General features: G+C 56.4%; 59 protein-coding genes and 4 pseudogenes (2 of these 63 cut by a window edge). 20 read left to right on the top strand and 43 right to left on the bottom strand.

Annotation, left to right across the window (positions count from 1 at the left end):
• Positions 1-416, bottom strand: partial view of a cupredoxin domain-containing protein gene (locus AC1RP7_RS14640; protein WP_175388672.1) — the 5' portion only. The gene continues 121 nt to the left of window position 1, outside the view; the window shows 416 of its 537 coding nt (coding positions 1-416); it begins with the start codon at positions 414-416; its stop codon lies beyond the left edge, outside the window.
• Between the two features lie 171 nt (positions 417-587).
• Entirely contained in the window at positions 588-938 is a 351-nt protein-coding gene (locus AC1RP7_RS14635; RefSeq protein ID WP_175388671.1) for a co-regulatory protein PtrA N-terminal domain-containing protein, read from the bottom strand.
• A gap of 208 nt (positions 939-1,146) precedes the next feature.
• Between AC1RP7_RS14635 and AC1RP7_RS14630 the strand changes: the two genes are divergently transcribed.
• The 4 genes from AC1RP7_RS14630 to copD all read left to right on the top strand — a co-directional run bounded on the left by AC1RP7_RS14630 (position 1,147) and on the right by copD (position 4,969).
• Positions 1,147-1,836 carry a heavy metal response regulator transcription factor gene (locus AC1RP7_RS14630; RefSeq protein WP_175388670.1) on the top strand — a complete coding sequence of 230 codons (690 nt, stop codon included), beginning with the start codon at positions 1,147-1,149 and terminating at the stop codon, positions 1,834-1,836.
• On the top strand, positions 1,833-3,221 hold the full coding sequence (locus AC1RP7_RS14625; RefSeq protein WP_493182103.1) for a heavy metal sensor histidine kinase: 1,389 nt from the start codon (positions 1,833-1,835) through the stop codon (positions 3,219-3,221). Before AC1RP7_RS14630 ends, AC1RP7_RS14625 begins: the two co-directional genes overlap by 4 nt.
• 422 nt (positions 3,222-3,643) lie before the next feature.
• The gene (copC, locus tag AC1RP7_RS14620; protein ID WP_108231543.1) at positions 3,644-4,027 is read left to right on the top strand and encodes a copper homeostasis periplasmic binding protein CopC; all 384 of its coding nucleotides are present in this window, start codon (positions 3,644-3,646) and stop codon (positions 4,025-4,027) included.
• Between the two features lie 3 nt (positions 4,028-4,030).
• Entirely contained in the window at positions 4,031-4,969 is a 939-nt protein-coding gene (gene copD / locus AC1RP7_RS14615) for a copper homeostasis membrane protein CopD (RefSeq protein ID WP_493182101.1), read from the top strand.
• Between the two features lie 280 nt (positions 4,970-5,249).
• Here the strand turns inward: copD and AC1RP7_RS14610 are convergent, their stop codons facing one another.
• Positions 5,250-5,525, bottom strand: coding sequence for a hypothetical protein (locus AC1RP7_RS14610; RefSeq protein WP_493182099.1), 276 nt, complete (start codon positions 5,523-5,525; stop codon positions 5,250-5,252).
• A gap of 179 nt (positions 5,526-5,704) precedes the next feature.
• Between AC1RP7_RS14610 and AC1RP7_RS14605 the strand changes: the two genes are divergently transcribed.
• The 3 genes from AC1RP7_RS14605 to AC1RP7_RS14595 all read left to right on the top strand — a co-directional run bounded on the left by AC1RP7_RS14605 (position 5,705) and on the right by AC1RP7_RS14595 (position 8,260).
• Positions 5,705-6,325, top strand: a complete 621-nt coding sequence (locus AC1RP7_RS14605; protein ID WP_493182098.1) for a TlpA family protein disulfide reductase — start codon at positions 5,705-5,707, stop codon at positions 6,323-6,325.
• A 6-nt stretch (positions 6,326-6,331) separates the two neighbouring features.
• Positions 6,332-7,075 carry a cytochrome c biogenesis CcdA family protein gene (locus AC1RP7_RS14600; protein WP_493182097.1) on the top strand — a complete coding sequence of 248 codons (744 nt, stop codon included), beginning with the start codon at positions 6,332-6,334 and terminating at the stop codon, positions 7,073-7,075.
• A 165-nt stretch (positions 7,076-7,240) separates the two neighbouring features.
• Positions 7,241-8,260, top strand: coding sequence for a YVTN family beta-propeller repeat protein (locus AC1RP7_RS14595; RefSeq protein ID WP_493182095.1), 1,020 nt, complete (start codon positions 7,241-7,243; stop codon positions 8,258-8,260).
• A gap of 212 nt (positions 8,261-8,472) precedes the next feature.
• Here the strand turns inward: AC1RP7_RS14595 and dsbG are convergent, their stop codons facing one another.
• The gene (gene dsbG / locus AC1RP7_RS14590) at positions 8,473-9,240 is read right to left on the bottom strand and encodes a thiol:disulfide interchange protein DsbG (RefSeq protein ID WP_493182093.1); all 768 of its coding nucleotides are present in this window, start codon (positions 9,238-9,240) and stop codon (positions 8,473-8,475) included.
• Positions 9,241-9,650: 410 nt separating this feature from the next.
• On the opposite strand from dsbG, the gene AC1RP7_RS14585 reads away from it, so the two are divergent.
• The gene (locus tag AC1RP7_RS14585) at positions 9,651-10,220 is read left to right on the top strand and encodes a cytochrome b (RefSeq protein ID WP_493182091.1); all 570 of its coding nucleotides are present in this window, start codon (positions 9,651-9,653) and stop codon (positions 10,218-10,220) included.
• Here AC1RP7_RS14585 and AC1RP7_RS14580 read toward each other — a convergent pair.
• The 8 genes and pseudogenes from AC1RP7_RS14580 to merR (AC1RP7_RS14545) form a co-directional block, all read right to left on the bottom strand.
• Entirely contained in the window at positions 10,217-10,825 is a 609-nt protein-coding gene (locus AC1RP7_RS14580) for an ABC-type transport auxiliary lipoprotein family protein (RefSeq protein WP_493182089.1), read from the bottom strand. The genes AC1RP7_RS14585 and AC1RP7_RS14580 overlap by 4 nt on opposite strands.
• Complete coding sequence (locus AC1RP7_RS14575) at positions 10,822-11,649, bottom strand: MlaD family protein (protein WP_493182088.1); 828 nt, start codon at positions 11,647-11,649, stop codon at positions 10,822-10,824. The genes AC1RP7_RS14580 and AC1RP7_RS14575 overlap by 4 nt, the downstream gene beginning before the upstream one ends.
• A 277-nt stretch (positions 11,650-11,926) precedes the next feature.
• Positions 11,927-12,355: a DoxX family protein gene (locus tag AC1RP7_RS14570; protein WP_493182086.1), complete on the bottom strand. Its 429-nt coding sequence runs from the start codon at positions 12,353-12,355 to the stop codon at positions 11,927-11,929.
• 126 nt (positions 12,356-12,481) lie between these two features.
• A pseudogene (locus tag AC1RP7_RS14565) lies at positions 12,482-12,622 on the bottom strand (IS3 family transposase); the annotation flags it as partial.
• Between the two features lie 241 nt (positions 12,623-12,863).
• Positions 12,864-13,067, bottom strand: a complete 204-nt coding sequence (locus AC1RP7_RS14560; RefSeq protein ID WP_493182084.1) for a hypothetical protein — start codon at positions 13,065-13,067, stop codon at positions 12,864-12,866.
• 77 nt (positions 13,068-13,144) lie between these two features.
• A complete protein-coding gene (locus AC1RP7_RS14555; RefSeq protein ID WP_493182083.1) occupies positions 13,145-13,918 on the bottom strand; it encodes a molybdopterin-dependent oxidoreductase in 774 nt (257 codons plus the stop codon).
• Positions 13,919-13,921: 3 nt separating this feature from the next.
• Positions 13,922-14,515, bottom strand: coding sequence for a cytochrome b/b6 domain-containing protein (locus tag AC1RP7_RS14550; protein ID WP_493182082.1), 594 nt, complete (start codon positions 14,513-14,515; stop codon positions 13,922-13,924).
• A gap of 189 nt (positions 14,516-14,704) precedes the next feature.
• Positions 14,705-15,103 carry a mercury resistance transcriptional regulator MerR gene (gene merR / locus AC1RP7_RS14545; RefSeq protein WP_493182081.1) on the bottom strand — a complete coding sequence of 133 codons (399 nt, stop codon included), beginning with the start codon at positions 15,101-15,103 and terminating at the stop codon, positions 14,705-14,707.
• Positions 15,104-15,178: 75 nt separating this feature from the next.
• Between merR (AC1RP7_RS14545) and AC1RP7_RS14540 the strand changes: the two genes are divergently transcribed.
• Genes AC1RP7_RS14540 through AC1RP7_RS14530 form a run of 3 tightly spaced genes read left to right on the top strand, consistent with a single transcriptional unit; the run spans position 15,179 to position 16,033 of the window.
• Entirely contained in the window at positions 15,179-15,526 is a 348-nt protein-coding gene (locus AC1RP7_RS14540) for a mercuric transporter MerT family protein (RefSeq protein ID WP_493182080.1), read from the top strand.
• 12 nt (positions 15,527-15,538) lie between these two features.
• Complete coding sequence (merP, locus tag AC1RP7_RS14535; RefSeq protein ID WP_493182079.1) at positions 15,539-15,814, top strand: mercury resistance system periplasmic binding protein MerP; 276 nt, start codon at positions 15,539-15,541, stop codon at positions 15,812-15,814.
• Between the two features lie 6 nt (positions 15,815-15,820).
• Positions 15,821-16,033, top strand: coding sequence for a GDCCVxC domain-containing (seleno)protein (locus AC1RP7_RS14530; protein WP_493182078.1), 213 nt, complete (start codon positions 15,821-15,823; stop codon positions 16,031-16,033).
• 132 nt (positions 16,034-16,165) lie between these two features.
• On the opposite strand, the gene AC1RP7_RS14525 is transcribed toward AC1RP7_RS14530, so the two are convergent.
• Positions 16,166-17,071, bottom strand: a complete 906-nt coding sequence (locus AC1RP7_RS14525; RefSeq protein WP_493182077.1) for a F510_1955 family glycosylhydrolase — start codon at positions 17,069-17,071, stop codon at positions 16,166-16,168.
• 425 nt (positions 17,072-17,496) lie between these two features.
• Here AC1RP7_RS14525 and AC1RP7_RS14520 point away from each other — a divergent pair, with 425 nt between their 5' ends.
• The 6 genes from AC1RP7_RS14520 (at position 17,497) to AC1RP7_RS14495 (ending at position 24,588) form a co-directional block, all read left to right on the top strand.
• Entirely contained in the window at positions 17,497-17,739 is a 243-nt protein-coding gene (locus AC1RP7_RS14520; protein WP_493182076.1) for a DUF2933 domain-containing protein, read from the top strand.
• A gap of 157 nt (positions 17,740-17,896) precedes the next feature.
• Positions 17,897-18,238: a hypothetical protein gene (locus AC1RP7_RS14515; protein ID WP_108231569.1), complete on the top strand. Its 342-nt coding sequence runs from the start codon at positions 17,897-17,899 to the stop codon at positions 18,236-18,238.
• Positions 18,239-18,336: 98 nt separating this feature from the next.
• The gene (locus AC1RP7_RS14510; protein WP_493182075.1) at positions 18,337-19,593 is read left to right on the top strand and encodes a TolC family protein; all 1,257 of its coding nucleotides are present in this window, start codon (positions 18,337-18,339) and stop codon (positions 19,591-19,593) included.
• The gene (locus AC1RP7_RS14505) at positions 19,590-21,074 is read left to right on the top strand and encodes an efflux RND transporter periplasmic adaptor subunit (RefSeq protein WP_493182074.1); all 1,485 of its coding nucleotides are present in this window, start codon (positions 19,590-19,592) and stop codon (positions 21,072-21,074) included. The genes AC1RP7_RS14510 and AC1RP7_RS14505 overlap by 4 nt, the downstream gene beginning before the upstream one ends.
• Entirely contained in the window at positions 21,071-24,229 is a 3,159-nt protein-coding gene (locus AC1RP7_RS14500) for an efflux RND transporter permease subunit (RefSeq protein ID WP_493182073.1), read from the top strand. Before AC1RP7_RS14505 ends, AC1RP7_RS14500 begins: the two co-directional genes overlap by 4 nt.
• Positions 24,226-24,588, top strand: a complete 363-nt coding sequence (locus AC1RP7_RS14495) for a copper-binding protein (protein WP_493182072.1) — start codon at positions 24,226-24,228, stop codon at positions 24,586-24,588. Before AC1RP7_RS14500 ends, AC1RP7_RS14495 begins: the two co-directional genes overlap by 4 nt.
• Positions 24,589-24,987: 399 nt before the next feature.
• Here the strand turns inward: AC1RP7_RS14495 and AC1RP7_RS14490 are convergent, their stop codons facing one another.
• The 7 genes and pseudogenes from AC1RP7_RS14490 to merT form a co-directional block, all read right to left on the bottom strand.
• Complete coding sequence (locus tag AC1RP7_RS14490; protein ID WP_493182070.1) at positions 24,988-25,257, bottom strand: hypothetical protein; 270 nt, start codon at positions 25,255-25,257, stop codon at positions 24,988-24,990.
• A gap of 1,049 nt (positions 25,258-26,306) precedes the next feature.
• A pseudogene (locus AC1RP7_RS14485) lies at positions 26,307-27,473 on the bottom strand (Y-family DNA polymerase); the annotation flags it as partial.
• A 359-nt stretch (positions 27,474-27,832) separates the two neighbouring features.
• Positions 27,833-28,249 carry a hypothetical protein gene (locus AC1RP7_RS14480; protein ID WP_008567175.1) on the bottom strand — a complete coding sequence of 139 codons (417 nt, stop codon included), beginning with the start codon at positions 28,247-28,249 and terminating at the stop codon, positions 27,833-27,835.
• 18 nt (positions 28,250-28,267) lie between these two features.
• Complete coding sequence (merA, locus tag AC1RP7_RS14475; protein ID WP_008567178.1) at positions 28,268-29,950, bottom strand: mercury(II) reductase; 1,683 nt, start codon at positions 29,948-29,950, stop codon at positions 28,268-28,270.
• 32 nt (positions 29,951-29,982) lie between these two features.
• On the bottom strand, positions 29,983-30,417 hold the full coding sequence (gene merC / locus AC1RP7_RS14470; protein ID WP_008567179.1) for an organomercurial transporter MerC: 435 nt from the start codon (positions 30,415-30,417) through the stop codon (positions 29,983-29,985).
• 12 nt (positions 30,418-30,429) lie between these two features.
• A complete protein-coding gene (gene merP, locus AC1RP7_RS14465) occupies positions 30,430-30,705 on the bottom strand; it encodes a mercury resistance system periplasmic binding protein MerP (protein WP_008567180.1) in 276 nt (91 codons plus the stop codon).
• Positions 30,706-30,718: 13 nt separating this feature from the next.
• Complete coding sequence (gene merT, locus AC1RP7_RS14460) at positions 30,719-31,069, bottom strand: mercuric ion transporter MerT (protein ID WP_008567181.1); 351 nt, start codon at positions 31,067-31,069, stop codon at positions 30,719-30,721.
• A gap of 71 nt (positions 31,070-31,140) precedes the next feature.
• Between merT and merR (AC1RP7_RS14455) the strand changes: the two genes are divergently transcribed.
• Positions 31,141-31,551: a mercury resistance transcriptional regulator MerR gene (gene merR / locus AC1RP7_RS14455; protein WP_008567182.1), complete on the top strand. Its 411-nt coding sequence runs from the start codon at positions 31,141-31,143 to the stop codon at positions 31,549-31,551.
• A gap of 142 nt (positions 31,552-31,693) precedes the next feature.
• Here the strand turns inward: merR (AC1RP7_RS14455) and AC1RP7_RS14450 are convergent, their stop codons facing one another.
• Entirely contained in the window at positions 31,694-31,876 is a 183-nt protein-coding gene (locus tag AC1RP7_RS14450) for a hypothetical protein (protein ID WP_008567184.1), read from the bottom strand.
• A 33-nt stretch (positions 31,877-31,909) separates the two neighbouring features.
• Here AC1RP7_RS14450 and AC1RP7_RS14445 point away from each other — a divergent pair.
• Positions 31,910-32,097, top strand: a pseudogene (locus tag AC1RP7_RS14445) (DUF4113 domain-containing protein); the annotation flags it as partial.
• 17 nt (positions 32,098-32,114) lie between these two features.
• On the opposite strand, the gene AC1RP7_RS14440 reads toward AC1RP7_RS14445, so the two are convergent.
• From AC1RP7_RS14440 to AC1RP7_RS14415, 6 genes and pseudogenes are all read right to left on the bottom strand, one after another.
• The gene (locus AC1RP7_RS14440; protein ID WP_008567186.1) at positions 32,115-32,468 is read right to left on the bottom strand and encodes a hypothetical protein; all 354 of its coding nucleotides are present in this window, start codon (positions 32,466-32,468) and stop codon (positions 32,115-32,117) included.
• Positions 32,469-32,539: 71 nt separating this feature from the next.
• Complete coding sequence (locus AC1RP7_RS14435; RefSeq protein WP_010794483.1) at positions 32,540-34,393, bottom strand: site-specific integrase; 1,854 nt, start codon at positions 34,391-34,393, stop codon at positions 32,540-32,542.
• The gene (locus AC1RP7_RS14430) at positions 34,374-35,990 is read right to left on the bottom strand and encodes a site-specific integrase (RefSeq protein WP_010794484.1); all 1,617 of its coding nucleotides are present in this window, start codon (positions 35,988-35,990) and stop codon (positions 34,374-34,376) included. Before AC1RP7_RS14430 ends, AC1RP7_RS14435 begins: the two co-directional genes overlap by 20 nt.
• A 10-nt stretch (positions 35,991-36,000) precedes the next feature.
• Positions 36,001-37,158 carry a tyrosine-type recombinase/integrase gene (locus AC1RP7_RS14425; RefSeq protein ID WP_010794485.1) on the bottom strand — a complete coding sequence of 386 codons (1,158 nt, stop codon included), beginning with the start codon at positions 37,156-37,158 and terminating at the stop codon, positions 36,001-36,003.
• Between the two features lie 118 nt (positions 37,159-37,276).
• Positions 37,277-37,399 (bottom strand): annotated as a pseudogene (locus tag AC1RP7_RS14420) (Y-family DNA polymerase); the annotation flags it as partial.
• Positions 37,383-37,817, bottom strand: a complete 435-nt coding sequence (locus AC1RP7_RS14415; RefSeq protein ID WP_493182062.1) for a LexA family protein — start codon at positions 37,815-37,817, stop codon at positions 37,383-37,385. The gene AC1RP7_RS14415 and the pseudogene AC1RP7_RS14420, both read right to left, overlap by 17 nt.
• A 396-nt stretch (positions 37,818-38,213) precedes the next feature.
• Here AC1RP7_RS14415 and AC1RP7_RS14410 point away from each other — a divergent pair, with 396 nt between their 5' ends.
• Complete coding sequence (locus AC1RP7_RS14410) at positions 38,214-39,596, top strand: purine-cytosine permease family protein (protein WP_493182060.1); 1,383 nt, start codon at positions 38,214-38,216, stop codon at positions 39,594-39,596.
• Between the two features lie 239 nt (positions 39,597-39,835).
• Here the strand turns inward: AC1RP7_RS14410 and ccmI are convergent, their stop codons facing one another.
• The 16 genes from ccmI to peaB form a co-directional block, all read right to left on the bottom strand.
• A complete protein-coding gene (gene ccmI / locus AC1RP7_RS14405; RefSeq protein WP_493182058.1) occupies positions 39,836-41,038 on the bottom strand; it encodes a c-type cytochrome biogenesis protein CcmI in 1,203 nt (400 codons plus the stop codon).
• A complete protein-coding gene (locus tag AC1RP7_RS14400) occupies positions 41,031-41,504 on the bottom strand; it encodes a cytochrome c-type biogenesis protein (RefSeq protein WP_493182056.1) in 474 nt (157 codons plus the stop codon). The genes ccmI and AC1RP7_RS14400 overlap by 8 nt, the downstream gene beginning before the upstream one ends.
• On the bottom strand, positions 41,501-42,037 hold the full coding sequence (locus AC1RP7_RS14395; RefSeq protein WP_493182055.1) for a DsbE family thiol:disulfide interchange protein: 537 nt from the start codon (positions 42,035-42,037) through the stop codon (positions 41,501-41,503). Before AC1RP7_RS14395 ends, AC1RP7_RS14400 begins: the two co-directional genes overlap by 4 nt.
• The gene (locus AC1RP7_RS14390) at positions 42,034-44,022 is read right to left on the bottom strand and encodes a heme lyase CcmF/NrfE family subunit (RefSeq protein ID WP_493182053.1); all 1,989 of its coding nucleotides are present in this window, start codon (positions 44,020-44,022) and stop codon (positions 42,034-42,036) included. The genes AC1RP7_RS14395 and AC1RP7_RS14390 overlap by 4 nt, the downstream gene beginning before the upstream one ends.
• A gap of 3 nt (positions 44,023-44,025) precedes the next feature.
• Positions 44,026-44,481: a cytochrome c maturation protein CcmE gene (gene ccmE / locus AC1RP7_RS14385; protein WP_096509591.1), complete on the bottom strand. Its 456-nt coding sequence runs from the start codon at positions 44,479-44,481 to the stop codon at positions 44,026-44,028.
• Entirely contained in the window at positions 44,478-44,654 is a 177-nt protein-coding gene (gene ccmD, locus AC1RP7_RS14380) for a heme exporter protein CcmD (RefSeq protein WP_057398391.1), read from the bottom strand. Before ccmD ends, ccmE begins: the two co-directional genes overlap by 4 nt.
• Entirely contained in the window at positions 44,651-45,406 is a 756-nt protein-coding gene (locus tag AC1RP7_RS14375) for a heme ABC transporter permease (protein ID WP_493182051.1), read from the bottom strand. The genes ccmD and AC1RP7_RS14375 overlap by 4 nt, the downstream gene beginning before the upstream one ends.
• A gap of 87 nt (positions 45,407-45,493) precedes the next feature.
• On the bottom strand, positions 45,494-46,162 hold the full coding sequence (gene ccmB, locus AC1RP7_RS14370) for a heme exporter protein CcmB (RefSeq protein ID WP_493182049.1): 669 nt from the start codon (positions 46,160-46,162) through the stop codon (positions 45,494-45,496).
• Positions 46,159-46,794 (bottom strand): cytochrome c biogenesis heme-transporting ATPase CcmA, encoded by a 636-nt coding sequence (gene ccmA / locus AC1RP7_RS14365; RefSeq protein ID WP_493182047.1) that lies wholly within the window; start codon positions 46,792-46,794, stop codon positions 46,159-46,161. Before ccmA ends, ccmB begins: the two co-directional genes overlap by 4 nt.
• A gap of 22 nt (positions 46,795-46,816) precedes the next feature.
• The gene (gene qhpG / locus AC1RP7_RS14360; protein WP_493182046.1) at positions 46,817-48,202 is read right to left on the bottom strand and encodes a flavin-dependent monooxygenase QhpG; all 1,386 of its coding nucleotides are present in this window, start codon (positions 48,200-48,202) and stop codon (positions 46,817-46,819) included.
• A gap of 1 nt (position 48,203) precedes the next feature.
• Entirely contained in the window at positions 48,204-50,360 is a 2,157-nt protein-coding gene (ccsA, locus tag AC1RP7_RS14355) for a cytochrome c biogenesis protein CcsA (RefSeq protein WP_493182045.1), read from the bottom strand.
• Complete coding sequence (gene qhpE / locus AC1RP7_RS14350) at positions 50,357-51,022, bottom strand: subtilisin-like serine protease QhpE (RefSeq protein ID WP_493182044.1); 666 nt, start codon at positions 51,020-51,022, stop codon at positions 50,357-50,359. Before qhpE ends, ccsA begins: the two co-directional genes overlap by 4 nt.
• Positions 51,019-52,677: an ABC transporter ATP-binding protein gene (locus AC1RP7_RS14345; RefSeq protein ID WP_493182274.1), complete on the bottom strand. Its 1,659-nt coding sequence runs from the start codon at positions 52,675-52,677 to the stop codon at positions 51,019-51,021. The genes qhpE and AC1RP7_RS14345 overlap by 4 nt, the downstream gene beginning before the upstream one ends.
• Positions 52,678-52,767: 90 nt before the next feature.
• Positions 52,768-53,880, bottom strand: coding sequence for a quinohemoprotein amine dehydrogenase subunit beta (peaD, locus tag AC1RP7_RS14340; protein ID WP_493182042.1), 1,113 nt, complete (start codon positions 53,878-53,880; stop codon positions 52,768-52,770).
• Between the two features lie 48 nt (positions 53,881-53,928).
• On the bottom strand, positions 53,929-54,246 hold the full coding sequence (gene qhpC / locus AC1RP7_RS14335) for a quinohemoprotein amine dehydrogenase subunit gamma (protein ID WP_017337425.1): 318 nt from the start codon (positions 54,244-54,246) through the stop codon (positions 53,929-53,931).
• Positions 54,243-54,849 carry the 3' end of a quinohemoprotein amine dehydrogenase maturation protein gene (peaB, locus tag AC1RP7_RS14330; RefSeq protein WP_493182040.1) on the bottom strand. The gene runs 836 nt beyond the window's last position, so 607 of the gene's 1,443 nt are visible here — the last part of the coding sequence; the start codon falls outside the window, past its right edge; its stop codon occupies positions 54,243-54,245. Before peaB ends, qhpC begins: the two co-directional genes overlap by 4 nt.

The following is a 54,849-nucleotide window of genomic DNA, read 5'->3' as shown; positions in this document are numbered from 1 at the left end:
ATCAGAACGCTGTTCGGGTCGTTGTGTTCCATACCAACCATTTTCATACCCCCGCTGCCGTGCTCCATGTCGGCCATTGCTTGCCCGTGCCCACTGGGAGTAAGGGTGCCGTTTTGAAACATGGTTGCCATTTCTTTTTGGTGGGCGGCATGGGCAGCAGCTTTACCAATGTTGAACTCATGCAGCAGCGAGCCCTCATTGCGCAGGACAAATCGAACCGTCTCTTCTGGTTTGACACTGATGTTTTGGGGTTCGAAGAAGATGTCGCCCATCCTCACTTCAATGGTGCGATTCACGTCGGCGGCCGCTCCCAGTTGGCCAGTGTCATCTTTTCCATGGCCCACGCTGGCCATGGCTGAAGTTCCCAGGAGCAGAACCATTACAGCAATCAGCGGTGTGGCAAATTTAGCTTTCATAACGACCTCAAGAACGAGAATGAGTAGGCGCTGGCTATGTTAAGGAAACGGAGCTGCCAGCTAACTGACCTGAACACTACATTTCTGTCAGTTTTCTGAAATAAAGTACGGGGCCTAAACAACGCCATTTCATCTAGATTGAATGCGTAAAGCTTCAAGGTAGAGCCGCTATTACTGACTTTCTGAAACCATGAGTTTGTGTTCACGTTGCATTTGGTTCAAAACGTCATCAACGACTTTGTCGTGCTTTTCCATCCAAGCGAGGTGCTGCACGGGTGTCATTGCTGCATCGGGGTGGTCCTGATGCAGCTGGCCCAAAATTTCTCCGAGCATTTTTATGTGCTCTGCCATGTGCGCATCACGCTTTCCAGCAGGGGCTTTTTCCGCCTGAACCAGGACGGCTTCGGCTTTGTCTCGCATAGTGCTTATGCGGTCGATCACTCGGTCTCCACCCCCTTCAGCCCAGACCGAGGCCGAGAGCAGAATTGAGCCAGCCAAAAACAAGGTTTTGAGGTAGTTCATTGGGTCGCTCCTTCGTAGGAATGTTGTCCGGCTCGACAGGACCTTGCTCACTGGAGAGGCGGATGAACACTTCAAAGTGCTCATGCTCGAACCCTAGACAACGCTCGCTGACATCTACCTGAGCCCAATATTACATTTCTGTCAGTTGCTGGTTGGCTGGACGGATTCGTTGCAAACTCACACCTATCATCACTTGAGAGCCACCCCCATGAGACTTTTGGTTGCGGAAGACGAGCCAAAGATAGGTATCTATTTGCAGCAAGGCCTCACTGAGGCGGGCTTCAACGTGGATCGCTATACCAATGGTACCGAGGCTCTTCAACATGCCTTGAGCGAAGCGTATGACCTGCTGATTCTGGACGTCATGATGCCGGGTATGGACGGGTGGGAAGTACTCCGGAAGGTCCGCGCCTCCGGCAAAGATGTCCCCGTGCTTTTCCTGACCGCTCGCGACCGCGTTGAAGATCGGGTCAAGGGACTTGAAGCCGGCGCTGATGATTACCTGATCAAACCCTTCGCATTTTCTGAATTGCTGGCTCGGGTCAGAACGCTGTTGCGTCGCGGCAATAGTGCTCCCGCTCTACCCAGCATGAAACTGGCTGATCTTGAAGTCGACCTGCTCAAGCGCAGGGCCATTCGAGGAGGTAAACGCATAGACCTTACGGCCAAGGAATTTGCGCTATTGGAGTTGCTGCTCCGACGCCGGGGCGAAGTGCTGCCAAAATCGCTCATCGCCTCGCAAGTCTGGGACATGAACTTCGACAGCGATACCAACGTGATCGAGGTTGCGGTTAGAAGGCTCAGAGCGAAGATTGATGACGACTTTGAAGTCAAGCTGATCCACACCGCACGTGGTATGGGCTATATGATCGACTCACCGGATTCTGACTCGGAATGAACCGTCTATCCCTAACGACGCGCATGAGCCTGATGTTCATGCTTGCGGTGACGGCCGTCCTCACTGTCGCCGGGCTCAGCTTCAACCATCTCAGCCAGCATCATTTCACAATGCTGGATCAGCAGGCCCTGACCGAAAAGCTCGAATCCACTCAGCGAATCCTGGGAGATCTGGCCAGCGTCGATCAATTCAACGAGATAAAGCCCGAGTTACAGGCTTTGCTCGGGGCCCACCGTGATTTGACAGCCATCATCCTGGACAGTGAAGGAACGCTGCTTTTCGCAGATCCAAGACCAATCAATGTTCCACAACAGTTTCGCACGACGTCAAACAGCAATGTGTGGGAGTGGCAGGAGCAGGAGCAAATGTTCCGCGGGATGACGGCGGAAGCGATGGTTACCGGCCAGGAGAAGCCATTTACGGTCATCTTGATCTATGACGTCACTCAGCATATGTCCTTCTTCGCGACGCTTCAGCGCTGGTTCTGGATAGGCTTGGTAATTAGTGCGCTCGTCAGTGCAGGGTTGGGATGGATGGTTGCAAGCAGTGGTATGCGTCCAATTCGTCAGGTGACCAGGGTCGCGGCTTCGATGTCGGCTAAATCACTCAATAAACGCATTCCATTAGCGCCCGTTCCCAAAGAGCTTCAACAATTGGTCTCTTCGTTCAACGCGATGTTGTCCCGACTGGATGATGCTTTTGTCCGGCTATCAAATTTTTCTGCGGACATTGCTCACGAACTGCGTACACCAGTCAGCAATCTGATGACTCATACGGAGGTGGTCCTCTCCAGAAAACGGGACATCGAGGACTATGAAGACAATCTGTACTCAAATCTCGATGACTTGAAGCGTATGGCGCGAATGATCGATGACATGCTTTTTCTGGCGAAATCTGACAATGGTCTGATGACGCATGAGGACAAACCAATAGACCTATTGGAGGTAGTGGAAAAGTTGCTGGAGTACTACCGCCTGCTAGCCGATGAGCGCGGTATCAGCCTCACGGTTTCAGGCCGAGGCAGTGTCCGAGGCGATGTGCTGATGCTGCACAGAGCCATCTCGAACCTGCTTTCGAATGCCCTGCGCTATACCCCGGAGGGACAAACCATCAGCGTAGATATTCGCCAGGATCTGAAGAAAGCAATCGTGACGGTGGAAAACCCAGGGGAGACCATTGCCCCCGAGCACCTTGAAAAGCTCTTCGATCGATTCTATCGCGCTGACCCCGCACGGCGCGAAGGAAGTCCAAGTAACGCAGGGCTGGGATTAGCAATAACTCGGTCCATTATCGAAGCTCATGAAGGCAGGATCTGGTGCACTTCATCCAATGGGGAAACCTCGTTTCATATGGAGCTCCCTAGCTCCGGACTGGAACATGCGTAAATCCGGAAACGCATAGGTAGAGGACATAGGCACTCACCACAGGTAAGCAAAACGCCTCATTGGAACAAAGATTGCCCCCTTGCTTCTCCTAGAAGGAGTGAGCCGTCTAGGGGCTGAGAGCTTCGTCAGAAAGTCAACGTAACGCTGATTGTGCACGTGAAAAACCGCATTGCCTGCCCTCAGCGTTGGACCAGAGAGCAGCCGCGAAGCTTACCGAATTGTAATCGAACCGTCGGCGGTCATGTGGCATCGTGTCCTGGCTCAATGACGTGGCTACCTTGATCCATTACCTGGGTTCAGTGCGTACCAGGACGCGGTACTCGCTTGGTGTTTGCCAGTGGTTTTAACCAGCATCGAGAAATAAAAACTAGAACTTCCCCACCAAACCTCAAACCAACAGCTTCTGCTGTGAGGAGCCCTGCATGTCTTTCTTTAAAACTACTACCGTAGCTGCTGCACTTACCGCTGGTTTGCTATTGAGCGCTATGGCCCAAGCACATCCAAAGCTCGTGTCCGCTACCCCTTCGGAAGGTTCGACCTCCGCAGCACCTTCCAAAATTGAACTGCATTTCTCGGAAAACCTCGCGACCCAGTTCTCCGGTGCGAAGCTGATCATGACCGATATGCCGGGCATGCCAAACTCTCCAATGGCAGTTAAAGCGGGTGTCTCCGGCAGCGACGATCCGAAAACGATGGTCATCACGCCCTCCGCTCCGCTCACCACTGGTACCTACAAGGTTGAATGGCGGGCAGTCTCTTCAGACACCCACCCAGTAACAGGCAACCTTGTTTTTAAAGTGAAATGATCCATGAGCGACTCAATCAATATCGCCGTTCGCTTCGCTCTTTACATGGATCTCATGCTCCTGTTTGGATTGGCCATTTTTGGTTTGTATAGCCTCAGGGGAAAAGAGCGAATATCCGGCGCCGTCTTGAACTTTGAGTCGCTAATTTTCGGCACAGTCGTTGTTGGCGTACTTCTGTCTCTCGCGGCCATGTTGTTACTTGCCAAGGCAATGAGTGGTGTATCCGAATTTATGGAGCTTCAGCGCCATATCTTCGAAATGGTGCTTATGGGGACCGATGTCGGGCTCATGTGGATGGTCCGCATAGCTGCCCTTGTGTTAGCGGGTATCAGCTTGACGCTAAACAAACGCTTTCCGACCCTCAGTTTGTGGGTAGTTACCTTGTGCGGCGCCGTCGCGTTAGCCACCCTCGCTTGGACTGGGCATGGCGCTATGGACGAAGGCGATAAGCGTTACATGCATTTCGCCAGCGACATCTTCCACCTGTTGGCAGCAGGAGGCTGGCTCGGCGCCCTGGCGGCATTCGCTTTATTGCTGCGTACGAAGATACTGAATGGCGAACAAGAAGTGCGAATTCTCTCTCGAGTGCTTACCGGCTTTGAGTCAGCGGGTGCATTGATCGTAGTGAGCCTAGGTTTCACCGGCGTAGTGAACTATCTGTTCATTGTAGGCCCAACACTCGATGGTATGGTGTTTAGCACTTATGGCGTGCTGCTTTGTTTGAAAATTTTACTATTTGCAGCGATGCTCGTATTAGCCACGATGAACCGTTTTCACTTGAGCCCACTTTTAGCGCGATCGATCCAGAGTGGAGAATACACGGGTGCCGTTAATGCTTTGCGGCGCAGTATGGCCCTGGAGTTCTCAGTGGCAATAATCATAGTGTGCCTAGTCGCTTGGCTTGGAACCTTGAGCCCAGAGATGGATATGGGCACTGTATAGAGGGAAAAATTCGCATACAGCAGGGAGTGTAATAGCACCATCCTCAGCCCTGCTTCTGCTTGGTTTCTTTATGGGCAGCCATCTCTTTACCCTATCCGGTCGCGGTAGGGATGGCAGTTACCTGCCACCCCCGCACAGATCCGTACGTGCGGAATTACCGCATACGGCTCCTGCCTCGGGTGCGTGACGCGAAGCGATCCTCAGGATACGGGTGTGCATTCTTTGGGCTCGGTATGTAGTGATCTGTGAGCAACCCGAAGCGAGACCATTGCAGCCGATTTCAATGACTGCGTCGCCGAGAGCCTGACGCCAATATCGACATATGGCCTTCCTGAAGCCACTCAACAGCTTCAAGTTTCCTGGCACCGCGTGGTAATTGAAGTAACCACACACCACCCCAAGTGAGCCATTGCCCTTGAGCCCGGATGGGGTCATGACGTCGGCGCTTCAACTCATCTCGAATAGCCAGCAGCGTCGCACGCATTCGCTTCTTGACCGTCAGGCGCTGTATTTGAAACCCGCCGGCCCATCCGACAATCTCATCCAACATCGCCATATCAGCCTCCCTTGCCCAAGAAGCCGATTAAAGAGGTTCGCGACGAGGAATGGCAAGGGGCCACATGAACGGCGGTTAGGCACTGCTATAATCCCAATGGCAGCCTTGCCTCCCCGGTAATTGTGGCCAGCCCGCGGCGCTTCGACAGTTTAAAGCAACAGTTGCTCGTGAGGTGTGCCATGACCTGCGCTTTACCCCGCGCCACGCACCGGGCCTCAGGCTGCACTGGGCAGTCTTGGTATTTACGGACCTGCTGGCTGCCGCTGTATCTACTCCTGTCTTTGGCCGGGGTTCACCTCTCGTTCGGCGCCGAGCCAACTGCTGAAACCAGCACTCGGGCGGGGTTGATCGTCTGGGCCGAGCCCAAACCGGTAGACAATGTGAGTTTCGTCGATGGAGAGGGAAAACCACGAAGCTTGGCTGACTTCCGGGGTAAGGTGGTTCTGCTCAACCTCTGGGCCACCTGGTGCGTCCCTTGCCGTCAGGAGATGCCGACCTTGGATCGCCTCCAGGCAAAACTGGGCGGCAACGACTTCCATATGGTAGCGCTCTCGCTCGATCAAGGTGGACTGCAGGTGGTACGGGACTTTTACCGGGAGATCGGTATCCAGCACCTCCAAATCTACCTCGACGAGCAGATGCAAGCCATCCAAAGTCTCGGCGCCTTCGGCTTGCCGGCCACCCTGCTGCTGGACCGCGAAGGGCGGGAAATTGGCCGCAAAGTCGGTGCGGCCGAGTGGGACAGCCCGCAGGTCATTGAGTTTGTGCAGGAAGTAATGGCCTCCACAGCGAGGAAATAGTCTGCGATGAACCTTAGCGACATCGGCATCCTCAGCGCGTTTGCAGCGGGCATGATCTCGTTCCTGTCGCCCTGTGTGCTGCCCTTGGTACCAGGCTATATGTCCTTCATCGCCGGCCGCTCAGTGGATGAACTGCAGGTCCTGGAAAGCCACCGGGAGCGGCTTGCCGTGATCGGCATGAGCCTGAGCTTCGTGCTGGGCTTTTCCACCATCTTCATTGCGCTAGGGGCCAGCGCTACTGCCATCAGCCAGCTGCTGATTGCTTATCGGCAGGAGACCAACCTGGTTGGCGGCATCATCGTGATTGTCTTCGGCCTGTTCATCACCAGTCTGATCAACCCGCGTTGGCTGAATATGGACGTGCGCTTCGTCCACCAGTTCAAGTCCATCGGCGGACCGCTGGCCGCCTATGTGTTGGGTATGGCCTTCGCCTTTGGCTGGACGCCCTGTATCGGTCCCATCCTGGGCAGCATCCTGACGCTGAGCGCTACCACCGGCCGTACGGGCGCCAGTGGCGTTGCATTGCTGTCGACCTACTCGCTCGGCCTGGGCCTCCCATTCCTGCTGACGGCCTGGTTCACCAACCATTTTCTGGCCCAGATGAAGCGTCTTCGCCGTTGGAGCCGGTCCATCCACATAGGTGCTGGTGTCATTCTGATTCTCATGGGGAGCGCCATGGTGACCGGCCAATTGACCGGCTTTGCCTGGTGGTTGCTGGAGATATTTCCGGTCCTAGGCAGGATCGGCTAGCCAGCGGTACTCCTCTGGAAATTTTTTCGCGTTCAATCACTCAGTATCGAGCCTGGTAGAGATCGTTGACCGCGATCAACAAACTACTTCGCGATTGGCGCTTAGCTTGAGCATCGGTTTAGGCCTGCCTGGCTCAATACCATGTCCTTCGTTGGAGACACCAACATGAACGCTAAGCGGTTTACCTCTCTGGCCTTAAGTATTTCCCTAGGGGCACACCTGGGCCTTGCCCTGGCAAGCCCGACTGGCAGCGTCTACACCGCCAACGAGCGGGCGGCGTCCATTAGCCAGGTGGACCTCGATAACGGTGTGATCAGCACGGTCGCCTTGCCGATTTCCCCGCACAACGTGCAGGTTTCACCCGACGGCAGCTTGCTTTTGGTTGTTGGAATATCCGGTCATGCCGGACATTCGAGTGGTGAAAAGGCCAGTGGACAGTTGCTGGTATTCAGTACCACCGCTCTGGATAGACCGCAGTTCAGCCTGCCGGCAGGCGATCACCCGGCTCATGTGGTCACCGACGCCACTGGGCAGCGCGCCTTTGTTACCGATTCCGCCGCCAATCAGGTGCGGGTCTTCGACCTCAAACAGCGGGTCGAACTACCTGGCATTCCGACTGGGCGCTATCCCCATGGGCTGCGCTTGAGCCCCGATGGCCAAACACTCTACGTCGCCAATATGCGCAGCGATAGCGTATCGCTTATCGACGTCGCCACACTCAAGGAGACTGCGCAAATTCCAGTGGGTAAAGGTCCTGTCCAAGTGGGCTTTGCCCCCGACGGCCACCTGGCGTTCGTGTCGCTCAGTGCCGCGAACCAGCTTGGCATCATCGACACAGCCAGGCGCGAGGTGATCGGCAAGATTGATGTGGGCCGTACGCCGATCCAGATGATGGCCACCGTTGACGGCCGCCAGGTCTATGTCGCGAACCAAGGCAGTGGCCAGAACCCGGACGATCGAGTCTCCATCGTCGATCCCCAAACGCGCAGCAGCATTGGCACCGTGACCACCGGCCGGGGCGCCCATGGTGTGGCCATCAGTACAGATGGCGCTTATGTGTTTGTCAGCAATATTGAAGCGGGCACCGTATCCGTAATTGATACGAAGAGCCGCAAGGTCGTCGGTACACACAAGGTCGGCGCTGGCCCGAACGGGATCAGCTACAAGCCGCCGAAAACCGAATAGTCCTTCGATATGCCGTGGGGGATGGCACCAAAACTAAGTCTTGAAGCATGGATCGGGTCGTTTGAACGACGTAAGAGCGACCTGACTACGACTCAACCGATACCGGAAACTTCCAAGACGAACATAACGGGCCTCTCATGCTAGAGCGGCATCTCTTACCGCACATGCAGCTTCGACCTTGGCATGATAAGAAGGTCAACCCCGGCTGGGGTTTATTCCGGCCCCAGAAGCTCCGACATGACCTGAGCTGGTCGTAAGCCTTTCTGCATTTGCAGGCGGCCCTTTGAATCGCGATAGACGATCGTGGGCGTTGCCTCGCTGCCCAGCCCAGTCATCAGCGCAAGATTGGCGTCGAGTTGCTCCTGAACATTGCTGGGCACCGTTTCCAGAGACTTGAGTAAGCTCCCGCCACCGGCCACCTCATGCCGTTTCAGCGCGGCTTCTGGTTGCTTGTCCGTCAACAGCGCTGCGGACTTGCCGGCACTGTCAGGACTGAGCAGGCCCACCATGATGTGGCGCAATTGAACCTTGCCGGACTCAACCCACGGGCGCGCCTGGTGCCAGAACTTATTGCAGTAGGGACAGTTCGGATCATCGAACATGTAGACGATGCGTGGGGCATCCTTGCGCCCATCGGCAATCCAGGTGCTCTTTTCCAGGCGCGCCAACACCTCCTTGGCTATCGGTTCGTAGATCAGACGCTCCAGCGTTGCCCCCGTCAGATCCTCACCCTGGGCATCGAACAGGGTGCCAATCAGGACGTGCTGGCCATCGGCCGTGAGGTAAAGAGCCAGCCCTTGGTCGTTATAGCGCGCGGCATAGCCGCGCAGACCACCGGGTGCCGTGAACTCGCCCACGATCGTCGCTCCGCGAGCCTCAAACCCTTTGATGGGCGCTGGCAACTCCTCCGCCTGCGTAACCGAGACGAGCAGTGAGCTGACGAGGGCGAGCAACAGGGGGAGGTACTTGTGGCGCAACATGGCTGAGGGTTCTCTCGCGCAGAATCGCCAGGGTCCCCGCGAGTATCACGGGGGATATCTCACCAATCAGGTACGACCTGGCGACTGGTCACACCCGGTATCTTCGCGCCGCTTGCCGAGACTTGGTAGCGGACCGGTTTAGTCAATGTTAGTACGCCGCAGGCGCATGGACGACTCTCCCTGCACAAGCCCAGAGGCGTAAGCGCACTTCATACCGCACAGCTCAGCGCCTTGAGAGCAGCGCGAATCGCTGTGGGAAGGTGCATAAAACCTGACTCACGTTGCCGCTATCAAACCAAGGCCGGGGCGGATACCTGCTGAGAGGCTGGGATATAGCAAGTGGAAATACTGTCCAACTGCTTGATGACGAGAGATGAAATTGGGTTAGCCTTGCGCCGGTAGAGCACTTGATGAACGGAGCACCAGCGATGTCGCCGATCGAGAACACCGAGGAAAGTTATGGAGTGATCGCGATCCTGTTCCACTGGTCGATGGCTCTTCTTGTTATTGGCCTCGTAATATTGGGTCTCTACATGGTCACGCTTCCTGATGTCGGTTTTAATACGGAAAAGATCTACCTGATTTTCTACCATAAGGCGTTCGGCATATTGGTGCTAATGCTACTCGTACCGCGCTTGGCATGGCGTTTAACTCAAATACTGCCGCAACTGGCTGCACACCTGCCTGACTGGCAAAAAATCGCCGCTCAATTTGTCCATCTTTCCTTTTATGCACTGATGTTCACCTTGCCGATGACTGGATGGCTCATGTCTTCCGCCGCTGGCATTCCAGTATCGCTCTTTGGTCTATATACGCTGCCTGATTTGATTCGTTACGACGGCTATCTGTTTCAGCGATTCATCGACATCCACAGATGGTTGGGTTACATGCTCTGTTTTTTCATATTGATCCATATGGGGGCGGCACTGTGGCATCACTTTGTTTTCAAGGACGATACCTTGCGCAGAATGCTGCCTTAATGGGCTTTCTCGATTACAAATCTGGCTAATTCCCGCAATAGTTTTCCCATGGCCTCATTGGCCGCCACGACTCCCGCATAGGGGGTCCTTTCCCGCATGGGTTCCCGAACTGACAATTCCTTGGTAGCGATAACTTGATTCGTTGCCTCGCGGCTCAGATAGAAGCGCATCGCGAGTTGCAGCATCGCGGGGTCCGAAGTGAAGTCCTGCTTAAGCTCCAGGATTTCGGTGCGAAGCGCAAAAGTGTGGCGGCCGAAATGAGGGGACGGTAGAACCTCGCTGAAATGGTGGGTGTGCCGAAGTGTCTCGACGATTAAAGGTTGAATCATCTGCGATGGCGTTGCCCCCCATTCGTTCTGGCTGAAATATGCAATTTCATAAGCCTTTGTCGAATAGGCCATCTGCGTTTTGGCATAGATAGGCTCAGTCTCGGGGGGCAAGACCAGCAGGGTCGCGGAGTCGGTCTGTTCGCTGGGTAGATTGAGCGGGATGGAGTTCAGCACATATTTCTTCGTATCAGTCTTGACCGGGGAGAGCAAGGCGCAGCCCGATAGCAAGACGGCGCATAATGCAATGAGAGCCGCCCTGCCCATGGAGTATTTCATTTGTTTTCCCCCGGTCCGGGTGGTGGCGGCGCGGAACCACGAATCAGGATCGAGGGGTCTCGATTGATCTTGGCCGTTATCGTAGAGAGGGAAGTGGAGAGATTTTCAAGGTCGGACAAGGCCTTGTGCGTTTCCGGCAAGATTTGCATCTGGAGCGTTCTTACGGTGTCATGGCTCAATTTCAGGAGCGGTTCAAATCCACGACTGGCGCGCTCGGTATTGGCAACGATAGCGTCCAGCTTCTTGGTATTTTCAGCCAGTGCCTTGGTGACTTGCTGCATGTTGTCGGCTGATTGCTTCAGCGACACGATAGTCTTCTCGTCGAATAGCGATTCCAGCACTTTGGCCAGTGCCTGGAAACTTTCGTTTACCTGATTTATCGACGTATCGAGCGTCACGATTTTCGAGGGGGCCGTCGGAATGATCGGATAAGGCTCGCCCGGCCATGCGGTCAGTTGCACCGAGTTGGTTCCGACGTCTTCGAGAGCAATGTATACGTAGCCGGTAAATCCTCGTGTTGCTAGTCCTCTGGAGGTAATCGTCGCCACACTGGTCGAACTAACCGGGACAGTCTTGTCGATATTCAACACGATGGCCACTGAATGCGGATTGACCAGTCTGATGCTTTTCACCTTTCCCACATCGACGCCGTGGAACTCAATCGGGGCATCGATCATGAGGCCAGAGACCGGGTCTTGGGTATAGATCTGATAGGTTGTGTATTGGCTTGATGAAAAGAAATACCAGATTGCCCCGATGACAATCGAGATAAGCAGGAACGCCACAAATGCGAGCCTTGCCTTCGTGTGGATGGGGTTTTGCATTGCGCATCGCCTCCAGGAGTTGGGGATCAGCATGGGTTCGTGCGAAACCCTCCTTATATGCACGTAAGCTTTAGAGGTGGTTTTGGTGCAGATGGAAAATTGACCCAGGGTGAGTTGCTGATTTTTGCCTCAACAACGGTAAACAAGCTTAGAAGCCGAGCAGTTTTTAAAGATTTCTGACTAGCTCCCCACTTTCATTCGTACATCCAGGCACTGACGCCCCAAGAGGAACCCGCAGAAAAAGGCATCCAGTTCCGCGACGGTTGCCACGGCTGGTCTAGACCCAATCGCAGCCAGGTTTTCCTCGGCACAGGCGACGGTCAAGACTCCAGGCGCCACCACCGGCCGCAACCAAGTATAGAAAAATGAAGCAGAACAGGGTCGCCGGCTCACCATTATTCAGCAGCGGGAACAGCCCTTTGGGGGCGTGCGCGATGAAATAGGCGAAAGCCATTTCTCCGGACAGGATAAAGGCCACCGGGCGCGTGAAAAGGCCGAGCACTAGCAGCAGTCCGCCAACCACTTCCAGTACTCCGGCAAAGCCGATCAGGGAAAACAGGCTCAACTCATCGAAAAAAACGACATGCGGAAATCCAATTAACTTGGCGGTGCCATGTTGGAGGAACAGGAAGGCCGTGATGATCCGCAGGACACTAAGCAGGCGTGGTGCCCAAAGCGTGTTGAGTTGGGAAATGAGGGCAGACATCAACTGATCTCCTAAGCGAGGTTGAGCGTTGGATGCCACTTAGAAAGGCCGTAGTGGACTGCGCAAGACTAATTGTAGTCGCCGGGGGAATATCTGGACCAAGTTGGGAAATCTAGCTTGTAGTAGTCAACCAATCCCGGACAGTGGGTTAAGTTTTGCTTCGGCCACCGCAGGGGGTAGCCCTTCATTGAATTGATGCGGCCTGATCCAGTTGTAGCGATGCATCAGGTAATGGCTGATGTCCCGCTGGGCCTCCTGCTCCGTCAGGGGGATGTAATCAAATGCGTCGTTGCGAGATAAAAATTAGAAGACGATCGAGATTTTTCGACAAATTCGATTAGGACCGCACGTTTCCGCTCCGGTAGGCTCGCGTTTTTTGATATCGAAGGGAGGGACTCAGGACAGGGGGTACGCGAACGAAACCAGATACCAATCTGGGTACTAGCATTGGTTGCGACAACAGTAGATGGGCTCATGATTCCTTCAACGGTAGTTGCAGACGGGAGGTTTACTTGCCGCTGCGCAAGTACTTGATCAGCGCGAGAATCGCGAGGACAAGCACCGCCAGTATGAGCAGTCCAAATACAACACAGACAGCCATCATGCCGCTCCCCATCATGGTCATGCCTGGCCCCGGCCCCTCTGCTGCCTGGGCAAGCCCCATCATCAATAAGAACAGAGTCGGTACCAAGCACGAAATCAGCCGTTTCATGTGTTGAGCCCTCGGTTACTGGCCGACGGCTTTTTGATGCCTCCGTCATTCAGGTACTACTGATGGTCCTGGAATGTTCAACTGCCGCTAAACCAGTTGTAACCCTGATCCTCCCAATAGCCGCCGGGATAGTCATTGGTTACAAAAATCTCCACGACATGTTTAGGGTTCTTGAAACCCAGTTTGGTCGGTATACGCAGCCGTAGGGGGTAACCGTATTCCGGCGGTAATACCTGATCGTCATAGCGCAGGGTGAGTAGTGTTTGCGCGTGCAAGGCCGTGGGCATGTCGATGCTGGTGTAATAGTCATCGGCGCATTTCAGCCCTAAATATTTGGCGCTGGTATCGGCGCCCACACGTTGTAGAAAGTTCGAAAGGGTCACCCCACTCCATTTGCCGATGGCGCTCCAGCCCTCCACACAAATCAGGCGCGTGACCTGTGTGGTTTGCGGCAGCTGATTCAGCTCGGCGAGAGTCCAGCTGTGTTTATCCTGGACCAGGCCGTCGACCGCGAGTTTGAAACCATCACCGTTGATGTTCGGGATGCTGTTGCGGTCGTAATAGGCGTTGAAGGGAAACGGCCGTGCCATCATCGACTCGGGGTAAGTCGGTGCCAGCCTGCTCGGGTCGAATAGCGCCGCCTGAACCTTGTCATTGAAGCGTGACACCATTTTCAGCATGGACTCCACGGAGTCGCTGTCATCAATACGACAGCCCGTCAGTAAGGCAATCCCACCCAGCGTCCAGGCATAGCGCAGAAACTGTCTACGTGCGGGTAGATCAAGTTCCTGCGCCACCGACTTGATGATGACGGACTCATCAAGCCTGTCTTTTTCAGTTTTTCTGATCATGGCTTAGTGCCCACGCAGCATGGCAATCAGGGTGCGTGGCACGAGGGCCACCATCACCAGATGCACCACGATAAAGGCGACCAGCAGCGCCATGCAGACAAAATGCACGATGCGCGCTGAGTCATAACCTCCCATCAGCTCCCTCAGCAAAGGAAACTGCACTGACTTCCAGATCACCAGTCCCGACAGCACGAGCACAATGAGATCGAGCACGACAAAGAGGTAGGCGAGCTTTTGCAGGGAGTTGTATTGCCGCAAGTCCGCATGGGCGAGCTTGCCTCTGAGGGCCGCCAGGAAATCATAAAAGACGTCGGTGGGGCGGATGGGGGAAAATTTGTAAACGATGCGGCCGGAGAAGATATTGAGCAGAAGGTAAACAATGCCGTTGATGACCAGTATCCACATCGCCGCAAAATGCCAAAGCAGTGCACCCGCCAACCAGCCGCCCAGGGTGATACTGGCGGGAATCTGAAAGGAAAAAATTGGGGAGGCGTTATAGATACGCCAGCCGCTCATCACCAGGACGAGCACTGCGATGACGTTGATCCAGTGGGTCAGCCGTAGCCAGATCGGGTGAATAGTTTGGGGGCTACTCATAATTCCTATCCTGTCGGCACCGCGCCGACGAATCCCCCCGACCACCACGAAATGTGTTGGCTCAATCCCCCCATTGTTAACCAGCAACTCCAACGGAGTCGCAAACAACGCCGACCTAGCGACGTATCTATCAAGGCTAGCATCGGCTTATAGACGCCGTTTTAGATTATTCGTCCTGGGTAAGCGGCATTACTCATGCTCCAGTGCCTCGATGATTGGACAATTCACCCCTCCATCTCCGGCGTCACATTGCTGCACCAAGCTGACCCGATTCCTTTGCAACGCGGCAAGGTCGGCGATTTTTTGTTCAATTAGCGCCAGTTTACTGACTGCTAAAGCCCGCGTCTCAACGCACGCACAGCCTTTATCCAGCCGTAACAGTCCACCGATTTCTGATAGCGTAAAGCCGAGTGCCTGTGCTCGTTTGATAAAGTGCAGGCACTCTGCCTGTTCCACCGCATAGCGGCGATGACCACCCAGCGGCTTGGTGGGTTCATCCAGTAGGCCGAGTCGCTGGTAATAGCGAATGGTCTCGACATTCACTTCAGCTGCATCGGCCAGTTTTCCAATGGTCAGCTCTTTCGACACCACGTTGCCATTGATTCCGTACCTAGGTACAGGATTTAGAGTATCGCTTGGGCAAACAGCCTCAAGGAAACCGACATGGCATTAATCACGGGAACAAACTCGCTGTTCGCCAGTGCGCTTGCCGCCATTGGTGCATCCGTATGTTGTGTCGGACCACTGGTATTACTGACCCTTGGGATCGGCGGTGCCTGGGTCGGAAGTCTGACGGCACTGGAGCCCTATCGCCCCATCTTCATCGGGCTGACTCTGCTATTTCTCGGTATGGCCTTTTACGAGCTCTACCTTGTACCGCAGGCCTGCGCTTCGGGTTCGTCTTGCGCTGTCTCTCGTACCCTCAAACGGCAACGGTTCATTTTTTGGCTGGTTGCAGTACTACTGCTCGGCCTATTAGCCGTGCCTTGGTTCGCCCCACTGTTTTACTGAGAGAAGTTCACCATGCGCCAACCACTGATTGCTCTGTTGGTCAGCTTACCTTTGGCAGCGCTGGCCGCCCCGCCAATATCCGTTACGCTCGGGGTGCAAAATATGACCTGCGAGGTTTGCCCAATCACAGTGAAGAAGGCACTACAGAAGGTGCCGGGCGTAAATGCAGTCACGGTCGATTTCGACAAGAAAACAGCTACGGTGACCTTCGACCCGGATCAAACCACATACGAAGCGCTCACCAAGGCGACCATGAACGCAGGCTACACCTCCACCGTACAGAGGTGATGCCCCATGAGTACCCTTGTTCTTGAGTCCGTGCTGACCTGCCCGCACTGTGGTTTCGCCAAGCAGGAAGCCATGCCCACAGATGCCCGTCTGTACTTCTACGAATGCAGCAACTGCAAGAAACTACTGCGCCCTGATCCAGGCCACTGTTGCGTGTTCTGCTCCTTCGGTTCGGTGAAATGCCCACCCATTCAAGCGCAGCAAAAGTGTTGTGGATAGGAGGCACAGCAGGCTGATGCACAGTTGCTTTATTGATACAAACAACTGCACACATCAGATGCGTAAGGACGCTTGATCCAACACGCACAAACTGAATGTTGGCCTATCCCTTGGGGCGCTCAATCTGAGGAGTTATTCCAACGTTTGCCCCGCCTTCGCAATGGCTTTCCAGGTCTTGCCCTCGTCTTGCGAGAGATAGACGTCACGCTTGAGGGTCGCCATTGCCCACTCCTGAGCATTAGTCGGACTCTGCGCCAAGTAAGCGACGGCATCCTGATCGAGTGGTGGCAAACCGAGGGAGCTGATCTCGTGGGTCTTCAGGTCTAGGGCCGAGAGCTTCGGTACCTTGTCATAGCTGCCGAACCACAAGCTCTTTCCGTCGAGGCTGAAGCTGACGCTTAGCACCTGAGCGTCTTGAATAACCGGTTGGAAATGTTCACCGGCATCATTTGATAAAAACAGGCCACTGCTGGTAGCCACGGCAACTGTTTTGCTGTCAGTGGGATGCACCGCCAATGCCCTCGGCTCTGCACCCATTCCTTGCGCCATCGCATGCTGCCAAATGGCTCCATCATTCAGGCTGTAGTACAAGCCCGCAGAAGTCATTTTCGAATTCGGGTGCGTGTTGTAAACGTAAATGGCCCCGCTGTCGAAACCGCTGGCTAACAGATGAAAGTCCGACTCTCCTTGAAGCCCGAGCTGCTGCCAGGTGCTTCCGTCGTCACTGCTCTTGATTAGCCCGAGAGGATTGACCAGATCACTACCACTGGCGGGATGGCCGCTGCTATAGATCGCCTGACGGCCGGCAGAAAAGCCCATGTAATCGTGTTCAGGCCCAGGTGCCTTGCTCCAGTGTCCATCACGGTATATTGCCAGCCCATTATGACTGGGGATGGAAAGCTGCTGCCCATCCTGACTGAAAGCGAGCCCGTGAACATGCATCAAGGTAACCGTCGTCGTGGCACCGGCAGTCAGGTGGGTGAGCCCCATCAACAGTCCAATCGATACCGCCCGACGTAGACGCTCTCCCAGATCCATAGTCCATTCTCCAATCGTGACTGAGCCCTTTCCAGTGGATATCTGGCTAACGGCCAACCTCATCTGCGGATGAACCACCGCAGATGAAATTAAAAGGGTGCCTAACGTCGGCACCCAAAGCCCGGCTCTCAACCAAAGGGGAACATAGAGCTGAGGCAATACAACTGTAGCTCACAGCCCCGTGATTGTTTTCAGCATCCACAAAACCCGTGGCCATCAAAATAAACTGCGCTGTTTACGGTGGGGCAATTAGATACCGCGCACTGCTGCTTGACCTTCCCGCAATGACAAGGTGCAGCTTTACGGTTGAGAGGTACTTCAGACGTTGGCCGAGTCGCATCTGGCCAGCATTGCGATGACTCTGAGCAACCATCTGGGCCCGCTCTGAATGATGCCCCTCTCGACTTACCCGATAGGAGAGCATCATGGCTCGTAATAAACCCTCAATAGTTCAGCTGGGCATCGGTGCAGCCATTATCCTGGCGGCTGCCTATGTTTTGTTTCCCGCTTTTCAAGCCTGGATCGCGGCGAATGCGCTGATCTTTCTGGTGCTGCTGTGTCCGCTGTCGATGGTGTTTTGTATGAGTAACATGCACAAGAATCCGCCAACGACCGATGACACGCAGAAGATCAAACCAACCAAGCGTGATCCAGACGATAGGCCGTGAGCGGTAACTTTTTCCATGGCTGAGCGAGTTGGGCTTGGCTGTTCAGCGACTCCTTGTACCCGAGGAGGTGCCTATTGATCCTCAAACTCTAGCCAATGGGCTCTTTCTTATGGGTTTGTAATTGTCCAGTTCGTTAGCAACGACTAGACTCCCCCGCATGAAACGCTACCTGCGGTGCTGCCTCATTTTCCTGATTAGCTTGGCGCTTCCCCTCAGCGGGATGGCGGGCATTCAGGCACCGACAGAGCCTTGCCCAATGAAAATGGCAGGCATGGCGATGATGGACGACATGGGCATGGACTGCTGTAACGATATGAAAAGTCCCTCCGAGCACGGCAAACCTTGCAAGCCAGGCCAGGAATGCAAGACCGGTGGCATGCTGCAAATTTCGATCATCAAGCCTCCTGTTACCTTATCCAGTCCCGTAGTGCTTTCCCTCTCCAGCGATTTCCTGCCTGCACAGACCCCGTCCGGGGTATGGCGACCGCCCCGCGCCTGATACCTGTACCACACTGAGTCTCATCCTGCCTTGGCGGGATGGCATTTCTGCGTGCATGTCTAAAAGGCGCGCAGTGGAACATCAAAGGAATCGTGAGCATGAACTTCCTACGTTATTGCGCAGGCTGGCCCGTCGTGGCTGCCTTGGCGGCAAGCGTAATGGCATTGCCGAGCGTCGCCGCCCCGCTGACCCTCGATGAAGCCTTGCGGCTGGCCGACAACAACGCCCCATCACTGACGGCCCAAGCGGCCAAACTGCAAGCCGCCAGCAGCGCCGCCATTCCCGCCGGCGAGCTACCCGATCCGAAGTTACTGCTGGGTGTGCAGAACTATCCCATTGGTGGCCCGGATCGCTGGAGCATTGACCAGGACTTCATGACCATGCAGATGGTTGGGGTCATGCAGGAGGTGCCCAACCGCGACAAGCGCAAAGCGCGTATCGAGGTCGCCGAAGCAGCCGTTGATCGAGCCGCAGCTGAAAGTCGCGTTGAGCATCTGAAGGTCCGCCAGGCCACGGCACTGGCCTGGATCAGCAGCTATTCCGTCGAGCGTAAAGAGGCGCTGTTCCAGGACTTTTACAAAGAAAATCGTCTGTTGAGCGATACCGTGCGCGCCCAAATCGCCGGCGGCCGCGCCCAGCCTGCCGATGCGGTCACGCCGAAGCAGGAGGCAGCCCAGTTGGCGGAACAACAGGACGACCTGATCCGCCTGCGGGCACAGGCCCGAGCGGCCCTCAAGCGCTGGATTGGCGTTGCTGCCAACGACCAGCCAACGGGTGGCTTGCCGCAATGGCCCGTCGATACCTCAAGCTACTCCCATAAGTTGCAACACCACCCTGAACTGGCAGCGTATGCACCAATGACCCGCGAGGCCGAAGCCAAGGTGCGTGAAGCCGAGGCGGAAAAGCAATCCGACTGGAGCTGGGAAGTGGATTACCAGCGACGCGGACGGGAGTTCGGCGACATGGTCAGCGTGCAATTCTCATGGGATCTGCCGCTGTTCCCTGGCTCGCGACAAAATCCGAAGATCGCCGCCAAACACGCCGAACTCAATCAACTGGAAGCCGAGCGCGAAGCCCTTACACGCGAGCATACCGAACAACTGGAGACAGATCTGGCCGATTACGAGCGTCTGAACCGTGCCGTGAGTCGCAGCCAAGACAGCCTGATCCCCCTGGCCAAGGAAAAGGTCGGACTCAGCATGGCCAGCTACCGCGCGGGGAAAGGCGACCTGGCAGCTGTTATCGCGGCCCGACGTGAACTCATCGAGGCTCGCCTCAAACAAATCGACGTCGAAGAACAGCGAGCGCTGACCAACGCTCGCTTGTATTTCAACTATGGGGACACCAGCCAATGAGCACTCGAATCTGGAAAACGGCTGTGTTGACTGGCTTATCGGTCACCCTAGGGGTTGCAGGCGGCTACTGGTTCGCTCAGCAGCGTATGAGCGCAACGCCTGGTACGCTCGCCGAGCAGAGTCCCAAGACGCAAGACGAACGCAAGGTGCTGTATTGGTACGACCCGATGGTCCCGCAGCAGAAGTTCGATAAACCAGGCAAATCGCCCTTCATGGACATGCAGCTGGTACCGCAATACGCGGATGGCGCAACCAGCGGTGCCGCAATCAACATCGATCCAGGCCAGACTCAAAATCTGGGACTGCGCCTGGCGACCGTCACCCGTGGCGTCCTCGCTTCCAGTCTGGACGTGGTCGGCGTGCTGGCGTTCAACGAGCGGGACGTCGCCGTAATCCAGGCGCGTACCGCCGGTTTTGTCGAGCGGGTGTATGCCCGTGCGCCCGGCGATGTACTCAAGGCCAACGCGCCATTGGCGGATATCCTGGTACCGGAATGGGCTGCGGCTCAGGAAGAATTCCTCGCGCTTAAACGTAATGGCGATGCCGACTTGTTGGTGGCGGCCCGCCAACGGTTGCGCCTCACCGGGATGCCAACGGCGCTGATTACCCAGGTAGAACGCAGCGGCAAGTCTCAGCCGAACCTGACCCTCACCAGCCCCATCAGTGGTGTGCTGCAAGAGTTGGATGTCCGTACGGGCATGACCGTGGCGGCCGGCGAGACGCTGGCTCGCGTCAATGGCTTGAGCAGCGTCTGGCTGGCGGTGGCGGTTCCAGAGTCGGAAACTGGATCAATCGTTGTCGGGCAAACGGTCGAAGCACACCTGCCAGCCTTCCCGGGGACTGTACTCAAGGGCACGGTCAGCGCGATTCTGCCCGAGACCAATCCGGACAGCCGCACCGTTCGCGTACGCGTCGAGCTGCCCAACCCTGACGGGCGTCTCAAACCCGGATTGACGGCGCAGGTGCGCCTGAACCACACGACCGACCAAGATGCGTTGTGGGTACCGAGCGAGGCGGTTATTCGCACCGGCCGGCGCACGCTGGTGATGCTCGCTGAAGATGCGGGTCGCTACCGTCCGATAGAGGTGCAACTCGGGCAGGAAAACGATGGTAAGACGGCGGTACTGAAAGGCTTGCAAGAAGGTCAACAGGTGGTCAGCTCCGGCCAGTTCCTGCTCGACTCCGAAGCCAGCCTCAAGGGCATCGTCGCCAGCACGCTGGACATGCCAGCACCTCCCACCGCCGCCCCGGTCCTTCATCAGTCGGAGGGGCAAATCTTGCAGATCAATAGCAAGGAGGTGACGATCGCCCACGGGCCCTTCAAGACATTGGGCATGCCCGGCATGACCATGACCTTTCCGTTAGCCGACCCTGCGCTGATGCAGGGGGTCAAGTCGGGTGACAAGGTTCGTGTATCCGTCAGTCAAACCGATGATGGTTTGCGCGTTGAACGCCTGGAAAAATTAGGGGGCCAGCCATGATCGCGGCCCTGATTCGCTGGTCAGTGGCCAACCGCTTCCTGGTGCTATTGGCCACGCTGTTCGTCACGGCCTGGGGCGTCTGGTCGGTGCAGAGCACCCCCATCGATGCGCTGCCGGACCTCTCCGATGTACAAGTGATCATCCGCACCCCGTACCCGGGACAGGCGCCGCAGATCGTCGAGAATCAGGTGACCTACCCGTTGGCCACCACCATGCTCTCGGTACCAGGGGCGAAAACCGTGCGCGGTTATTCCTTTTTCGGCGACAGCTTCGTGTACGTGCTGTTCGAAAACGGTACCGATATGTATTGGGCCCGCTCGCGGGTGCTGGAGTACCTGAGCCAGATCCAAAGTCGCCTCCCTGCCAGTGCCAAGCCGGCGTTGGGGCCAGATGCCACCGGGGTGGGCTGGATTTATCAGTACGCCCTGGTGGATCGCACGGGTGGACACGATCTGGCGCAGCTGCGCGCACTACAGGATTGGTTTCTCAAGTTCGAACTCAAGACTTTGCCGAGCGTGGCGGAAGTGGCCACCGTCGGTGGCATGGTCAAGCAGTATCAAGTGCAGCTCGATCCGCTCAAACTGGCCAGCCAGGGCATCACCCAGGCACAGGTGACTGAGGCTATTGGCAAGGCCAACCAGGAAACCGGTGGTGCGGTGCTGGAAATGGCCGAGACCGAGTTCATCGTACGTGCTTCCGGTTACCTGAAGTCGCTCAATGACTTTCGGGCGATCCCGCTCAAGCTCGGTGCGGGTGGTGTGCCGGTGACCCTCGGCGATGTGGCCACGATCCAACTGGGGCCGGAGATGCGGCGTGGCATCACCGAACTCGACGGTGAGGGTGAAACCGTCGGCGGCGTGGTGATTCTGCGCAGCGGCAAGAACGCCCGCGAGACCATCGCAGCAGTCAAAACCAAGCTCGACGAGTTAAAGAAAAGCCTGCCGGCCGGGGTGGAAATCGTCACTACCTACGATCGCAGCAAGCTGATCGATCGCGCCGTGGAAAATCTCAGCCACAAGTTGCTCGAAGAGTTCCTCGTCGTCGCCTTGGTCTGCGGGATCTTTCTTTGGCATCTGCGCTCATCCTTGGTGGCCATTATCTCGCTGCCGGTCGGGGTATTGATGGCCTTCATCGTCATGCGCTACCAGGGAATCAACGCCAACATCATGTCCTTGGGCGGGATTGCCATCGCCATCGGCGCCATGGTCGACGCTGCAGTGGTGATGATCGAGAACGCTCACAAGAAGATCGAGGCCTGGCACGTGGCCCATCCAGGGGAAGAGCTCAAGGGCGAGCATCACTGGCATGTAATGACCGAAGCGGCGGCCGAGGTAGGTCCGGCACTGTTCTTCTGTCTGCTGATCATCACCCTGTCGTTCATCCCGGTGTTCACGCTAGAGGCACAAGAGGGCCGGCTGTTCGGCCCGCTGGCTTTCACCAAGACCTATGCCATGGCCGCGGCGGCCGCGTTGTCGGTGACCCTGGTGCCGGTATTGATGGGTTACTGGATTCGCGGACGGATCCCCAATGAACAACAGAACCCGCTGAACCGCTGGCTGATCAGGCTCTATCAACCCGCCCTGGACGCGGTGCTGCGTCGACCCAAAGTCACCATGCTGATCGCACTGCTGGTGTTCCTCAGCGCGCTATGGCCGATGTCCCGGTTGGGGGGCGAGTTCCTGCCGCCGCTGGACGAGGGCGACCTGCTCTACATGCCATCGGCGCTGCCGGGGTTGTCGGCGCAGAAGGCGGCGCAATTGCTGCAACAGACTGACCGCCTGATCAAGACTGTCCCCGAGGTCGAACATGTCTTTGGCAAGGCTGGCCGCGCCGAAACCGCCACTGACCCGGCGCCACTGGAGATGTTCGAGACCACCATTCAATTCAAGCCGCGTGAGCAATGGCGACCCGGCCTGACCCAGGAGAAGCTGGTGGAGGAACTGGATCGGGTGGTGCGTGTTCCCGGCTTGACCAACATCTGGATCCCGCCGATCCGCAATCGCATCGACATGCTCGCCACTGGGATCAAGAGCCCGATCGGGGTGAAAGTTGCCGGTAACAACCTGACGGAGATCGATGCAGCCACTCAGGCGGTCGAGCGTGTGGCCAAGGACGTGCCCGGGGTCAGTTCGGCCCTAGCCGAGCGCCTGACCGGTGGCCGCTATATCGACGTGGATATCGACCGCAAAGCCGCTGCTCGCTATGGGCTGAACATCGCTGATGTCCAATCGATCGTGGCCGGCGCCATCGGAGGGGAAAATGTCGGGGAGACCATTGAGGGGTTAGCGCGCTTCCCGATCAATGTGCGATATCCGCGTGAGTGGCGTGATTCGCTCGGCGCCCTGGAGCAATTACCGATCTACACCCCGCTGGGGAGCCAGATCACCCTTGGCACTGTGGCGAAGGTCAAGGTCAGCGACGGTCCGCCGATGCTCAAGAGTGAGAACGCAAGACCTTCCGGGTGGGTGTATATCGACGTGCGGGGACGGGATATTGCCTCGGTAGTCGCCGACCTGCGCCGGGTCGTCAGTGAGCAGGTCAAGTTGCAGCCGGGCATGAGTTTGAGCTACTCGGGGCAGTTCGAATTTCTTGAGCGAGCCAATGCACGGCTCAAGCTGGTGGTGCCGGCCACGCTGCTGATCATTTTCGTCCTGCTCTACTTGACCTTTGCTCGCTTCGACGAGGCCTTGCTGATCATGGCCACGCTGCCATTTGCTCTCACCGGCGGAGCGTGGTTCCTCTATCTGCTGGGCTTTAACCTGTCGGTGGCCACCGGTGTCGGCTTTATCGCCCTAGCCGGTGTGTCTGCTGAGTTTGGCGTGATCATGCTGCTTTACCTGAAGAACGCCTGGGCCGAACGTGAAGACCTCGGTGACAGCACCGAGCGTGGACTGGTCGCCGCGATTCGCGAAGGTGCAGTGCTGCGCGTTCGACCCAAGGCGATGACTGTCGCCGTGATCATCGCCGGCCTATTGCCGATACTCTGGGGCAGTGGCACCGGTAGCGAAGTCATGAGTCGGATCGCCGCGCCCATGGTCGGTGGCATGGTCACTGCTCCCTTGTTATCTCTGTTCGTTATTCCGGCGGCCTACCGTTTGATGCGTCGTCGGCACCTCCCCGTTGTATCCACCAACCCTCAAGGAAAAGTCGTATGAAACTGACCCTGATCGCCGTTGCAAGCACCGTTGTCGCTCTGTCTCTTTCCGCCCAGGCAGAGGACATGCCGGGTATGAAGATGGACGCTACGCCCATGAAGGGCATGCAGATGGCACAGGAGACCCAGCAGGCTCCTGTGGCCAAAGCCGAGGGCACGATCAAGGCCGTCGATACCACAAAACACACGGTGACTATCGCCCATGGCGCCGTACCGGCTGTGCAGTGGCCAGCCATGACCATGGCATTCAACGCAACAAGCAAACAACTGGCAGGCCTGAAGGCAGGGGATCAAGTAACGTTTGAGTTTCGTGCCGAGGGCATGGGAGCCACCATCGTGTCGATCAACCCCTTGAAGTAACCATGGCATGGGTGGCTGATTCGACCTTCGCAAGCTGATACCGGACCAGCTATCCACCATTCATGGCGGACCACACCATAGACGCCCTGTGTCACCAGCTTCCCTTCCAGACCTGTGCGATAAACCTGCACTCCTCCAGTCACGTCAACTGTGTGGAACAACAAAACGGTAGGAGCCCCCGGAAGCAATGAGCACCATGATTAGCCCCCCAGTGCCCATAGTGTATGGTGAAGTCACTCATGGCCGGATGTATTCTTAGACTGCCACAGTGAAATGGCATCTCATGCTTAAAAGCCTAGGGAATCGGGATGGCGACTCTCCAAAAGCGCCACCTCCCAGGGAGCAACAGCCCATATCGCCCGGGGCGGGAAACAGAGACGGCAGACGTGAACCAGACTGCTATTGGGCCTTGCTATCGCCCTTCGGAGGCTCAGTGCCCATGTGTTGGTTCATGTTCTCCATCATGGCATTGCAGTTTTTCATCATCTTGGACATCTCCTGCATGTCCATCATCGGCATATGGTTGCCGTCCATCATGTGCATGTCCTCACCCTTTTCAGTCTCGGAACTGCCTTGGGCGGGGGCTTTGGCCTGTTCGGCAAATCCCGTGGCAACAGTTCCAAGGGCTATGAAGGTAGCAAGGGCGGTGTGGGTAATGGCGTTGTGCATGGCGGCTCTCCTCATCTACTACCTTGGTTTCTGGCAGGTGCCGGCAAGAGACTGCTGATTTGCCAGAAGGTAAGGACAGTGGCAGCTGTAGAGGGGCGTACATAGGTTACGATTAACCTCTGACTGTCCCTTTTATTATTCTGGACCTTGCCGCTGTGGTAAGGTCAAGCGTCGTTGTGCTCACTCCCAGCTCAATAGCAATGAGCCGTTAAGCTGAAGCACCCAACACTGGCTACTTTCTCAGTCGCCTCGATGTTCAACAGAGGCGCCGGAAGCGGGCGTTCGAGCAGAATCGCTAGGCTGCTCACGAGTTGAATGAACGGTTGCCGCTCGACCTTACGTCTCGGAACGCATCGGATGCCTAAGCTGTGCCAGGTAACTTTTCGGGTACGCCTTGGCCGACGCCGGACGCAATACGCTTATCGATCCAGTCCTGAGTGACAAAGCGTGATGGGATACGACGGGCTGGAGCGCTGGTTTGCTTGACCATTACTGCTGACCAAGGGTTGAGGGAACGCGTCGCCCAAGCAGAAGCTTGGTGCGACGCGGTAAACATTTTCCCTCGAGGGCCCTTGTGACAAACCTATTTAATCTGTGACAAAGCTATTTATCTTGTGACAAACCTAATTGTTTAGAGACAGCGGGCCCCGCACATTTAGTTTTTCGTCGCCTGGACATGTCTCTAGGAAAATTATGAATTTTTGCATAATTGCGCATAAAGCTAGTTTATTCGCTTTCCTATATCTCGTCGGGTCTATGGAGCCCCTCATCGTGCAACCGCTCCAGGTAGCATTTGAGGTTACCCGAAACCTTTTCCAGAACACTCGGCAAGTAGGACACAATTCCTGACGCAGAATGGCCATCATCTGGCTTGGAATATTTGCTGTCGCCAGCAGCTGGATGGCTCTTTTGTGGTCGCTTGAGCGACTGAGTATCTGCCTGGTGAAAACGGCAACAGCTTCCATCTGAGTATCCCCAGTTCCTAATTTTTTGCGTCGGGGCAACCGTGGATATCTATATCGCGCATAAGCTCTTCCAACGCAGACAGATCAATCGCAGCGTACCATCCATAACTCGTCCAGCCTGGTCGTATACGACTGGCTCATCATCTCCCGGCGCATCCCCCAGTCAGGTGATGTCGGAACACTGGCAGCCCGCAGCGTCCCCCTTCCCCATTTATCGTTGATGCTGTCCATGACCTGCATCAGGCGAACGCATTCCGCCGATTGCTTGTGGGCGAACAGGTCTTCGGTGAACTCGCCTGGCTGCCTCAGATCCATCAGCAACACCTCAGCTTTGCTGTAACGGAAGCCTGGACGAAAGATATTGTCCACCGCGTCAGTAGCAAGCCGCGTCATGAGCAGGGTGTCACAAGTCGGGTAAGGCAGTTCTACCAACACTCCTTGGGCGTAGTGGGCCTCATCAGGATTGAACATACCAGTGCGGATGCTCACCCGCATGCGCTTGCATATCGAACCTTGGGCCCGAAGCTTTTCTGCTGCGCGCCCAACGTAGGTGGCCACGGCCTGCTTGATCGGAGCAAGCTCTGTGAGACGTTTGCCGAACATTCGACTACAGCAAATCTCCTGCTTTGGCGGTTCGACCTCTTCCAGGTCCAGGCACGGGATTCCGCCCAGTTCCCGAGCCGTCTTCTCAACCACCACGCTGAATCTCTGCCGTAGCGTCCTGGCATCAGCCTTCGCCAAGTCCATTGCCGTACAAATTCCCATGGCCTCTAGGTTGGCCGTCATTCGCCGGCCAACTCCCCACACTTCCTTTACCGCCGTGTTACGTAGAACCCAGTCCCGCTTGAAGGGATCGCGAATATCCACGACGCCACCCGTCTGAGTCTGCAAACGCTTGGCGGTGTGGTTGGCCAATTTGGCGAGGGTTTTTGTTGATGCTATGCCCACACCAACAGGGATGCTTGTGCAGCGCAAAACCCGAGCCCGAAGATCACGGCCGAATGCCTCAAGGTTTCCGGGCATACCGGCCAGATCGAGCCAGGCCTCGTCGATGGAATATCGCTCACAGCGCTCGACCGCAGATTCCAAAATGGTCATGACTCGCTCGGACAGATTTCCATAAAGTGCATAGTTGCTGGAAAAGGGTACGATTCCGTGGCGCCTCAGTTTGTCTCGAATCTGGAAGTACGGCTCGCCCATTTTTACAAACGGCTTCGCATCGTACGACCTGGCTATGACACACCCGTCATTATATCTGAATGACGCTAACAGTTAGTAGTGCATAACATATTGATATTTAACGATATTGTTACGCTAACAATTTTTCGTCCTTCGCAGCCTAAATCAGGGCTTTTCAGTCCGACCCACCCCCATGCGGCCAACTAGCTGCCCGCCTCGAATGTCGTGTCCCTGGGGCCGCGAGGCCCCAAAAAACTTTGAATGAACTTCATGAGCGTGCACATCTGTTGTCGGCTGGAGTCGTTCGGTTGTTCGGAAGAGCAGGCGAAACCGAAAAGCACACGGAGTCCTCGCATAACGTCCTTGGCTCGCAGCACTATTACGGAGACCGAAGCGTTCCCGGCCAATCAGGGCTGCTGAGAGGGCCTACATCACCGACACTCCCGGCCTTCTCCGCACCCTGGAGCGCCAAGGTACTTTCGGCCGGCCAGGCGCTCGGGCAGCCAGATGAGCAAGGGTGCCGCCCCCAGTGCCAGCAATAGCCACAGTCTGGAGAACTGCTCGCCATGCGGGTCGAAGCCATAAGCCAGCAGCCCGCCGAGCGCGAGCAACAGGAAGTACGGCGCCGTGAGGTAGCAGTGAAGTCGGCGGCAGCGTGCGGCATTGACCAGGCAGGCGCCACCCATCACCGCCAGCGCGGCGCTTGCGGCCAGGAATAGCGTGGGGTGTCGATCTGCCAGAAGAATGGTTAGCGTCGCGACAACGGCAGGCAGCCCCCAGAAGCTGATCACCTGCCATGTCTGGCGCAGGCTGTCACCCCTGCCGAGTTCATTAGTCTTAATGTTCATGTTTGCACCTCGCATTCTTTACCCGGCGCAGCAGGACAATTGCTTCACGTCCTTACTGAAGGTTTGCGCCGCGAGCTTCAGGCCCTCGACCATGGTCAGGTAGGGGAACAATTGGTCGGCTAGTTCCTGCACCGTCATCCGGGCGCGGATGGCGAGGGCGGCCGTCTGAATCAGCTCGCCCGCTTCCGGGGTCACTGCCTGCACGCCCAGCAGTCGGCCCGAGCCCGTTTCGGCGACCAGCTTGATGAACCCCCGTGTGTCAAAGTTCGCCAGAGCGCGCGGCACGTTGTCCAGGGTCAAGGTGCGGCTGTCGGTTTCGAGGCCGGCTTGGTGCGCTTCCGCTTCGCTGAAGCCGACGGTGGCCACCTGCGGATCGGTGAACACCACGGCCGGCATGGTGTCGAGATTGAGCATTGCCTCGCCGCCGGTCATGTTGATCGCCGCGCGATTGCCGGCCGCCGCCGCGACATAGACGAACTGCGGCTGGTTGGTGCAGTCGCCGGCCGCATAAATATCCGCTTTGCTGCTGCGCATGCCCTGGTCGATCTGGATGGCACCGCGTTCATCCAGCTGCACGCCGGCCGCTTCCAGGTTCAGGCCGTGGGTGTTGGGCGTGCGTCCGGTGGCGACGAGCAGTTGGTCGACCCGCACTTCACCGTGCTTGGTGGTCAGCACGAACTCGCCGTTGGCATGGGCCACCTGGCTGGCTTGCGTCTGTTCCAGCACTTCGATGCCCTCCAGGCGGAAGGCCGCCGTCAGCGCTGCGCCGATGGCCGGATCTTCACGGAAGAACAGCGAGTTGCGCGCCAGGATGGTGACGCGGCTACCCAGCCGGGCAAAGGCTTGCGCCAGCTCCAAGGCCACCACGGATGAGCCGATCACGGCGAGCCGTTGCGGAATACTGCTGCTTGCCAGCGCCTTTTCCGAGTTCCAAAAGGGGGTATCTTGCAGTCCGGGAATCGGCGGCACGGCCGCACTGGCGCCGGTGGCAATCAGGCAGCGGTCGAAGGTCACGATGCGCTCGCCCCCCTCGACCAGTTCCACACTGAGCGTGTGGCTGTCCTGGAAGCGGGCGGAGCCACGCAGCACGGTGATGGCTGGGGTGCTTTCCAGAATGCCTTCGTACTTGGCGTGGCGCAGTTCGTCGACACGACCCTGTTGCTGGGCGAGCAACCGTTCGCGCAAGACAAGCGGCGGCGTGGCGGGCAGTCCGCCATCAAACGGACTTTCGCGGCGCAGATGGGCCACGTGCGCGGCGCGAATCATGATCTTGGAGGGCACGCAGCCGACGTTGACGCAGGTGCCGCCGATGATGCCGCGCTCGATCAGGGTGACGCGGGCCCCCCTTTCTACCGCCTTGAGCGCGGCCGCCATGGCGGCGCCACCACTGCCGATAACCGCCACGTGAAGCCTGTCACCCTCTTTCCCGGCGTCAGTGCCACCGCTCAGCCAGCCCCGTGCCTTATCGAGCAGGCCGGGACGGGTAGGTAGCGTGATGTCTTCGAACGCCGCTCGATACCCCAGGGCCTCGACGGCGGCCTGCATTTGTTCACGGCTTACGGCCTCGTCGACCTTCAATTCGGCCCTCCCACTGGCGTAGGAAACATCCGCCCGATGCACGCCCGGAATCTTCTCCAAGGCCTCTTTCACATGCACGACACAGGATGCGCAGGTCATGCCAATGATTTTCAGTTCGGTCATAACGTTACTCATTGAATCGTCTCTTGTCAGGTTCACTGGTTTGGCGGCGTCGGACAGGACGCCGGGGAGCAACGGCGGTGCGCGGGCGACACGAAGTCCCAGATGGACACCCCAAACATGACGGCCAGGCCGATATAGAGCAGCCAGCCGCTCCGCCAGCCGTGAGCCAGCATCAAAAACACCGCTACCAGCACCAGGGCCGGGCCGATCAGGCCAGGCGCAGCGCGTCGCCACTGCCGGTGACTGAACCAGCCGAGGGCATTGACGAGCAGAGCCACGCCGGCAAACAACGGCAACAGCGTGGTGATGAACAGGCCTTCCCATTGGCTCAAAAAGCCCAGTCCGATCGTGGCGCCCAGGCTGGCAAGGGCGGGAAAGCACGAGGCGCAACCTATGGCGGAAACCAGCACGCCGACGGAACCGGCTTTGTCACCGATCCGTGTGAACAGATTGAAAGAATTTGCCATCGGAATGCCCGCCTATTGCTTGACGCTGGACGGGTAGCCGGCGTCCTCTGTCGCCTTGGTCAGCGCCTGCGCACTGGTCTTGGCATCGTCGAAGGTGACGATGGCTTCGCGCTTCTCATAACTCACCTCGGCCTTGGTCACGCCCTCGACCTTGGTCAGCGCTTTCTTCACCGTGATTGGGCAAGCGGCGCAGGTCATGCCCGGCACCGACAGGGTGATGATTTGGGAGGCGGCCCACACTGGGGAAACCACGGCAATGAGGGCGAGAGCGGCAAGCAGCTTTTTCATGACCAACTCCTGATTAGTAGAACAAGGGGAGGATGTAGGGGAAAGCGAGCGCGACCAGCACCAAGGCCGTCACGACCCAAAAAACGAGCTTGTAGATGGTGCTTACCTGGGGATCAGCGCAGACCTCACCGGGTATGCAGACTTGAGCCGGGCGGAAAATGCGCCGGTAAGCGAAGAACAGCGCAACCAGTGCCGCGCCAATGAAGAACGGGCGGTAAGGTTCCAGAACGGTGAGGCTGCCGATCCAGGCACCGCTGAAGCCCAAGGCGATCAGCACCAGCGGCCCCAGGCAGCACGTGGACGCGAGGATTGCCGCCAGACCTCCAGTGAGGAGTGCACCGCGCCCATTTCGCGATTCAGACATACGTTCATCCTTCCGAGTGGTTGATCGATGGGTTAAGGTTATTTCCGTAGTTAGGTACGGGGTCAAGCGGCATGCACAACGCGGTGGAAAGCCTGACCATCGGCGCCTTTGCCAAGGCAGCCGGGGTTAACGTGGAAACCATTCGGTTCTATCAACGCAAGGGGCTGTTACCCGAACCGGACAAGCCCTACGGCAGCATTCGCCGCTATGGCGAGGCGGATGTCGCACGGGTGAGATTCGTGAAGTCCGCGCAACGGCTGGGCTTTAGCCTTGATGAAGTGGCCGGACTGTTGCGACTGGACGACGGCGCGCACTGCGACGAAGCGCGTGTGCTCGCCGAGCAGAAGCTTGAGGATGTGCGTGAGAAACTCGCGGATCTTCAGCGGATCGAGTCGGTCTTGGCGCAGCTGGTTGATGACTGTTGCGCGAGCCAAGGGACAGTGAGCTGTCCGCTGATCGTTTCGCTGCAAGCGAGCAAGTGACCGCCCGCACTTCGCGCGTTAGCCCACGATTTCCCGTTTGTCAGGGCTCTCTGTTTGTCGGTCTGAAGGTGGAAAGAGCGGCGCTCATTGAGCGCCGCTGACTGGGCAAAGGAGCACTTGCAAAGGCCCTAGGTTGGTACTGCTATTTGCCCTTGTGCATCAGTGGGGCGGGCCCACGTTGCATCTGGTCGAGTAGCACATATCTACCTTGCAGGCGGACAGCCGGGCTGCGCTTCGCTTCGCCACGGCCTGCCGCCGTGGCGCCCAGTTGTTCAATCTTCTTGACGGTTTCCGCCACTAGGATTGCGTCAGCCTTGTCGCGCATGGAGACAATCTGCTCGGTCGCTCTCGTGACATCGTGATCGCCGCCGTACAGCCCGTCGCCTCTGAGAAGGTCATGCAGGTGATGGATCGGATCAATTCCAAGTGGGGTCGAGGCACGCTCCGCCTGGGCGGGGTGCCGGTGACTCCTGACTGGGGATGTGTCGGGAAATGCTCGGCCCAAGCTATACCACACGGTTAGATCAGCTCTGGACAGTGAGGTGAGGCACACCCCAGCGCTGCTAGGAAGCCGGCTTACTGCTCAGAAGAACCACCTTACCAGTGGCTACGCCCTTCAGTTGAGCTAGTTCGAGAATCAGGGTCTGATTCACTGAGGCCAGTCGAGCCAGATCCTGGCTTAGCTGTGCGTTCTCCGCGCGCAATGCTCTGTTCAGCTCCCTCTCCTTCAACAATGCTTGGTGCTTCGAATCGCGCTGTGCTCGGACTGATTTCCCCATCAGACCACGAATGCGTTCAGCCACGGCTGGGTAGGTGTTGTGGATGAGACCTGGAGTGACCCCTGCCGCTTTCGCTACGCCAGAAATGGACAGCTTTCCGTTTGTTGAAAGGATGCCGTCGATGACCTTATCGAGCATCTCCGAGGTCTTCTGTCTGGAGCGTCCGGAGGATCGTTGCGCAGTTGGCTTATTGGTCAAAGTCGGCACCTTCAAGTTCGCGTTGGGTCACTGTCGCGAGCGTCCAAAGGAGACAGGCCAAGGCTGCTGATTACGTCGAATGCGACCTGCATATCACGTTTTGCCCGTTGCCTTACAGCCGGCCCGGCATCGTCGATTTCCATCAGCTCCAGCTGATGCGAGTAGATCCCCTGCCACGTGGTGGCAAAGGTCTCGTCAATCACAGAGTGTTTGCAGCCAGGACAACGGGTTGCCTCATACAAACCAGCCCCACCACAGCCCCGTTCTGTCGCGATGCACCAGCCATGACCAGTCGCTCGAATGTTTGCATGGGGGGCTGTCTGGGCCAGCAAGGCACTCCGATCTTTGATCGGAATGGCACGTAGCTCCATGATCCTCTCACCCGCCCCTCCAGCAAGTGGCTGATCATCCAACCACGACTCGATGAGATCGATCTTGAATTCCGTCATCTGTTGGAGGATTTCATCGAACAGGGTGAGATCCTGTAGGGGGTTGGAGGCATAGAGCTGAGTCATGCTCATACTGCTGTGTTTGAACTGCCACTTGAGGAAGACGAGCGAGGTACGCCCCATGCGAGACTCAACGAAGCACCGGGCATAGGTGCGACGGCACTGGTGAGTCCGCAATGGCCAATCACTTCCAGCCGCTTTTGCGACGCGCTTGAAGGCTTCATTGGAACCTGCGGCGCTGAGCACTTCGATGTGTCCAACACGTTCGGCTTTGTTGCCGTACCCATTCAAGCAGAGGAACAGTCTCTTCGAGTCCTTTCTGGCTTTCTCCAATCGAAGCAAAAGATCAGCGGAGTCAACTGAATTGCATGACAGTTCAAGGTCACTCAACTCCGCCTCGAGCTCCCTTCTCATGGGGGTTGAGCACATGGCGAAGAGATTCAACGCATCCAGCGTAAGCTCAGGGACAAGATAGTCGACTCGTCCCTTTCCCGTTTTATGCTCGGTCGTGGTTACCCAGCAGTAAGTAACGCCATCCACTACCTCTTTTCGCCACGCACCGACTTCAATCCCGATGACCTCTTCGTTACGCATGCCACTGGTAATGGATGCAATGTACAAAACAGCATCGCGGCAACGAATCATTTTGGGGCTGCGGCGAGTGAAAGTGTCAATTCCGGTGGCTTTCAGATCTTCTTTCGTCTTATGAACGATCTGCTCGCAATAGTTGAAGATCTTCGCCTGATCATCTGGCGGAATTATATCCGTTCTACCCGTATTCTTATTGGCAGCCGAAGTACCCCTTGCTTCTCCAATTCCGCTGACTCGCCACAGGGACGAGTCCCCCCACGGAAAACACTGAAGAGGGGAAAGGGTTTCGGCAGAGAATATCCATAAAAAGTCAATTATCCGCAGCCTGGAATAAAGAGGCATTGGTCTTAACGACTCTGACTTGCAATGGTGAATATAATTACTAATGTGTATGGGCCGAACATCGGAAAATCGTTCAAGCTCTAAATCGCTAAGCCAACGAATAAATGGAATGACACTGGCACTGACGAGAGTTGTAATACCCCGTGCGACAGGTGGCTTTGACCCTGGAAGCCCTCTCTTGAACCATGCATACGCAACTGCTTTGCAGTCATCAATCATCTCAGGTGGGAGATTAAAATCCCAACTGACGTACTTGTGCCCCTCGTTTACGTTAGATTGATCAAAGAAAGGTCGAAGATCCCAGCGAGCATCGCCAAAGCGGCTTAATACAAGAGTTTCGCCACGATCATTAACAATGGCACTAATAACTATCGCATCACGCTCAGCCTTGCTGAGGCCCGAGGCAGTTACAGGTTGCGCGAATAGCACATCATAGGCCTTAAGGGCGGCCCTAGAGTTCCGATTAGCCGACAAGAGCGTCACCTCGAACTTTCCTCATAAACTCAATCTTGCATCCCCAGAACGGATGAGGGGACGCTTTCGCTTTGGCTTTAGCCGCTTCGATCAGTTCAATCTTGAATTTTCGAGACGTAAACTCGTCAATAAGCCTGATGAAATCGCCCTGGCGTTTCCGCCATGCCGCCCACTCATCCGTTAAAAAATACTCCATCTCAGCGTGCAAAAACTGCTGATAGCTGAACAGTCGATACAAGTCTCCGAGAGTCCCTACAATTGCGTAACTAGGACATGTCAAGCAATGAATGAACTCGGAACAATGGGTAACGCCATCTTTGGGTGCCAGGCTTCCATAGAGGCTATCTTTGCAACCTCCTGGGGGTGTCGGTGTGACGTTGATGCCACGCAGCTGATCGGTGAATGCTTCCCCTACGAAGGTGGCACCCTCAACCTTGATCTCGTCATTTATCTTCAAATAGTGGTTATCAGCAACGCTAGGGGAATGGCCCATCACAGCGGACACCTCCAGTAGGTCGCCGCCGCTGAGCTTCCAAAGCCTACTTTCCATAGTCTTTCGAAGACGACTGAGATTAACGATCAGCGGTTGGCCCTGATCGTCCTTCAAAGCATGCCGCGCACAGATACTCTTTGTTGATTGAAATAGCGTACTGGAAGCCAGCGCGACTACCCTATGACCATGCCCATTCTGTCCGGCGCGGTAAAGCCAAACATGCGACTTAAGCTTTTCAGGCGCAAACCCAACCAGTGGCTCAGAAATTGCCAAAGCCTTATTTACAACAGCCACCCCATCTAAAGGAATTGGGTTATATCCGTCATGCAGTTCAGTTTGTCGAATGGTTTTGCTCTGAGCACCCTTGCCGCGTCTTTTTACGGTGTTCAAGAGCCGAAGATTGGGGATGAATGGATGCGGCTGGAGTGCATCTCTAGACATTTCCAGAAGCGGCGTAGTGTTAATTCCAGATCTGGCCGCAGTAATCAGCAATAAGACCGTCATTGCTTCGGCGTCATTTCCAGAGAATAAGCCCTTATGAATGGCTACTAAATCTGACTTTAGCGCAGTGATGAGCCCCTGCATTTCCGAGAGACTGAGCGGCTTCGCGTCATTGGTCGATTTCGCGGTATGGGGGAAAGGAACGGCTGGAAGTAGATCATCTTTATCCGCCTCAACGAATCCGTATTCAATTAGGCTGATGATCAATGACTTCAGCGACGTGTAATAGTTCTTCGCAGTTGACCCGTTTGGATACTTGAGCTTAAGCCACGAAACATATCGCTCAAGATGCCGCTTGGTCAGGCTGTTCGGGGTTGACGGCGGAGAATCAATCGTTCCGCTTTTCAGGAAGGCCATGAAATATCGAAGGCCATTGCTGGAGTACCCTACAAGAGTGGCCAGGGAGAAATTCCCTCCATTGACCAGTGCTCTGATTACATGAATACTCTGAATAGCCCATGCGTCAAAGCCAAACCCAATGTACTGAGAGTGATCAATCTTAGTTACATTCCGGGGATTTTTCGGAAGATCGATTCTAAGCTCATTCTCTACGGTCTCGAATCCTTTAGTGACCGATTGCATTTCAGCTTTATAGTTTTTCTTTCGGGCCAACAGTAGTACCTCAGATGCTTGGAGTAGAGACGGCCATAAACATCATGTCTATCTCGTCTTCATGAGCAAGGACAGACTGAGCCTCTAGCTGATTAATGAGATGCAGGTACACCATCGTTGTTTGAACGTCGGAGTGTCCCATCCTGTCTCGGACATAGAGCAATGGCTCTCCTTTAAAGTCTCGGCTTTTCCTCAGGGCAAGAAGGGTATAAGTCCCATAGGTATGACGAAGCATGTGGGCCCTAACATAAAATCCGCACTTGCGCTCATACGCCTTCATCACGTCGACGATGGAGTCTTTCGTGTACTGCCGCCCCTCCCTTGTCAGCACCAAGGCCGTGGCGCGCCCGTTGCCGGCCGCTTTCCGTACTTCGCGCTCATGAAGCGTGTACGACCACATTTCCTCCATCAGCGACCAAGGCACGTCAATTGTTCGAGGGCGGCCGTACTTGAGATGCATGTCCGATGGCTCGAGAGCCACGCTGATCATTTGCCCAGGGCGGAGGCCCTTCTTCAGCCGAGGATTAAAGACGTACTTGAAAGGGAAAGTGCGCGCCTCGCAGGAGCGAAGACCAGTGCGAACCATCAGATGGAACAAGATCCGGTGACTTGGATCGGCATCGAGGGCGAGGCAAACCTTAGCCTGATCTTTGGTCAGGAATTTGGTCAATCGCTTACGCTCTCGCACCATCACTGAGGGCTTCGTACTCTCGGCGTTAGGACGAGCTACGTGACTGAGGAAGCCGGAATGCGGAGTCGCTCTGACCCTTCGCTCGCCAAAGGGCAGCGCTGCGATCAGATCACGCTGCTTGGCCCATTGGTAGAACCTCACAATTAGGTTCAGTCGCTTGTTCAGAGTGCTGGGATCTAGTTCCAACTCACCGCTCGACCAGTCTCTATACCGCGACAGGACGCTCAGGCCATCTGCCTGACTCTCCTCATTCCAGGCCAGACCATTGGCCTCGAGGAAGGCGAAGTAGTCGAACAGACGGCGTCCATAGGCCTCCCACGTCAGAGCACTGAGTGCCTCACCTGACTCGACTAGCGTGTGCCAAAGGAAAGATTGCGCCGGCTCCACTGGCCAACCGTCGGCGCCAACCAACAGAGGGAAACCTTCGAATGATCGACCCGCTACAGCAAGGTCTTTTGTTGCGAACACCAGCCTCATTTCACAGCCTTAAACACCATCCAGATGACTCCCCTTCAGAGGCTGGAATGTAATTTCTCAGGCTTCTATCAAGGTGGTGCGGACTGTAATTCATTTACTAACGGAAGCAATCCCTCAGATCGTTGTTCGACAGCACCACGATGGGAGTCTTGGCCAGGTCAGGACGGAAGACTCGCTCACAGCTCGCGTAGAAGCTGTTGCAGTCGATGAGGGCAAAGACGGGGTCAGGCTTTTGGATCATGAGCGCGCACACTGAACGTCACCACACCCCAGATGATTAGCTCATCGCCTTCGAGGATATAGCGCGGTGGGTAGCCAGGGTTTTCAGACATTAAAATGATGTTGGGCCCACGCTTGCACAACCGCTTGCAGACCGGCTCGCAATTCACTGCGGCAATCACGATGTGTCCGTGTTCAGCGGTGATCGAGCGATCAACCACAGCCATATCGCCGTCGAAGATTCCTGCACCTTCCATGCTGTGGCCTTCGATGCGCACCAGGTAGATATGCGGCGCACGTATGTCCAACAATTCGTCGATGGAGATGTGCTGTTCGAGGTGATCAGCCGCCGGTGATGGAAAGCCCGCAGGGACTTTGAAGGAGTAAAAGGGAAGCTGGACTCCCCCTTCTGCCAAGGTGCCGAGGATGGTGACGCTCATGATGACTGCCTTAATCACAACTGTACATACGTACAGTTAACGTCGAAGCGTGCTTGCGGTCAATCTCGGCCTGGGAAAATTGCGATCGATGGGTTTTCTGGGAGAACGTTTGGAGGTTGGCTAGGAGGGATTAATTTTGAGCGCTTTCGATGGGCCATAGGCAGTTGGTTAATTGCACTACTTGACCACCCATTTGCATTCGACCTGACCAGCCATGTGCATCGGACTTGACCAGCACATTTCTTATCCATGACCGGCAGAGCGCGACCCAGGCTGTGTGAAAACACCTGCAATTTACGTGAGGGTATGGCGCTACTAGCTATAAGGCGTTCGCAGTTGGGCCGAAAAGCTATCGATGCCTATCTGATAATCACGAAAATGAATCAGGAGGCGGTCGTGAAGCTGGAAAAGCGTAGTATCGAGTTTGTCCCTCACAGTGAACGTTACGGAACGCCACGGCGGTTGTTCACCATCTGGTTCAGTTCCAATTTCCAAGTGACCGCTTTGATGGTTGGTACGCTGGGTATCGCCTCGGGGTTGAGCTTCGGCTGGACATTGCTGGGCCTGCTGATTGGCAATCTGGTCGGCACCGTGTTCATGGCCGCGCACTCCGCCCAGGGCCCTCACTTGGGGGTTCCACAAATGATCCAGAGCCGGGCACAGTTCGGTGTTTACGGAGCCGCGATCCCCTTGCTGGTAATGGTCACGGCGGCGGTGCTATTTCTTGCCGCCAGCGGCGTCTTGATGCGCGATGCCTTAAAGGCGCTGGAGCCAATGAGCGACGACCAGGCCATTGTGGTGGTTGGCGTTCTGACTTTCATCATTGGTTTTATAGGCTACGAGCTGATCCACCGTATGGGGGCGTGGATGAGCCTGTTATCTACCCTGGTGTTTGCAAGCGCCTTGGCCTTAATCCTGCTGCACCCCAGCGACGCGGCACCAACAACAGTCTCAGGTACGGGCTTTACGTTGGCGGCCTTTAACCTGGTCATAGCGCAGGCTGCCTCCTGGACTTTAGGTTACGGCCCCTACGTGGCAGACTACTCGCGTTACCTCCCCGCGAACGTGAGCACCCGCGCCACGTTCTGGACAACCTATTGCGGTTGCGCACTGGGCTCTTTTGCCATGATGGCATTAGGCGCTTTACTGGCAGTAGCGATACCTGCAGCGCTTGAACACGACCCTGCAACCGCCATTGCCACATTGTTTGGCCCGTGGGCACCTTTGGTATTGGGCGTGATCGCGCTTGGTGTCATCCAGTACAACGTACTCTGCTTGTACAGCGCTTATATGTCTTCGGTCACGATATTCGGAGCCTTTGGAGGGCTCAAATACGTCACGGCTCCAGCAAAAGCGTTGGTGATGGCCATGTTGACCGTTGCTGCGACCCTGATCGCCATAGCCACCCAGTACCGTTTTGACACGTTTTTTGCGGACATTCTGATCGGTCAGTTGTATTTGCTGATTCCCTGGAGTGCGATCAACCTGGTTGATTATTACTGGGTGTGTCGCGGTCACTATGAAGTAGGTGACCTGTACGACCCTAAAGGCCGCTACGCCCGCTTCAACGGGCGAACCCTTATGGTCTATGCCGTTTCGATAATCGGCACGATTCCCTTCATGAAACTCTCGTTCTACACAGGTTTTGTAGCGAACTGGCTAGGCGCCGACATTAGTTGGGCGATGGGGTTGGTGTTGGCCGGGGGGCTGTACTGTACGGTCAACAGCCGACCAGTTGTTAAAAGCTCGCGCATGTTTGGTCAAAGATCTCTCGAATAGGCGAAACGAGATATGTCGTCGACGCTTCGCCTAAGCCTCCACGCATTGAGATCGTCAGTCCAAAACAAGGCGGCCAGGTTCGGTCGCCTATTTTCGCAGGTCCAATCCAGCTAACGAAGTCTAAAGGAGGATCGGCGCGGTTCATTTTACACCGACTCCACGACCGCACATGCGTATAACCCCATAACGACGCTGAGCAGGGTGATACGAGCGAATGCGGTCATGATTGCGTTTTCCTGTTATTTGTCCGGGCTGTCGATGGTCAGTGTTTGCGGCGCGGTGGTGCTGCTGGCCAGCGGCTGGCTGCGACCGACCCACTCACCGGCCGTTGGTTTGCCAGCACGGGAGATGCGCGCAACCAGTTGGACTTCAGGAAAGTTCGACAGTTTCAACTGCGGCATCATCGCGTCGGCATCGCCCAGTTCAACGGTTGCCGGCAGGTCGGCCACGGTCAGGCGTTTGGCTGCCAGGGGCGCGGGTGGGCCGGACGTGGCGCGGGCGAAAATGAACACGCTGTCGCCGGGTTGGACCTTGGTCTTGAGGTCGGCCGCCAGATCCACTTGAACCTTGAGTAACGCGCCAGCCTTGGCCACCGGTGCCGGGGCCACTTTGCCACCGCTGGCCACCAGCCTCTCGGTGGCGCGGGTGATGCCGCCCTGCAAGGCGATACGGGATTGGTCGTCCGGTGGCAATTGGTCCAGCAGGCGGTTCCAGTAATCGATCGCCTCCTGATAACGCTGACCTTCGAACGCTACGATACCCAGCAAACCGAGGCTGGTGACCTCCTTGGGATCGGCTTTCAATGCTTCGTCGGTCAGTGCCTGGACCTTGTCCGACCACTGTTTGCCATCGGCGAAGTACTGGGCCTGGGCCCATTGACCCAACAGTTCTGGCTGGCGCCCGGCCAGGTTGACAGTCCTTTCGAAGATCTTCGCCGCGTCGGCGGGACGATCCTGAGTCATGTAGGTGCGACCGAGGAAATACAAGGCCTCGGCGGCATCCGGCTGCGCCGCGACCGCACGCTCCAGGCGCCGGGTCATCTCTTCCATCGACTGTGGTGCCTGGGCGAATTCGCGGGTCAGTTCGACCTTGTCGCTGGCACCGTAATGCAGGTACAGGCCCAGGCCCAATACCGGGACCAGGATCGCCGCCAGCAACGGCGCCGGCTTGCCCAGACGCGATACCCGCGGCGCGGCAACGCCTTCGGTATCGGCGAGCAACTCACGGGCGGCCTCGGCGCGACCGGCGTCCATCTGCGCGGCATCGAGCACGCCCTCTTCCTGCTGAGCCTGCAACTCAGCCACGCGTTCCTGATACAGCGCCACGTTCAGGGCGGTACGATCCTCTTCACGCTGGGCGCGACGGCTGCGCAGCACCGGGATCAACAGAAAACTCAGGGCCACCAGAAGCAGCAGCCCTGCAGCGAGCCAGAAATCAATCATTCTTGGTTTTATCCAACAGGTGGTCGAGGCGCGAGCGCTCCTCGGCAGAAAGCGAGTCCGGGGTGTCGGCACGTTGCACGCGACGACGGCGGACGATCACCGCGATGATCACCACACCGCCGAGCAACAGGCCGGCGGGGCCGAACCAGAGCAAGGCGGTCTTGGCATTCAGGGCCGGTTTGTAACGGACGAAATCACCGTAGCGGTCGACCATGAAGTCGATGATCTGCTGGTTGTCCTTGCCCTCGCCGAGCATGCGGAAAATCTCTTTGCGCAGGTCAGCGGCAATCGGTGCGTTGGAATCGGCGATGTCCTGATTCTGGCACTTGGGGCACCGCAGCTCTTTGGTCAGCTCGCGAAAACGCTCACGATCGCCTTCCTTGGCGAACTCGTAGGTGTCGATGGCCGCGTGGGCCACGCCCGCCATGCTCAAGCCCAGAACCGCGGCAGCGATCCAGCGCTTCATGGCTTGGCCTCGTCGACCAGCGCCTGGTACTTGGTCGCCAGTTTTTCGCGCCAGACCTGCTCGTCGATCACACCGACGAACTTGTCACGGATGATGCCCCTGGCGTCGATGAAGAAGGTTTCCGGCGCGCCGTAGACACCGAGGTTCAGGCCCAGCGAGCCTTGGTCGTCACGGATATCCAGTGCATACGGGTTATGAAAATCCGTCAGCCACTTCAAGGCATCGGCGTTGGTGTCCTTGTAGTTGATGCCGTAGATCACCACGCCCTGTTGGGCCAGCTTGTTCAACACCGGGTGTTCGACCCGGCAGGAAATGCACCAGGTGCCCCAGACGTTGACCAGCGCCGGTTTGCCGAGGATGTCGGCGCGGGCCAGGGTCTTGTCGCCCTGCACCGCCGGCAGGGAAAACTCCGGGAACGGCTTGTTGATCATCGCCGAGGGCAACTCGGCCGGGTCGAGGTACAACCCGCGGTAAAGAAACACGGCAACCACCAGAAAGATCGCCAGTGGCAACAACATCAACCAACGCTTCATGCAGTGGCTCCCGACATGCCCAGTGCTTCGCGCACGCGGCTTTTTACCTTGACCCGATAACGCCGATCCAGCGCCGCCAGCAACCCGCCCAGACCGGTGAGCAAACCACCGAACCAGATCCAGCGCACGAACGGCTTGACGTGCACGCGCACAGCCCAGGCACCGTTACCCAGCGGCTCACCGAGGGCGACGTAGAGGTCGCGGGTGAACCCGGCGTCGATGCCGGCTTCGGTCATCACCGAGTTCTGCACCGTATACAGGCGTTTTTCCGGATGCAGCACGCTGACTTCCTTGCCGTTGCGGATCACCCGGATGGTGCCCTTGTCGGAAGTGAAATTCGGGCCTTCGAAGTGTTTGGCACCTTCGAAGATGAAGTGATAACCGGCCAGGTCCATGGACTCGCCCGGCGCCAGGCGCAGGTCACGTTCGGCGCTGTTCTGGCTCGACAGCACCACGCCCAGGGCGCACACGGCGATGCCCAGGTGTGCGATCTGCATGCCCCAGTAGCTGCGGGTCAGGGTTGGCAGGCCTTTGATCAGGCCCTTGTGTCGGGTCTTGTCGAAGATGTCACGCGCGCCGGCCAGCAGCACCCAGGCGGCGAGCAGGAAGGTGGCGAGCACTGCCCAGTTGAAATCGCCGTACGCGACGCCAGCCACCACGGCCATGGCGGCGCTGCCCAGCAACACCGGGGTCAGCATGCTCGCCAGCCATTTCACCGGGGTGTCCTTCCAGCGCACGATCACGCCGACCGCCATCACCACCATCAGCAACGCCATCAACGGAATGAACAGCGCGTTGAAGTACGGCGGGCCGACCGACAGCTTGGCGCCGGTCGTCGCATCGAGAATCAGCGGGTACAAGGTGCCGAGCAGAATCATCGACGCCGCCACCACCAGCACCAGGTTGTTGCCCAGCAACAGGGTTTCCCGGGACCAGAGGTTGAAGCCCACCTGGCTCTTGACCACCGGCGCGCGCAGGGCGAACAGCGTCAATGAACCACCGACCACGAACAGCAGGAAAATCAGGATGAACACCCCGCGCTCCGGATCGGAGGCAAAGGCGTGCACCGACGTCAGCACGCCGGAACGCACAAGGAAAGTCCCCAACAGGCTCAGCGAGAACGCAGCGATGGCCAGCAACACGGTCCAGCTCTTGAACACGCCACGCTTTTCCGTGACCGCCAACGAGTGAATCAGTGCGGTACCCACCAGCCATGGCATGAACGAAGCGTTTTCCACCGGGTCCCAGAACCACCAGCCGCCCCAGCCGAGTTCGTAGTACGCCCACCACGAACCCAAGGTAATACCGATGCCGAGGAACGCCCAGGCGACGATGGTCCACGGACGCGACCAGCGCGCCCACGCGGCATCCAGACGACCGCCCATCAGCGCGGCGATGGCGAAGGCGAAGGCCACCGAGAAGCCGACGTAGCCCATGTACAGCATCGGCGGATGCACGATCAGGCCGATGTCTTGCAGCAGCGGATTAAGGTCAGCACCATCGCTGGGTATTTGCGGCAGGATACGCTTGAACGGGTTGGAGGTGAGAATCAGGAACAGCAGGAAACCGGTGCTGATCATGCCCATCACCGCCAGCACGCGAGCCAGCATGACCTGCGGCAACTGCCGGGAAAACACCGACACCGCAAAAGTCCAGCCACCGAGGATCAGTGCCCAGAGCAGCAGCGAACCTTCGTGGGCGCCCCACACGGCGCTGAACTTGTAGTACCACGGCAAGGCACTGTTGGAGTTGCTGGCCACATAGGCCACGGAGAAGTCATCGACCATGAACGCATAAGTCAGCACACCGAAGGCGAACAGCAGAAAGGCGAACTGCCCCCACGCAGCCGGCTGGGCCAGGCTCATCCACAAACGGTCACCGCGCCAGGCACCGAGCAACGGCACCACGGCCTGAACCAGGGCAAAGCACAGGGCCAGGATCATCGCCAGATGACCCAGTTCGGGAATAAAGATGCCGGAAGTCATGGATCAACCCTCCTTCGCGGGCGTTGGAGCCGATTGACCGCTGTCTTTCAACGCCTTGGTCACTTCCGGCGGCATGTATTTCTCGTCGTGCTTGGCCAGCACTTCATCGGCCACCACCACGCCATCGGCATTGAGCTTGCCCAGGGCGACGATGCCCTGCCCTTCGCGGAACAAGTCCGGAAGGATGCCGCGATAGGTGATGGTCACGGACTTGTTGAAGTCGGTGACAATGAACTTCACGTCCAGCGAATCACTGGAACGTTGCAACGAACCTTTCTCGACCATGCCACCGGCACGAATACGCGTGTCCTGCGGGGCCTCGCCGTTGGCAATCTGCGTCGGCGTGTAAAACAGATTGATGTTTTGCTGCAGGGCGCTCAAGGCCAGGCCAACGGCAGCGCCGACCCCGACCAGAATCGCAAGAATGATGGTAAGACGCTTTTTACGCAGCGGATTCACTTGCCGTTCTCCCGGCGCAGGCGACGCGCCTCTTGTTGCAGATAACGCTTGCGGGCCAGGATCGGCGCCGCCACGTTGAGGGCCAGCACCACCAGGCAGATGCCATAGGCCGACCAGACATACAGGCCGTGATGGCCCATGGCGATGAAGTCGCCGAATGACGCAAAACTCATCGAACGGCCTCCAGGCTATTTTCCACTTCGGCCTTGACCCAACTGGCCCGCGCCTCGCGCTTGAGCACTTCCAGGCGCATGCGCAGCAGCAACACCGCGCCGAAGAAACAATAGAAGCCCAACACCGTCAACAGCAATGGCAGCCACATTTCGGCCGGCATCGCCGGCTTTTCGGTGAGGGTGAAGGTCGCGCCCTGGTGCAGGGTGTTCCACCACTCCACCGAGTACTTGATGATCGGGATGTTGATCACGCCGACAATCGCCAGTACCGCGCCGGCCTTGGCCGCGCTGTCACGATTGCTGATGGCGTTGCCCAGCGCAATGAGACCGAAATACAGAAACAGCAAAATCAGCATGGACGTGAGTCGTGCATCCCAGACCCACCACGAGCCCCAGGTCGGTTTGCCCCAGATCGCCCCGGTGACCAGCGCCACTGCGGTCATCCACGCACCGATCGGGGCGGCGCATTGCAGGGCGACGTCGGCCAATTTCATTTTCCACACCAGCCCGACGACACCGCACACGGCCAGCATCACGTAGATGGACTGCGCCAGCATGGCCGCCGGAACGTGAATATAGATGATGCGAAAGCTGTTGCCCTGCTGATAGTCCGGCGGCGCGAAGGCCAGGCCCCAGACCACGCCAACGCTGATCAGCAGCAACGCCGCGATACTCAACCAGGGCAGCAGTTTGCCGCTGATGCCGTAAAACCATTTGGGCGAGCCGAGCTTGTGAAACCACGTCCAGTTCATACTGTTTCCATCACGGTTGCTGCTCGCTATCGCGAGCATTCAGGATCTGCCTTCTTGCAAAGAGGTGGTCAAATTTAGCTAACCTCTTCATTCACGAACGCTGATCTTCAGGCCAGCGGCTATTGCAAAAGGTGTCAGGGTTATCGCCAGGGCGGCCAGGCTACCCAGCCACAACAGATAACCGGTCGCCGGCATGCCCTGCAAAGCCGCCTGCAAGGCGCCACTGCCAAGGATCAATACCGGGATGTACAACGGCAGAATCAGCAGTGCCAGCAACAGGCCACCACGCTTCAAACCCACTGTCAGTGCCGCGCCCACCGCACCGAGCAGGCTCAGCACCGGTGTGCCGAGCAACAGCGAAAGCAGCAACGCCAGCAGACAGGCGGCAGGCAAACCGAGCATCAGCGCCAGCAAGGGTGCGAGCAGTACCAATGCCAGGCCGGAAAACACCCAGTGCGCCAGCACCTTGGCCAGAACCAGAAGAGCCAGGGGGTGCGGTGAAAGGACCCACTGTTCAAGGGATCCGTCTTCGAAATCACTGCGGAAAAGCCCGTCCAGCGAGAGTAAAACCGATAAAAGTGCCGCGACCCAGATCAACCCCGGAGACAAGGTTTGCAACAATTGAGACTCGGGGCCGACCGCCAACGGGAACAGGGAAACGACGATGGCGAAAAACACCAGCGGATTCGCCAGCTCCGCGGGACGGCGGAACAGCAGACGGGCCTCACGGGCGACCAACAGGCCAAAAACACTCATACGGCCCAATTCCCCAGATCGATGTCGCGATAAGCGGCCGGCATCCGGCTCAGCGTGTGGTGAGTGGTCAACACCACCATGCCGCCACGCTCGCAGTGGCCAGCCAGGTGTTCTTCGAGTTGTGCCACGCCCTGCTTGTCGAGGGCGGTAAAGGGCTCATCGAGAATCCACAGCGGCGGGCTGTCCAGATACAAACGCGCCAGCGCGACACGACGCCGCTGGCCGGCGGACAGGGTGTGGCAGGGAACATCTTCGAAACCGCGCAATCCGACCGCCGCCAGGGCTTGCCAGATCGCTTCATGGGAGGCCGGTTGATGCAGCGCGCAGAGCCAGCTCAGGTTCTCTTCCGGTGTCAGCAAATCCTTGATGCCCGCCGCATGACCGATCCACAGCAGGTTGCGCGCCAGCTCAGTGCGCTGCTCATCAAGGGGTTTGCCGTTGAGCAGCACTTGACCGGCGGTCGGGTGCATCAAACCTGAAAGCAGGCGCAACAGACTGGTCTTGCCACTGCCGTTGGGGCCGCTGATTTGCACCATTTCGCCACTGGCCAGTCTCAAATCGAGATTTTCGAAGAGCAGCCGAAGGTCTCGCTCACAGGCAAGGGCAACGGTTTGCAGGACAGGACTGGTCAAGGGATCACGAGCCTCCGGGAGGCTATTGGCTGGAAGCAGCTTGGAGTGTTATCGCCCTAAGTCGCTCTATAAAACCGTCGAAGGTCGGGACAGAAAGCTCTGGTAGATTGGATAGCCAATGGATGGCAGCGGTGATTTGGTGCGAGTCCCCTTTGACTCGCAATTCCGCTGTTTGCAAGGCGTCCAATGTACCGCGCTCGCAGAGGTGAACAATGAGTTCGGCTAGATCCACCCCGTTCAAAAAGCGGACGCCTTGGGGGTGCTGATCGGTAATTACAATGTTTCTCGTCTGGATGAATCCATCTTCTACAACCGGAGCAGCCGTAATCAGACCGTTGCTACATTTGCTTGCTAAAAAAGGTTTCCACTGCTCCCAAGTGCTCCGCGCATTCCAAAACCCGTGCTCAGCCCATTCAAGCTCACTTTGGTAATAGGACACTCCAGCTTTTGCACGCTGAGCGAATGTCAGCGCAGCACGATCCTCGTAGTAACGGATCGCTAAACGCTCTTGAGCGGGGTCATTCAGTATCGTATTGATCACCGGCGCCGCTGCGAAGGCCCCGGATATTGCCTCATAGATACCATGACCTGAAAGCGGATCATTGCTATAGGCAGCATCCCCGACACGCAAAACGAATGGGCTTATCAGGCCACCGCGAAGCACCGCTTGCGCACCGCGAACGACCGTGTCGCTGCAGGCTCTGAGATTGCCCAACTCTCTGGGAATGGCGACTAGTTTGGAGTAGAAATAGTCATGCCTGATATTAAGGTCACCGCTCCTTACCAAGGCGGATGAATCGACAATAAACTGCACACTGCACTTACCGTCAAGATCTGCAGTGCTCCACGCCCAACCATCCTCGAACGATTCTGCAACTGTTCGTCTGGCCCCACACTTACCACCGAAGAAGTGGCGAGTGAGCGCCACGCTCAAAGGTCCAGACAGAATATTTTGTGTCACCTTGGGTGTCGATTTGCCTCGTGCGTCGACAAGATAATCGGCGAAGAAGGTCATCGGACTGTGGTCGGGACGTCTGGTATAAATTCGATTTTCACCATCAGCGCGGTCAAAGCCCGCTACCGTCACGTCATGAAAGTCGACCCCTGCCTCTTCCAGATCGTCAATCAGAGCGCTGTCGAACAGACTGCGCTCAATCACATGCTCTGCATTAGCGATCTGAAAATCCCCTCCCCAGGCCGAAGCGCGCTGCCACAAGGGTCCCATAGTTTCAAGAGCATACATACAACCTGCGCGATGCAATCCCTCCGCAACCCGAGGAGATGCCCCCTCGAGAAGCGGATCCCGGCGACGACGACCGAGGACTTGTACTGCGAAATTCATACGATTTAGCAACAATGCCGAGACCACCGCTGCAGGTCCGGCACCAAGCACGGTGATCCGTTTCATCTTAAAACCTCACTTGCCTCCTAGGAACCAACAACATTCCTAAGAGCATCAATATAAAACCGCCCCATACGAGCGATACCAACGGATATCGCCGAACCACAACCAAAGTCTGATTCTCTGCTCCAACAGTGCCGGCCGAATCCATAAGCTTAGGAGAAGCTGGTACCCAGATTTGCAGATCACTTGCCCAGCTCCGCACGATGAACGGGTGCAGCAGATAACCCCGGTCTCCAGCATGTCTGGCATATCGATAATCAAGAAGCTCACAGAGTTGTCTCACCGGTCCCTGATAGCCCGGAGGCAAGCTACGTGCATCTTGAAAGAGCGCTCGGCCAGCTAGCACCACTCCGTTTTGTCTAATTTCCACATTCGCTACTGCTTTGTAGCCAGAAAAGTTAGTGGCGTTGCTCTCGGGTGAAACACGCAGTTCCATACCTTGGCCAACCGTGTGCCACTGCGAGGGGTCATCCGTCGGCGGCACAAGTACAGGTACGTAACTATTGAGCACCGTTGCCGCCAGACCGCCCACTAACGCAAAAACGGCTCCCCCATGGATAAGGGCCAAACTGCCGGTGTAGCGAAGTGCCCCAACTCTTCGGCTGCGCCAAACGCTGGTGACGCACCACAATAGACTGGACAGCAGCAAGAACACGCCAGCAACTAATGCAGCATCTATCAGATGGATTACTGACACGATGGTTTGGGACAGTACACCGCTACCTTCATAAGCGTATGACAAGTAACCACCGCGACATCCCACCAGCGCCACTGCGAGCGTTGCGATCAAGGTAAAGGTGCGAGAGAGGTTCTTTCCAAAAGTTTTGCGAATGAACACATGACTCCCGGCCAAGCCTAACGTGAGGATGATGGGTAGCAGGAAGCGGCCTAGGGTATGGCCGTCGACATCCCAGCGCGCGAAGGCCTGACGCAGAGAACTCATTTCGGCAGAGCTGGCCCAATTGCTCAACGTCTCAAAGAAAGGTCTCAAGCTACTAGGCTTTGAGGCTCCCGCCACGGCGAAGAAATGAGCCTGTGCGAGGCCGAAAATGGCGAAGAGTGCTGCGAACACGAAGCCATACACAGATAGCCAAACCTCAAACGCCGTACGCCGCTTAGCTTGTGTTCGGGCCTTTTGATTAATGACATTACGTATCACTAATCCAAGTGCGAGGAGGACCAATAGAGCGGCCAGACAGAGATGACTCACCCAGGAAGTTGTACCGATATACCGGTGCGAGCTTGCCAGAACTTCGGACCGCGTTATGGCCATCGCCAAACAGGCTGAGGCGGCAGCGACAAGGCTAAGAACTGGCAAAGCCCGCGCGAATGCGCCGTCAACCTTCCAAGTGCGGACACCATGCAGAACGGCTCCCAAGAGCGCCCAAAGAATAAAGGCCGACGTCTGGACTGGGTCCCAGTGCCAGAGTTGACCGAAGGTGAAATCCTCCAAAGCCCAGATCATGCCGAAGCCGATACCGGCCGTGAGCACCAGCCATGCTCGACGTCCATAGAGTGTCGCTGATGCGCGAAAGCTCCCGCAGCCGTTAATCAACGCTTGGATCGCGCTGGGCGCTGAAGCTAGCGCCCAAGCATAGGCGCCGAGTATCAACGGCGCGTGGAGCGCCATCCAGAACGTCTGCAGATGAGCGTTCATGCCTTGGCTGCTCTGGGATGCCTGCCAGTCGACTGGTGTAGGGGTGAAAGGGCCAAGCATGGCGGCGGTAAATATGTACCAAGCCGGAATCAACGGAGAGAAGCGTCCCTCGATACTGTCGGCGTCGGCAACCTGGAGGGCGGCGGGCATGCATAACGTAGCCAGCAACAGAATGGTGCCCTCATCGCCTCCCCAGACATTGGCGAGTTTTAGATAAAAAGGTAATCCTTCACTGCTATAAAGCCAGACATAGCGAATTTCAAACCTATCCAAGCCCAACGCTAAGGCAAGTGCGATGCACTCACCTATCAAAACGCCAATAGCCAGGTTGAGAAGACTCTTACGCCACTTGTAGAGGAAAGTGCTGGCAAAGGTAAGGGTGCCGGAGATCCAGAGCAGAGGGTTTCCTATAGCGAAGTTTGCGTGCAACGCTGCCACAGTCAGGACAACGACGGCGCTAACCAATACCCAACGAAGCGAACCTGCAACCTGCAAAATGCTCATGTGCGACGTTGCTCTGCGCCAATGTAAGACGCGCTACTGCGCAGAAAATTAGGAAGCCTGTGCAGTGGTATTTTTTCTGCTCCCATTAGTTGAGCGGCCATTCCGGTTACTCGTGCGCAGGCCAGACTGGCTCCTCCCCCTTGCTCAGGGTCTCTGGGGTCGAGCATCGAACACGCACCGAATTCGGCATGTTTTTGGTTAAGCCATGAAATCTGCTCTACGCCACAACGCACATCTCCAGTCACCGAAAGGCAACTCGACCACCCCGCAGGAAAAACAATTCCCCCCGTAGATGGCGCAGAAGCAATTAACAGCACGCCTCGTGCCTTCGCGTACTCACAGGCATAGAGGAGTTCATCCGACGGTGATCTGATGCCGAAGCTCATGTTAATAAGCTGCGCACCACTTGCGACTAGCCACTCGATAGCGGTTACGATCCGACTAATTGGTGCATGCCTGGTCGTGTGGAAGACCTGGGCGATATGAAGTTCCGCCCTATTGCAATGACGCAGGATGATCCGCGCCAGTTGATCCCCGTGGCCCACTGCATCCGGCTGGGCGGGGTCAGCCCCAGGCAGTTCATCAAATCGATTCGATACGGCAACATGAGGGAACAGCGCCTCTGATACACCGCTATCGATAATGCCGACACGTGGGTTCACTGCGCCCCCTCCAACTTGTGGACATTCAGATCGATCACGACGTCGAAATGTTCGCGGAGCGAAGGACGATGACTAATAAACACACGCGTCTTACCCACAAACAACGTGTCGATTTTTTGATGAATTCGCTCTTCCAGGCCTCTGTCGATACCACTCGTGCTCTCATCGAGGACAAGGATGGTGGGATTCATCAGCACAGCTCGCGCGAGCGCAACACGCTGACGCTGTCCGCCAGACAACGCTGCTCCCCGCTGCCCTATTGAGGTCCTGATGCCTTCAGGAAACTGTTCGATGAGATCATCCAGCCCTGCCAGACTGGCGGCCTTCAATACCTCGTCGTCAGATGCATTGGGGCGACCGTAGCGGATGTTTTCCATGAGGTTTTTGCTGAATAGTTGGACATCTTGAGAAACCACGACCACCGAACGCCGAAGCCCTTGAATATCGTGTCGTCGAAGGTCTAACCCGTCGATTAAGATTTGTCCGGAATTAGGATCAAAGTGTCGCTGTAGCAAATCCGCGAGAGTGGATTTTCCTACACCAGAATCTCCACGAATTGCCACTCTGCTTCCGGGCGGAATATGAAAATTGAGATTATTTAGGATATTTTCCTGCACCTTGGGATAGTTGAAACACACGTTCTTAAACAGAATTTCCCCTCTGCTACGGACAACATAGAGCTTGTGTGGTGCGGGCTCCGAAACCGCCGGCTCCTGTTGTGCAAGCTCTTGGACCCGGTTCAAACAAACTTTGGCTCGCTGATAACCGACATACAGCCCGAGGAGTGACTGCAAGGGACCGCTTGCTTTTTGCATGTAGGTGACGAAAGCAATAAGTATCCCAAGTGTCATGGTGTGTTCATTAATGACCCTGTTGCCTCCGACCCAAAATACCGCTGCCACCGACAAGGAGAACACTACACTAGGAAACGAGCTGGCCAGATAGCTATATGTCTGTAGTGACAGCGTCTGAGTACGCAGTTCTTTGTGCAAGATCACGAGGCAATCCTTTTCCTGGTCCTGGCCATTGAACATTTGCACGCATTTTGAGGACGAGAGAATCTCAACAATGAACGAAGCGATATTGGCAGCGCTTTCGCGGGTACGCTTGGTCAATCGCTCAAGAGCAGGCCTGATCAACTTCAGAAAGCAGCCATTAACGACCAGTACAGCAAGCATCAACAGAGTAAGTTCGGTACTCATCCAGGCCAACATGACCATTGATCCTATCAGCATGACGCTGTTATTGATCACGCTCAAAATCGCATCCACCGCGAACCGCTGAAGTTCCGCGATATCACCGTCAAGACGTTGTAAAATATCGCCTTGCCGGGTTGTGGCGTAAAAGGCCGGAGACAATTTCAACAAATGAGAGAAGAGAGCTTCTCTTATCGAATGCAGTACCTTTGCTGAAGTGCCTACGTATATATAGCGAGTGACGCCCCCCAAAAAAGCAGACAAAAGAGCCATCGCAATGATAGCCACAACAACTGAATAAACGACACTTAACTGTCCTTTCATGATGCCATCATCAATCAGTCGTTGAGTTAAGTAGGGTTGCGCGAGGCCTGCAGCGGCTGCAGTCAGTGATAGTACGAGAACCAGCGACAGGGCTGCCCTGTGAGGCCTAACAAACCCCAATAACCAGTGCCACATAAAAGAGTTAGATTTTGCCTGTAGTGGGAGCGTGCCTTTAGGCACGCTCCCAGGCACTTGATGGCGAAACATCGAGGCCATGATTTGCGACTAACGCTGTACGATACGGAGTGATGACAGAACCTGATCTCCACCGCCGGGAATTTTTATTTTCCCTTTGAGAGCTAGGGTCTGCGAATCATATACAGCAATGTCGTCAATGGTGCCGCCGATGTACAACTCCTTACCGTCACTGGAAACGTTCACGTTGTAATACGTGTGGTCCAGATCGATACGTTTGATTAATTTTCCGGTGTCGACGTCCGTTTTGGTTAGCTGTGTGTAAACCGTGTATGCCTCATTACGGCGAACAGGATTAATCACAGTCGAAAACAGGACGATTTTCGCGTCCTCGAATTCAGAAAAACGAACTTTGTCGTGGACCATGTCCAGTGACCAGATCCCCGCTCGCTGGGTAACCGACTTATCTTTGTTCTGATAATTTATGTAATACGGAGTTGCAAACTCACTGGCCTGTTCGAACTGCGGCCAAATCGCCAACGTATCCGGTTCACCGAACTTGCTACGTTTCCAACTGCGCCATGGATGCTGGCCTATCTGCTCGCCCGTTTTAGGGTCGAGTACTAGCATATCCCAACTGAACGCATAGAGCCGCTTGTAGTCCGGTGAGTACATGAGCGAAGTGACCCTCCGCGGTGATTTCAGTTTTCTTACGGGTTGGGCTGAAAGCCCACTTGCAGTATCGAAGATGGCGATAAATGGATCATTGATTTTGTATTCGCCCGGCAACAGTTCAGTCTGTGTGACATAGACAGCCAGCTCTTTTCCGTCTGGACTTACATCGATGGCATAAGGAGCTTTGCCCCGCACGCCTCCACTAGAGAGATCAGCTCGAAAGACTTCCTTGCCGCTTTCCAAGTCGATACCCGAAACGCTTTCCCAGCGATTATGGATCACATAGACAGTTTTCCCATCCTTCGAAACAGCCAAGGCGCCAGGACTGTTACCCATTGAGGTATTGGGAATCTTGAACGTATTAATAACTTTTCGCTGTTCTGCGTCGGCTACTATGATCAAATTTGGACGCGCTGCTGTAACCAGATAATCCTTGGCCAAAGATAATTGGCTGTAGAAACCAAGACCAAGAGCAATCGTCGCCGCATACAGGACAGAACGACATGGAAGTTGCTTGTTTTTGTTCATATGACTTCCTATTAACCCATCACGTGGATTGTGAACAGTGGCATCTAGTTATTTTGGGAAGACGGCTTGAAGATTAGTCCAATCTTGTGGCGCGGAATCATTACTCACGCTCCACTCTGTGTAGGTGTTCAAACTGTCAGGTACTTGTGCTGGCCACCAGCAGGGATCTGAACAACCATACAAGTCGGCTTCCATTGGCTGACAAAGTCCCGCCACACCGAGGAACGGATCGACTTCCCAACCCGGGTCGAAGGTCGTAGCACAGCCTGCGACTGCAGACATGGCCAAGACTTCTTCTGTCTCACCTTTCGCGACGGCCACTTCAACTTGATGAGCCTTCTGATTCATGGGTTTCATATGATTCATAATTGGACACTCCTAGTGCTGAGGTGCTTCCGAAAGAAGCTTGGGTTTTTCTCGATAATTTCGGTATAAACGCCAATACCAAAATCGACCCACTCACGCATCAGATCGCAATAGTGATAGGTTGGTGAAAGAGGATCGCCAAAATGTGCATATGATTCGTGGTAGCATCCCCCAGCACATAAATTGCGAATCCGACAAGTTGAACAGCCTTTATTAGAGCGGTCGGTTGCTGCTTCTAAAAACTTACCAAGCTTCTCCTTTTCAATGCCATCATCGACATTGCCGAATTTAGGCATATCGGAGCCTGTAAAGCGGTGACAGAGATTCAAGTCACCATTGTTATCAACTGCCAATAGCCCAACGCCGGCACCGCACGGCAAAGCTTTCTTACGCCCCTCGTAAAGATCGCTCATCAATTGATGCATGTTTGAGAAGCCATTGTTGCGGCCCGCCAGGGCCTCGTCCCGATACGCGCGACCAAGCACCATCATGCTGTCGAAGACTTCTCGGAGCTCTTGGCTGCTTAAGTTAAAAACCGTAACCGGCCCCGAAGTGGCAGGGGCGACCCCCACTTCCGCGAATCCCAAGTCATTCTTCAAATGC

The sequence above is a fragment of the Pseudomonas sp. GW822-FHT01E03 genome (genome assembly GCF_058802985.1).
This window is presented reverse-complemented; position numbering and strand designations above follow the sequence as displayed.

Excerpts from the sequence above, each read along its gene's own strand:
- AC1RP7_RS14635 (WP_175388671.1), bottom strand. The coding sequence starts at position 938 with ATGAACTACCTCAAAACCTTGTTTTTGGCTGGCTCAATTCTGCTCTCG.
- AC1RP7_RS14630 (WP_175388670.1), top strand. The coding sequence starts at position 1,147 with ATGAGACTTTTGGTTGCGGAAGACGAGCCAAAGATAGGTATCTATTTG.
- AC1RP7_RS14625 (WP_493182103.1), top strand. The coding sequence starts at position 1,833 with ATGAACCGTCTATCCCTAACGACGCGCATGAGCCTGATGTTCATGCTT.
- copC (WP_108231543.1), top strand. The coding sequence starts at position 3,644 with ATGTCTTTCTTTAAAACTACTACCGTAGCTGCTGCACTTACCGCTGGT.
- copD (WP_493182101.1), top strand. The coding sequence starts at position 4,031 with ATGAGCGACTCAATCAATATCGCCGTTCGCTTCGCTCTTTACATGGAT.
- AC1RP7_RS14610 (WP_493182099.1), bottom strand. The coding sequence starts at position 5,525 with ATGGCGATGTTGGATGAGATTGTCGGATGGGCCGGCGGGTTTCAAATA.
- AC1RP7_RS14605 (WP_493182098.1), top strand. The coding sequence starts at position 5,705 with ATGACCTGCGCTTTACCCCGCGCCACGCACCGGGCCTCAGGCTGCACT.
- AC1RP7_RS14600 (WP_493182097.1), top strand. The coding sequence starts at position 6,332 with ATGAACCTTAGCGACATCGGCATCCTCAGCGCGTTTGCAGCGGGCATG.
- AC1RP7_RS14595 (WP_493182095.1), top strand. The coding sequence starts at position 7,241 with ATGAACGCTAAGCGGTTTACCTCTCTGGCCTTAAGTATTTCCCTAGGG.
- dsbG (WP_493182093.1), bottom strand. The coding sequence starts at position 9,240 with ATGTTGCGCCACAAGTACCTCCCCCTGTTGCTCGCCCTCGTCAGCTCA.
- AC1RP7_RS14585 (WP_493182091.1), top strand. The coding sequence starts at position 9,651 with ATGAACGGAGCACCAGCGATGTCGCCGATCGAGAACACCGAGGAAAGT.
- AC1RP7_RS14580 (WP_493182089.1), bottom strand. The coding sequence starts at position 10,825 with ATGAAATACTCCATGGGCAGGGCGGCTCTCATTGCATTATGCGCCGTC.
- AC1RP7_RS14575 (WP_493182088.1), bottom strand. The coding sequence starts at position 11,649 with ATGCAAAACCCCATCCACACGAAGGCAAGGCTCGCATTTGTGGCGTTC.
- AC1RP7_RS14570 (WP_493182086.1), bottom strand. The coding sequence starts at position 12,355 with ATGTCTGCCCTCATTTCCCAACTCAACACGCTTTGGGCACCACGCCTG.
- AC1RP7_RS14560 (WP_493182084.1), bottom strand. The coding sequence starts at position 13,067 with ATGAAACGGCTGATTTCGTGCTTGGTACCGACTCTGTTCTTATTGATG.
- AC1RP7_RS14555 (WP_493182083.1), bottom strand. The coding sequence starts at position 13,918 with ATGATCAGAAAAACTGAAAAAGACAGGCTTGATGAGTCCGTCATCATC.
- AC1RP7_RS14550 (WP_493182082.1), bottom strand. The coding sequence starts at position 14,515 with ATGAGTAGCCCCCAAACTATTCACCCGATCTGGCTACGGCTGACCCAC.
- AC1RP7_RS14540 (WP_493182080.1), top strand. The coding sequence starts at position 15,179 with ATGGCATTAATCACGGGAACAAACTCGCTGTTCGCCAGTGCGCTTGCC.
- merP (WP_493182079.1), top strand. The coding sequence starts at position 15,539 with ATGCGCCAACCACTGATTGCTCTGTTGGTCAGCTTACCTTTGGCAGCG.
- AC1RP7_RS14530 (WP_493182078.1), top strand. The coding sequence starts at position 15,821 with ATGAGTACCCTTGTTCTTGAGTCCGTGCTGACCTGCCCGCACTGTGGT.
- AC1RP7_RS14525 (WP_493182077.1), bottom strand. The coding sequence starts at position 17,071 with ATGGATCTGGGAGAGCGTCTACGTCGGGCGGTATCGATTGGACTGTTG.
- AC1RP7_RS14520 (WP_493182076.1), top strand. The coding sequence starts at position 17,497 with ATGGCTCGTAATAAACCCTCAATAGTTCAGCTGGGCATCGGTGCAGCC.
- AC1RP7_RS14515 (WP_108231569.1), top strand. The coding sequence starts at position 17,897 with ATGAAACGCTACCTGCGGTGCTGCCTCATTTTCCTGATTAGCTTGGCG.
- AC1RP7_RS14510 (WP_493182075.1), top strand. The coding sequence starts at position 18,337 with ATGAACTTCCTACGTTATTGCGCAGGCTGGCCCGTCGTGGCTGCCTTG.
- AC1RP7_RS14505 (WP_493182074.1), top strand. The coding sequence starts at position 19,590 with ATGAGCACTCGAATCTGGAAAACGGCTGTGTTGACTGGCTTATCGGTC.
- AC1RP7_RS14500 (WP_493182073.1), top strand. The coding sequence starts at position 21,071 with ATGATCGCGGCCCTGATTCGCTGGTCAGTGGCCAACCGCTTCCTGGTG.
- AC1RP7_RS14495 (WP_493182072.1), top strand. The coding sequence starts at position 24,226 with ATGAAACTGACCCTGATCGCCGTTGCAAGCACCGTTGTCGCTCTGTCT.
- AC1RP7_RS14490 (WP_493182070.1), bottom strand. The coding sequence starts at position 25,257 with ATGCACAACGCCATTACCCACACCGCCCTTGCTACCTTCATAGCCCTT.
- AC1RP7_RS14480 (WP_008567175.1), bottom strand. The coding sequence starts at position 28,249 with ATGAACATTAAGACTAATGAACTCGGCAGGGGTGACAGCCTGCGCCAG.
- merA (WP_008567178.1), bottom strand. The coding sequence starts at position 29,950 with ATGACCGAACTGAAAATCATTGGCATGACCTGCGCATCCTGTGTCGTG.
- merC (WP_008567179.1), bottom strand. The coding sequence starts at position 30,417 with ATGGCAAATTCTTTCAATCTGTTCACACGGATCGGTGACAAAGCCGGT.
- merP (WP_008567180.1), bottom strand. The coding sequence starts at position 30,705 with ATGAAAAAGCTGCTTGCCGCTCTCGCCCTCATTGCCGTGGTTTCCCCA.
- merT (WP_008567181.1), bottom strand. The coding sequence starts at position 31,069 with ATGTCTGAATCGCGAAATGGGCGCGGTGCACTCCTCACTGGAGGTCTG.
- merR (WP_008567182.1), top strand. The coding sequence starts at position 31,141 with ATGCACAACGCGGTGGAAAGCCTGACCATCGGCGCCTTTGCCAAGGCA.
- AC1RP7_RS14450 (WP_008567184.1), bottom strand. The coding sequence starts at position 31,876 with ATGCGCGACAAGGCTGACGCAATCCTAGTGGCGGAAACCGTCAAGAAG.
- AC1RP7_RS14440 (WP_008567186.1), bottom strand. The coding sequence starts at position 32,468 with ATGCTCGATAAGGTCATCGACGGCATCCTTTCAACAAACGGAAAGCTG.
- AC1RP7_RS14425 (WP_010794485.1), bottom strand. The coding sequence starts at position 37,158 with ATGAGGCTGGTGTTCGCAACAAAAGACCTTGCTGTAGCGGGTCGATCA.
- AC1RP7_RS14415 (WP_493182062.1), bottom strand. The coding sequence starts at position 37,817 with ATGAGCGTCACCATCCTCGGCACCTTGGCAGAAGGGGGAGTCCAGCTT.
- ccmI (WP_493182058.1), bottom strand. The coding sequence starts at position 41,038 with ATGATTGATTTCTGGCTCGCTGCAGGGCTGCTGCTTCTGGTGGCCCTG.
- AC1RP7_RS14400 (WP_493182056.1), bottom strand. The coding sequence starts at position 41,504 with ATGAAGCGCTGGATCGCTGCCGCGGTTCTGGGCTTGAGCATGGCGGGC.
- AC1RP7_RS14395 (WP_493182055.1), bottom strand. The coding sequence starts at position 42,037 with ATGAAGCGTTGGTTGATGTTGTTGCCACTGGCGATCTTTCTGGTGGTT.
- AC1RP7_RS14390 (WP_493182053.1), bottom strand. The coding sequence starts at position 44,022 with ATGACTTCCGGCATCTTTATTCCCGAACTGGGTCATCTGGCGATGATC.
- ccmD (WP_057398391.1), bottom strand. The coding sequence starts at position 44,654 with ATGAGTTTTGCGTCATTCGGCGACTTCATCGCCATGGGCCATCACGGC.
- AC1RP7_RS14375 (WP_493182051.1), bottom strand. The coding sequence starts at position 45,406 with ATGAACTGGACGTGGTTTCACAAGCTCGGCTCGCCCAAATGGTTTTAC.
- ccmB (WP_493182049.1), bottom strand. The coding sequence starts at position 46,162 with ATGAGTGTTTTTGGCCTGTTGGTCGCCCGTGAGGCCCGTCTGCTGTTC.
- qhpG (WP_493182046.1), bottom strand. The coding sequence starts at position 48,202 with ATGAAACGGATCACCGTGCTTGGTGCCGGACCTGCAGCGGTGGTCTCG.
- ccsA (WP_493182045.1), bottom strand. The coding sequence starts at position 50,360 with ATGAGCATTTTGCAGGTTGCAGGTTCGCTTCGTTGGGTATTGGTTAGC.
- AC1RP7_RS14345 (WP_493182274.1), bottom strand. The coding sequence starts at position 52,677 with ATGTGGCACTGGTTATTGGGGTTTGTTAGGCCTCACAGGGCAGCCCTG.
- peaD (WP_493182042.1), bottom strand. The coding sequence starts at position 53,880 with ATGAACAAAAACAAGCAACTTCCATGTCGTTCTGTCCTGTATGCGGCG.
- qhpC (WP_017337425.1), bottom strand. The coding sequence starts at position 54,246 with ATGAATCATATGAAACCCATGAATCAGAAGGCTCATCAAGTTGAAGTG.